We start from the raw sequence: 57,051 nt of genomic DNA, 5'->3' as shown, positions 1-57,051 counted from the left end.
TGCGCGTAGCAGTTGGGCGTGCAGGAGTGGTTGATGAAGCGCGCGACGTTGCCTCCGATCGCGCCGTCGATCACCCAGCGGTTATTCAGCTTGAAGCACCAGATCCGGCCCTGCTCGAGATATCGTTTCTCGCGGATGACGCTCTCGCGATGCGTGATCTTCTCGCCGGCGTAGTGGATAATGCGTTTGTTCTTCGGGATGCGTTCGCTCGCGAACACGCCCCACCCATGGAGTTTCGAACGACGTCGTTCAATCACGGATCTATTAGACACTCTGGGAGGTGTTTTCCGAACCGGAAAATCACACCCGGAGCGTCCGGTCGCCCGCTGCGTGGAATCAGCGGAGGTCCCGTACCAATCGAGTCATCCAGGAGGTGTACATGCGCCGGGCACCCGTCATCTTCGCACTCGCGGTTTCCATCGGGATGGTGGGCTCGGCCCGCGCCCAGACGCCCGCCCTGCCTGCCCCGTTCAGCCCCGCGGTCGTCGCCGGGGACTTCGTCTACCTGGCGGGGATGCTGCCGACCGACACGAACGGGAAGATCGTCGCGGGAGACGTCCGAACGCAGACGACGCGTGCGTTGGACAACCTGGCCGGCCTGCTGAAGCAGCACGGGTCGCGCATGGAACAGGTGGCGGCGGTCACCGTGTACCTGAAGAACCAGAGCGACTTCGGCGCCATGAACGAGGTCTACGGGAAGTACTGGCCGAAGGACCCGCCCACACGCACGACCGTCACCGCCAATCTCGTGGTTCCGGACGCGCTGATCGAAATCAGCATGGTCGCCCTGCGCGACGGGGTCGAGCGCCGCATCATCCATCCGCCCTCGTGGCTTCGATCGCCGAGCCCCTACAGCTACGGGATCCAATCGAAGAACACGCTGTTCCTGTCGGGCCTCGTGTCGCGGAACGGCAAGGACAACACCGCGGTGCCCGGCGACATGAAGACACAGGCCGGGACCGTGCTTGAGAACGCCCGCGAGATCCTCGCGGCCGCCGGCATGACGCTCGCCGACGTCGTTTCCTCGCGGGTGTACATCACCGACACGGCGCTGTTCCAGGACATGAACACCGTGTACCGCACCGGCTTTCCCGCGAACCCGCCCGTCCGCGCCACGGTCAAGACCGGCCTCACGGCTCCGCAGTACCTGGTCGAGATCACGATGCTGGCGGTGAAGGACGCGCCGCGGAACGTGTTGAGCACGCCGAACGCCGATGGCACGCCTGGCAAGCCGAACCCGGTCCTGAGTTCCGCCATCCGCGTCGGTGATCGGCTGTTCCTGTCCGGGATGCTCGGCTCGACGGTGTCCAACAAGGGCGACGCGGCTGCGCAGACCCGGGAAACGCTCGCGCGCATCGGTCGAACGCTCGAGGCGGCGGGATTCGACTGGGCGGACGTCGTCGATTCGGTGGTCTACCTGCCCGACCTGAAGACGTTCGGAGCGATGAACCTGGCGTACCGGGAGGCGTTTGGCGGCCGGTTTCCGGCCCGTGCGACGGTCGAGGCCGGACTGGTCGCGCCGGACGGCCTGGTCGAGATCATGATGACGGCCGCGCGAAGCGGCGGGAAGCGATAGGGACCGCCCAGGGCCGGAGCGCTACTTCCCGCCCTTCGGTCCGCTCGCGTGGAGGTCCACCATCATCGGCCCGCCCTGGATGTACTCGGTGAGGTGGATCTCCTCGATCTCACGCAGGCGCCGGGTCACGTCCACGATGCGCAGCGAGTTCGTGCGAATCGTCTCGACGCGCGTCACCTGCTCCGGCGTCAGCGTGCCGCCGAAGAGCATCGACTCGGCGGTGCCGAGGATGGCGGTCAGCGGATTGTTGATCTCGTGATTCAGCGCGATCGTCATCTGACCGACGAGCGCGAGCCGCTCCTTCCTGATCAACTCGTTCTCGAGGGCCACCGTCCGCGTCACGTCATCGGTGATGCAGATGGCCCCGGGCAGACGGTCCTCCTCGGCGCTGAGCGGCACGATGGTCACGAGAAAATAGTTGGTGGGGTTGGCCCTCGGGTACGGCAGCTTGGCCCACGTCACCACCTCGCCCGCCCGAAGCACCCTCGAGTAGATCCCTTCCCAGTCATCGCGGCTGAAGATCGTGTAGACGTCGCTGATTGGGCTCCCGATGATCTCGAAGATCGACTTGTCGACACCCAGCCGCTTGAAGAGTGAGGCCTGATCGTTGTTGAAAAAGGTGGTGTTGAAGTCGCCGTCGAGAACGATCACGCCCAGCTGGAGGTGGTTGAGTACCGCCTCGAGGTAGCCGCGCGCGCGGCTCTGAATCTCTTCGATCTTCAGGTGCTGAGAGATCTCGTCGAACACCACGACGTACGAATCCGGACGCGCCCGCGTCAGGTGCACGTCGAACACCTGCCCGTCGTCGCTCGGCGACGCCCAGCGGACATCGCTCGTCCAGCCAACCGTCCGCAGCTTCGACACGGCGCGGGTCAATGCCGACGCGAGCGATGAGGTCGAGCGAACCGCCTCGCCGAGGGCATCGAGATCCTCCTGGGGGCGCCGCAGGAGCTTCGCGAACGCGTCGTTGGCGACCCGCACATCGAGCCGCGCCGACAGCACCGCGATCGGCTTGGGCAACGCCAGCAGCAGTTCCCGATCCTCGGTCACAGCACCCGCCTCAATCCCGTCATACCGCCAGCATGTCGGAGAGTTCCGAGTCGAGCTGGATGAACACGTCCTCGACATCGGTCATCGTGATCCTGACGAGAGCCCACGCGTCGCGATTGATGGCCGGCACGCGGTTGTCGCCCGGGCTGCCGTAGCCGCGCGCGCGGCACATCACGTCGGCCAGATGAATGATGGCCGTCCGATCGGCGAAATCCCGCGTCCGATGGAACCGCGTGTGGTAGGCAATCGGATAGAAGAGCTTGGCCGGCAAGCCCCACTTCTTGAGCAGCCACATCCCGATCTCGGGATGCGTGGAACCGAGCACCTCGCGTTCGGCCTCGATCTGAAGGCACCCGCGTGCCCGGACGAGGACGCGGATCTCCTGGTGCTCGGCGGGGAAACGCTGCGCGATGACGACCTTGCCGAGGTCGTGGAGCAGACCGGAGACGGCGATTTCCTCCGGGTTCGGGATGCAGAGGCGCTCGGCCAGGGCGTTCGCCACGCGCGCGGTCGCCAGCGAGTGTTCCCACAGGCCCGACAGGTACCGGTTCATCAGCTCGAGGATGTCGAGCACGGATGCGCTCAGCACGAGCGTCTTCACGACGTCGAAGCCGAGCAGCACCATCGCTTGCGTGATGGTCGTGATTGGCGTGCGAAAGCCGTAGAACCCGCTGTTGACCAGCCGGAGCACCTTCGCGGCCAGAACCTGGTCCTTCGAGATCTCGTCGCCCACCATCGCCGCGGAGACCGTCGGGCTGGCCATCATCCGGCGCAGCTTCGTCACGATGTCAGGGATGGTGGACATGTTGCTCATGCCCTCCACCTTCTCCCGGACGTGGGACTTATCCAGCATCACAACCGTCCGTTGCCCCTTGGCGAATGCGGGTGGCGATGATCGCCTGCAGTTCCATCATGAGCGGATCCTGCTCGTGGCCGGTGAAACGATCCGCCAACTCGGCCAACTGGACCTCGACCGATTTCGTGTCGGGTCCCGTGCCTTCCACCGCGATCATGTCGACGCCGAGGTTGACCAGGCGGCTGATGAGATCGGATGTCAGGACAGCACCGGGCTGCATCAGCACCACGCCGCTGTTCGTCGTCACAGCCCGCGCAACCACTTCTCCCGCCTCGACTTCCGTGATTCGTAGCTTCTTCATGTCTCGACCTTCGACCTGGCCTCGAACATATCCTGTCTATATCGTTATCGGCAGAATCACCGCAAACAGAAGGAGCGCACGGCGCAGTTCAGGCCAGGCGTCTCGAGCGGCCTGCGCCTGGGTGCCCGATCGCGACCACTCGTCGGTCCGCGCATTGTCGTGAGTCCAGGGATCGATGACCTGGCCGACGATCCGGCCACCGGGTGGGTCCAGGAATAGGCGAGAAGGCGCCGCGAAATGGGGTCGGACCCCTTCTCAGGTCGTGAGCTGATTGGCGGTCAGCACGCGGCGTTGGCTCTGTCGCCCGGTCCGGAATTGCTGAACGAGAAGAATCCGGTCACGTTCTCGCGCAGCAGCTGGACGAACGGCTTGTCCAGACTCGAGCGGATCGCCACATAGCACTCGTCGCACGTGTTGTGCGCCGTGAACTCGCTGACCATGCGGGCCTGATCATGCAGGTCGTATCGCTTGAACTGCATCGAGCAGGGCTGCAGCTTGCCATCGCACGTGACGACCAGCCACCGCAGGCCGGCCTTGCACCCCGGCGCCCCACCCGTTCGGAAGTACCGCTCGGTCGCGTCGATCGTCGTGATGGAGTTGGTCACCCACCGGCTGTCGATGCGCGTCTTCAGGCGCTCGAGCTCGCCGCCCAGCGTCTCGAGCTGCTCCGGCGTGCGGAGAAAGTAGTCGCGACAACCGGTGCGGCGCGGTGAGTAGGCGCTGTAGTTGATGTTGACGCCCCACTCTTTCGCCTTGTCGGCGGCTGCGTTGATGTACCCCACGTTCTCGGAGGTGATGCAGTTGTTCAGGCAGATGTTGTCGTATCCGAGCTTCGCCACCTTCGGCACGATCTGGCTCAAGTGCTCGTAGAGCCCGGCGTGACCGCGGAACTCGTCGTGGCGCTCGTCAGGAAAGTCGAGGCTCACGCTGAACTGGTCCACTCCCGCCCGGCACAGCTCGACGTACCGCTCCTCGGTCATGAGCGACCAGTTCGACACGAGAATGACGAACGGCAGGCTGTTCGGCTGCTTGATCTGGCGTACGACCTCCGTCAGATCGTCGCGCATCAACGGTTCACCGCCAGATATCTGGACGACGACCGGCTTGAGCACGTTCATGTACTCCCGGTAGTCGGCCGGCTTCATGTCGCGAGAGGTGTCGCGCAGACCTCCATGGTCACAATGCTTGCAGAAACAGGTGCAGGCGTCCGTCACTTCGAACGACACGACGATGGGACGTTCGGCGCGCCAGTTCAGGGAACCCTGGCGGATCACTTGAAGCGACTGCCCGAGCGGAAGCTTGCGCATAGCGGAACGATAGTACCAGACCGCGGCTGAAGGTGCAAGGCGACGATCTTCGTAAGCGCCTTGTAATCAATGGTTTCGAGAACGCCAAGCCATTTCAACCCCGACAGATGCCCGTTCGCCGGCTCCTCGGGACCGTTCGCCTCGATTCAAGCCGGCTCAGCCCGGGTGGAGGGTAAGATCAGTTCGGGACAACCATGAGGCTACTGCGAAAGGCGGCTCGCAACGCGCGAGCCACGCGTGAGTTGGTGCGCGGGCTGGTCGACATCGGCCACCCGCTCCTCGTCCACATCGTCCCGGTCCGTCGGTGCAACATCGACTGCGGCTACTGCAACGAGTACGACAAGGTGTCGTTGCCTGTCCCCATCGAGACGCTCGAGCGCTGGGTGGACAAGCTCGCAGACCTTGGGACGTCGGTCGTGGCGTGCAGCGGCGGTGAGCCGCTGCTACACCCTCACGTCGAGCGGCTGATCGCCGCTGTTCGTACGCGCGGGATGATCGCGGGTCTCATCACCAACGGCTATCTGCTGTCGCCGAAGAAGATCGAGGCGCTCAACGAGGCGGGTCTCGACTACCTGCAGATCAGCATCGACAACGTCGAGCCCGACGCGATGTCGAAGAAGAGCCTCCGGCTGCTCGACCGGAAGCTGCAGTGGTTGAGCCAGTTCGCGGACTTCGACGTCAACATCAACTCGGTCCTGGGCGCCGGCACGCGCAACCCCGACGACGCGCGGACGATCAACGCGCGAGCCCGTGAACTCGGCTTCTCGACGTCCATCGGGATCATCCACGACGGGTCGGGCAGTCTGAAGCCGCTCGGGCCGGCCGAGCGGCTGGTCTGGCAGGACGTGAATCGGACAGTCAACGGCATCCGCCAACTGCTCCAGAACCTCTATACGGGCATTCGCGGTTTCCAGCAGAACCTGGCGGACGGCCTGCCGAACGACTGGCGATGCCGAGCCGGCGCGCGCTATTTCTACGTGTGCGAAGAGGGCCTCGTGCATCTCTGCTCGCAGCAGCGCGGATATCCGGCAATTCCCCTCGAACTCTACAGCCGGGAGCACGCGCGGCGCGAGTTCAACGCGCCGAAGTCGTGCGCGCCGTTCTGCACGGTTGGCTGCGTGCATCGGGTGTCGGCGATGGACTTCTGGAGAAGGCCCCAGCACGGAACCATCCCGCCGATTCCCGAGGTGCGCCCGCGGACGTCGTCGCGTTCGCAGGCTGACCGCGCGACGGCGTAGCGGGGCGGAAGCCGCGTGGGCACCACCAAGCGCACCGTGAACACCCTGTCTCGAGTCCCCCTGAAAGCGACGCCATCCCGATCGAGCGGAGAACGGAACGCCTGCCCCCCGTCCACGAGCGGATCCTGCTGATCAAGCAGGCGGCCGGGTGTAAGATTCCCTCATGCCATCGTTCGATGTGACGTCGAAGGTCGATCTCCAGGAAGTGGACAACGCCACCAACCAGGCGCGGAAAGAGGTCGCCCAGCGCTACGACTTCAAGGGATCGAAAGCGGCCATCGATTTCGACCGGACGGAAGGGACCCTCGTCCTGACGGCCGATGACGAGTTCAAGATGCAGGCGCTGTGGGAAGTGCTCGAAACGCGGCTGGTTCGGCGCAAGGTGCCGCTCAAGAACATGAAGCGGGGCGAAATCGAGCATGGCGCGAACGACACCGTACGGCGAACGGTCACCCTGCAGCAGGGAATCCCGACCGAAGCGGCCCGGGAGATCGTGAAGTTCCTGAAAGACCGCAAGCTGAAGAAGGTCCAGCCGGCGATCCAGGGCGATCAACTGCGGATCTCGTCGCCATCGCGCGACGAACTGCAGGGCGTGATGACACTGCTGCGGGAACAGGATTTCGGTGTGGAACTGCAATTCGGCAACTACCGCGAGTAGCGTGGCCCCCGAAGGAGCCAAGCGATGCCCGAGCGGCGCAAGCTCAAGCGACGACACCTTCTCTACTATCTTCGCGTTCTCAACGCCGAGACTCGCCGGCGGGTCGGCTATCTGGTGGACATCACGTCGGAGGGCGTGATGCTCTTGAGGACCCAACGGATGCGCCCCGGGCGCACCATCAAGATGTCGATGCTCCTTCCCGGCCAGTCGAGAAATGGCGAACGCCTTGAATTCGACGCCACGAGCCTGTGGTGCCGCCGGGACGTCAACTCCGACTTCTGGGATGTGGGATTCCGGGTCGTGAACCTCAACCGGCGCCAGATGGCGGTGCTGGAAACGTTGATCGAGGATCACGGTTTCAACGATTGACGGCGCTCTCCGCGCGATCTGTGTCGAAACTCGGGAATCGTGCTGCAGCGCGGTCGGCCGTCGGTGGCGGTGTCTAGTAGAAGTCCCGCGCCTCCACCTCCACCCGTGGGCCGCCCAGGCCCTCCATCCGCTCGGCGCGGATCGAGGTGACCCCTTCCTGGTTCTGGAGCGTGCCTTCCACCAGCAGGAACGGCTCGTGGATGACAGTCATCCGCTGCTCGGCAAACAGGTCGGGCCGCACGATGATGTTGGCGATGCCCGTTTCATCCTCGATCGTGAGGAATACGAACCCCTTGGCCGTGCCCGGACGTTGACGCGTGATGACGGCACCAGCCACGCGCACGCGCCGGCCGTGCCGCTGACGCGGCAGGTCGGCCGCGCGCAGCGCGCCACGCAAGCTCATCTCCTCGCGGCGCATCGCCATCGGATGCGGACCAATCGTGAGGCCCGTCCCCTCATAGTCGGCCACCACGCGCTCGATCGCCGACATGCCGGGCAGAGGACACGTTCCCTCGCGGTCGTCATCCGACCGGGCGACGTCTCCCTCGAATAGCTCTCCCGCCGGCCGAACCGCCCGTTCGACCTGCCACAGCGCCTCGCGTCGGTTGTGGCCCAACGCGTGAAGCGCGCCGATTTCGGCCAGCACCGACAGTTCCTCGCGGCTGATGCCGATCCGCGCGACCAGATCGTCCACCGACTGGAACCGCGGCACCTCCAACATCCAGTCGTGCGCGCAGTTGTTGCAGAACACCGTGAGGTGTCGCCCCTGCGGCGTCACCTCCAGCATCGACTGATCGTCGCAGCGGCACTTGGGACACCGCAGATCCACGGGCGGGACGCCCGTGCCACTCGGGATCGGAGTGGGACAGGCGTCTCGCCTGTCCGGATGCGGGACGCCCGTGCCACTCGGGACGTGGTGACCGCGGACCTCGGTGCCCGCGATGGCGCGTCCCACGTGTTCTCTCAATCCACTGACGTACCTCAGCCCCAGCCGTACGGCGCCATCGACCTCGACCGTGCAGGACCAGTCGGACTGCTGCACATCCACGGGCGCGAACCGCACGCCGTGCCGCTGCGCATCCTTCACCAGCGTGGCGGGATGGTAGAATCCCATCGGCTGGTTGTTGAGCAGCGCGGCGTAGAACGCCGAGGGGAAATGCGCCTTGAGGTACGTGCTCGCATAGACGAGGAGCGCGAAGCTGGCCGAGTGCGACTCGGGAAAGCCGTACAGCGCGAACGACGAAATCGACAAGATGATGTCCTCGGCCGGCTTGCCGGTAATCCCCTGCCGTGCCATCCCCTCGCGAAGCTGCACCCCGATCTTCTTCATCCGCTGCTCGGACCGCTTGAACCCGAGCGCGCGGCGCAGTTCCTCGGCCTGGCCGCCACTGAATCCGGCCGCCACCATCGCGATGCGCAGCAACTGCTCCTGGAACAGCGGCACGCCCAGCGTGCGCGCGAGGATCGGTTCGAGCGACGGGTGCGGATATTCGACCGGCTCGCGCCCCGCACGCCGGTTCAGATAGGGATGCACCATCTGCCCGACGATCGGCCCCGGCCTGATGAGCGCCACCTCGACGACGATGTCGTAGAAGCGTGCCGGCTTGAGGCGGGGCAACGTCGCCATCTGCGCGCGCGACTCGACCTGGAACACGCCCATCGTGTCCGCGGCCTGCAGCATGCGGTACACCTCCGGGTCGTCCTGCGGCAGGTTCCAGAGGCCCAGCGGTGCCGTGGCGTGGGGACGACGACTGTTGACGAGCTCGAAGGAATCCTGCAGGGCCGCCATCATGCCGAGACCGAGGAGATCGATCTTCACGATCCCCATGTCGGCGCAGTCGTCTTTGTCCCACTGAACGACCACTCGCCCGGGCATGCTGGCGTTCTCGAGCGGCACGACGCTGTCGAGACGCCCCTGGCAGATCACCATGCCGCCGGAGTGCTGGCCCAGGTGGCGCGGCAGATCCTGGACGGCCTGCCAGAGTTCGGAGAAGAGCCGCAGGCGCGGTTCGCCGGCATCGAGGCCAATCGCGTCGAGATGCTTCGCGAGCGTCTCGCCTGCGTCCTTGAACTCGAAATTGTGCATCACCTTTGCGAGCTGGTCGACCTGCGCCGGTTCGATGCCGATGGCCTTCCCCACCTCGCGTGCGGCACTCCGCCCGCGGTACGTGATGACGTTGGCCGTCATCGCCGCACCGTGCTCGCCGTACTTCTCGTAGACGTGCTGGATGACGCGCTCGCGGCGGTCGCCGCTCGGGAGATCGAGGTCGATGTCCGGCCACTCGCCGCGCTCCTCCGAGAGGAACCGCTCGAACAGCAGATCCATCCCGACCGGATCGACAGCCGTGATGCCGAGACTGTAACAGACAGCGCTGTTGGCGGCCGAGCCCCGGCCCTGGACGAGAATCCCCTGCTGCCGGCAGAAGTTCACGATGTCCCAGACAATCAGGAAGTAGCCGGCGAGGTTCAGCTTCTCGATGAGCGCCAGCTCGCGGGCGATCTGCGCGCGCGCCTTGTCGTGATACGGCCGGTACCGCTCCCGCGCGCCGACTTCCGTCATCTTCCGCAGGAACGACGCCATCGTCTCGCCGACCGGCACGGGATATTCCGGGAAGCGGTACCCGAGGTCCGCCATGGTGTAGCGGAGGCGATCGGCCAGCGCCTCGGTGTTCTTCATCGCGTCCGGCACGTCGTGGAACAGCGCGGCCATCTGTTCGCGCGGCTTCAGGAATCGTTCGGCGTTGAACGCCAGCTTCCGCCCCGCCGCCGCCAGCGTCGTCTTGTGGCGGATGCAGGTAAGGACGTCGTGGAGCGGGCGATCCGCGGGCGTCGCGAACCGGACGCCGTTGCTGGCGACCACCGGCACGTGAAACGCGGAAGCCAGCGCGAGCAACGCCTGGTTGTCGGCCTCCTCGTCCCTGATCAAATGCCGCTGCATCTCGATGTACACCTGCGACCGGCCGAACAGGCGCACGAGGCGATCGACCAGGCCGCCGACGCCATGTCGCCCGCCGCAGAGCGCCTCACGTCCGACGAGCGCCACCAGGCCGGCCGTCTGCCCCTCGAACTCTTCGAGCGACAGCGCCCCCTCCCCTTTCGGCGATCGCAGCTTCATCCGCGTTACCAGGCGGCAGAGGTTCTGGTAGCCGGCGGCGGATTCGACGAGAACGGGCAGACGGAAGCTGGTGGCGAGTGGATGGTGGGAACCTGACAACTGATCGCTGCTGATGGTCAGTTCCGCCCCAGTGATCGGCCGGATGCCGGCGGCCGCCGCGGCCTTGTGAAAGCGCGGCGCGCCGTAGACGCCGTCGCGGTCGACGAGCGCCAGCGCGGGATAGCCAAGCTCCGCCGCCCGGTCGACGAGCGCCTCGGGCAGCGAGGCGGCCTCGAGAAAGCTGAACGCGGAGCGGCAATGCAGTTCGATGTACACTCCCCAACCCCTAGTCGATCGCCCCGTCGATGAACCAGCGGTCGCGCACGCGATCGCGGTAGATGCGGTAGACGGCTCCATCGCCGAGCGCCACGTCCCACTCGTCACGATTCCACCCTTCGACTCGTCCCGCACCGTCTCCATGGCCTCGCTCAGGGCAGGCTCCTTCGACTCGGCCCGCACCCACCTTCCACCACTCGCCCGAGGTCCGCCACGGACCGGTGGCCTCGTCCACCACCCCGCCTTCGAGACCTCGCCGGTCCGACGAGACGCGCACGGGCCGGCCTTCGTGCACCTGCACACGCGCCGCCACCGGCAGGCGGAACCGGCGCAGCGCCACGCGCGGCACCTCGGCGTCAGACCGCCCCGACACCGCGGGCGGCCACGCGGACGATGGTCTCGGCAATCCCGCCACCGAGAACGGTGTCATCGCAAACGCACCGGGGCGATGAGAATCGACGACGACGGCAGAGCCGACGTGCGAGTCGCCGAGCAACGCCGAGAGCCGCGCGATCAGCGTGGCCATCTTCTCGGGAAACGGGAGCGCGCGCGACAGCAGCGAGAACTGCGTGACGCGCGCGGGAGCCGTCTCGACCCGTATCGTCACGCGGTCCACGCCGCTCCCGAGCGGCTGCGCTTCCAGGTGCAGCAGGATCAGCGTCCGCAGCACCTTCGGATCGCGCATCGGCGCCGGAAGTTGCAGCACGCGCGCCGTCGTCTCGCGCGACGCCAGACGGAAGGTCGCGTGCAGGACAACGGCCGCCTGGTCGAGCACGGCCAGGCGCTCGCAAAGCGGCTCGAACAGCCGCGCGAGCACGAAGGCCAACGGCTCGAGACCTTCGACCGGCCACTCGAGTTCCACCGTCTCCTCGATCGGCGCCTCCGGCTCGCTCGCGACGAGCGGTTCGAGTTCCTCGCCACGCGCCAGGCGCTGCCAGATCATGCCGCCCTGCCCCAGCCGCTCGGACAACGCCGGCCCGGGCAACGACGCCAGTTCGCCCAGCGTCTTCAATCCCCATCTCCGCAGGAGATCGAGGACGGTGGCGAGCCGCTCCTGCGTACCACGCTCCAGTGGATACTGCCGCAACACGCCGAGCGGCAGCGGCGCCAGGACGCGCCGCTCGCCGCCCGCGGGAATGACCGCGACGCCGGCACGGCCGAGCGCCAGCAGCAGGGCTGCCGTGCGCGTGGCGGCAATCGCGATGTGCGGGTGACTGGCGCGGTCAGCCGCCGTCCGGCGCAGTTCCTGGCCTATCTGCGCGGGCGCACCGAGCAGGCGACCCAGGCCGTCGATATCGAGCGTGACGAGACCCGGGCGATGCACCTCGACGCGCGGCGAGAACTCGCGGGCAATCATTTCGACCACGCCGGGATCCGGCGTGGGTTCGAGCAGGCTCGCGCAGAATGGCGGCAGGAACAGGCACGCAAACATCACGCCCTCTATCAGCCCGTCTATGGGCTGCTATGCCCTGAATCGCAGATCGACCGCCGCCTCTTCCGGTTCGCAGGCGCGGACGATGCGGGCGGAAAGTTCGAACCCGAGGAACAGCCGCTCGTTCCACTCGCGGGTGGCGTCGCGGCGACGCTCACCATGCGAAAGCTGGATGCTGACGCCATCCGCACTTCTCGTCGTCGGCACCGGGGCGATGACCAGACAGGCGGTGCGGCTGCCTTCGACGACGCGCTGCAGGCGGAACCACGTCGTGAACGGCAGGCGACGGATGGCGTCCGCCGGAACGTCCGCCATGTCGAAGACGACGAGGTCGAAGCCTCCGGCCTGCAGCACGAGATTGAGCGCCTTCACGCCGCGGTCGAGCGCGCGCTCGTACACCGGCTGCGCCCGTGTCCGTTCAGGGCCGCGGCTGGAGGCGTCTCCTCTGAGCCAGAGCACCCGATCGAGGAGCACGCCGCACGACGCCGCCGATTCGGGATCGAACATGTCGAGCGGATCGACCAGTGCCACCAGTTCACTGCGGTGTGTGGCCGCCGCCAGCATGGCGGACATCAGGCTGGTGCGCCCCGAGGAACGGACACCAGTCAGTTCCGACACTTGCCCGCGAGGCAACCCTCCGCCGAGGCGGGCGTCGAGCGCGGCCATGCCTGTCGGCAGTATTTGCTGGCTGTCGGGTGTGGCATCCGGTCGTGCGACCGTCCGGTCCAATTTCCGCGCCCGCAGGATGGCTTCGAGGTCGGTGCGCGCCAATGCGCTAGTGGCCATCGGTCCTCATTTCGCTTTTTCTTCTCTAGAGAAAGAATAGCGAAAGCTCGAACCGAAAGCAAGCCCTGCGTGCTACCATGGCTCGTCGCCTTTCGTGCTCATGGCTGAAACCACCGGCGCCGCCGGACCTCTGCCCGTACCTCCCGACGCCGACGCTCCAGCCGGTGGGCCGGCGCTGGCCCAGCCCACCACCCCCGCTCTGCGACGCCTGGCTGCCGCCTTCACCTACCGAGACTTCCGCAATCTCTGGCTGGGCGCGTGCACGTCGAGCATCGGCACGTGGATGCAGAACGTCGCGCAGAACTGGCTCGTGCTGACGATCACCGGGTCGGCGTTCTACCTGGGGCTCGACGCGTTCCTGGGACAGCTGCCGATCATGCTCTTCACGTTGATCGGTGGCGTGGTAGCCGACCGCCGCGACCGGCGACGCGTGTTGCTCACCTCGCAGTACATCCAGATGACGTCGGCGTTCACGCTGGCCGCGCTCGTCTACCTGCAGGTCGTGCACCCCGCGTCGGACGGCGCCGGACGTGCGATCTCGCTGTCGGTCTGGTACGTCCTCTCGCTCTCGTTCATGAACGGCTGCGCGCAGGCGTTCGGAGGTCCGGCGTACCAGTCGCTCGTCCCGTCGCTCATCGAGAAGAAGGACCTGCCGAACGCGATTGCGCTGAACTCCATCCAGTTCAACCTGGCGCGCATCATCGGACCGCTGCTCGCCGGCCTCGCGCTCGCCACACTCGGCACCGTCTTCTGTTTCGCGGTGAACGGTCTCTCGTTCGTGGCTGTCATCATCTCGCTGCTGATGCTGAACATCCCCGAACGGGCGGCACTGCCGCCGCAACCGATGCTGCAACAGCTCCGGGGCGGCTTCTCGTACGTCCGCCACGAGGGTCCGCTGCTCGGCCTCACGCTGGTCGCGTTCGTGACGACGTTCCTCGGGATGCCGGTGATGACGCTGTTGCCGGTCTTCGTCCAGAAGGTCTTCCACCTGGGCGTCGGTGAATACAGTCAGATGATGGCGTTCCAGGGCGCAGGGGCGGTGGCGGGCGCGCTCGTCGTCGCGTGGCTCGGACGCTTTTCGCGGATGGGGACGACGGCGCTCGTCGTCCAGGTGGCGCTGGGCCTGATCATTGCCGCGTTCTCGTTCTCGCGCGTGCCGGCGCTCAGCTACGGCCTGCTCTTCCTCGCGGGCGCCGGGCAGATCATGGTCTTCTCGCTCGCCAACTCGCTGGTGCAACTCGTCGTTCCCAACGAGATGCGCGGCCGCGTGATGAGCATCTACATGGTGGCCTTCCGCGGCGGCATGCCTCTCGGCAGCCTGACCGCCGGCTATCTCGCCAACCTCACCTCGGCACCGACGGTGCTGGCGATCGACGGCTTTGCCATGACGATCGCCGCGCTGTTCGTCCTCGCCACCTACAAGAAGCTCAGGGCGATCTAGCGAAGCGTCGCCTCAAACCGCCGAACTCGCTTCGCCAGCCCACGGTGTTTCTGGAACCAGGAGTGGGACCCGAGAAGTGAGAATCGAGAGGTGATGCGATTTTCCGCCTCTGGATCACCTCCGACCCAGCAGTGCTAAGATACGCCCACACACAAGTGGAGAGGGCCGTGATCCAGAAGAAGGTCTGCATGGTCGGCGTCTTCGGAACCGGCAAGACCAGCCTCGTGCAGCAGTTCGTCCACTCGAAATTCTCGGAGAAGTACCACTCGACCGTCGGTGTGAAGGTCGATCGCAAGGAGGTCGCGGTCGGCGGCGACCAGGTGAACCTCCTGCTCTGGGATCTCGCCGGACAGGACAAGTTCCAGAACGTCCAGGCCAGCTATCTGCGCGGTTCCTCGGGGATCTTCTTCGTCGTCGACGGGACGCGGCGGGAGACGCTGGCGGAGCAGTCGAGCCTGCAAACGCTGGTCGAGCAGTGCGTGGGCGCCGTGCCCGTGGTGATCGCCGTCAACAAGGCCGACCTGGAGGCCCAGTGGCAGATCGGCGACGGCGAACTCTCCGCTTTCTACGGCGAGCGGCGCCTCGTCCTGAAGACGAGCGCCAAAACAGGTGTCGGGGTCAACGAGGCGTTTCTCTGGCTCGCTGGCCAGATGCTGAGAGGTTGACTGGGTGATCATCGACATCTTCGGAACCACGCACCGGGGGAAGGTGCGTGCGCAGAACGAAGACCAGTTCTTCGTCGCGTCGCTGCACCGATCGATGCGCGTGCAACAGACGAGCCTCGAGGATCTGAGAGCGTTCGCGAGTCTTCACGACTCGTCTGCGCACCTGCTCGTCGTCGCCGACGGTGTGGGCGGCGCCGCCGGGGGGAAGCAGGCCAGCGGCACGGCGGTGGAGGCGCTCGCGAAGCACATCGGCGAGACGGTCGGCTGCTGCTACGACTTCGACGTGGACACGGAGCACGAATTCCTCGCCCAGCTCCAGGCAGCCGTCGAGCGAGCGCACCAGCAGGTCCGCCAGCGGCTCGCTTCCGAAGGGCGCAATCCGGCCACGACGCTGACGATGGCGGCGCTGATGTGGCCGCGCGCTTACGTGGTCCATGTCGGGGACAGCCGCGCCTACTATCTCCGCGACGGGCAACTCCGCCAGATCACCCGCGACCAGACCGCCTACGAGCAGCTCGTGGACCAGGGGGTCATCAAGGAGGATCGGGCGCCGGAATCGGGGCGGCGGCACATGCTGAAAGACGTCCTGACGAGCGCGGTCGGCAGCGAGATCGAGCCGTCGGTCGGGCTGGTCGATCTACAGGCCGATGACGTCCTCCTGCTGTGCACCGATGGCCTGACCAAGCACGTGCCCGATAGCGACATCACGCACATCCTCGGCGCGGGCGGCAGGGCGGAGGAGTCGTGCCGGCGCCTCCTCGATCTGACGCTCGAGCGCGGCGCCAGCGACAACGTCACGATGGTCGTGGGCCGGTTTACAGCCCCGTGATGGTGGCGTCGCACGTGTTCCCGGCTCCGGCAACGGCGAGAGAGGAGCGGCCTCGATGGACAAGACGCAGAACAAGACGGCAGGCGACAAGGGAACGACCGAGCGACCTCCGGCCATGGCGCGCGAAGGCGGCACCGAGGTGCTCGGCAGCGGCAACCTCGATCAGGTCAGAGAGATCCTCTTCGGGGCCCAGAGCCGGGGCATGGACAAACGGCTCGCGAGGCTGGAAGAAGAGATGCCCAAGCGGGTGACCGAGCTTCGCGAGGAACTCAAGCGCGGCCTCGCGAACCTCGAAGCCTACGCCCGCAACGAGATCGATTCGCTCAACGAGCGGCTGCGCGCCGAGGTCAAGGAGCGCGAGAACGGCGACGGGGAGTCCCTGGCGAAGATCGACGAGGCCGCGAAGAGCCTGCGCAAGGACCTGGTGCAATTCGGCGAGCACTCCACCGCGGCGGAACGCGACCTGCGCCAGCAACTGCTCGCTCAGGCCAACCGACTCGACAACGAGATCCAGCGCCGGGCGGACGACCTGACCGCCGCCCTGCGTCGAGCGGTCGAGGAACTCCGTGACGAAAAGGCCGACCGCAAGGCCGTGGCCGGCATCCTTCACGAGGTGGCGATGCGCCTGGCCGACGAGCTGTCGCTGCCGATCGAGGACGGTGCCAAGCCGTGAGCGAGTCGCCCGGCGCGGACACCGGCTCCGCGGCCGGCGGCGCGAGCCCGCCGGTCGGGTCGGACGAGCTCGAGCAGTTGCGGCAGCTGGTCCTCACCGTTGAGCGGGACAGGCTGGCCCGACTCGAGCATCGCCTCGGCGACCCCGACGTTCGCGCGGCAGAGCTGAGCGCTGTCCTGCCCGAATCCCTCGCCCGGGCCGCCCGCCGCGACAATCGTCTCGGCCTTGCGTTGTCGGCCGTCCTCGACGAAGCCCTCGCCGCGTCCATCAAGAAGAACCGCAGGCAGGTTGCCGCGGCGCTGTCGCCGGCCATGGGGCCGGCTATCCGTCGCGCCATCGCCGAGGCGCTTCGCACCGTCGTGGACTCGTTCAACCAGGTGCTCCAGCACAGCGTCTCGGTCCGGGCGCTGCGTTGGCGGTTCCAGGCGTGGCGGACCGGCAGGCCATTCGCCGAGGTGGTGCTCAGCCACAGCCTCGTGTTTCGCGTCGAGCAGGTCTTCCTCGTCCACCGCAAGACCGGGCTGCTGCTCCAGCACGTCGCCGCCGACACAGGGTTCGGCCTGGACGCAGACCTCGTGTCCGGGATGCTGACCGCGATCCAGGACTTCGTCCGCGATTCGTTCTCGGTCGACGCCGAGCAGGCCGTCGACACGATGCGGGTCGGCGACCTGACGGTGTGGGTCGAGCAGGCGGAGCACGCCTACGTGGCTGCGGTCGTCCGGGGCACTCCGCCCACGGGGCTCCGCGGCGTGCTGCGCGATGCCCTCGAGGTGATCGAACTCGAGCTCGGCCAGGCCTTCGAGGCGTTCTCCGGAGACGCCACACCGTTCGAGGACGCCCGCCACCACCTCGAGGGCTGCCTGCAACTGCAGGTCGCCGGCAGGGGCGAACGAAGCTACTGGCTCGCGCCCGCGGTGGTGGGGGCGGTCGTCCTGCTGCTCGTCGCCATCTGGCTCGCGATCTCGCTGCGCGCGGGCCGGCGCTGGGACGCCTACCTCGCCCGGCTGGACCGAGAGCCTGGTGTCCTCGTGGTCAGCGAGCACGGAGGAGTGCGGCGGTCGTCGATCGCGGGGTTCGTGGATCCGTACGCGGCCGATCCGGTCGCGCTTCTCGCCGACTGCGGTCTTGACGCAACCCGCGTCTCGAGCCGTTGGGAACGGTACGTGTCACAAGAGCCTTCGATTGTCCAGGCGCGGGCACGCGCGGTTTTGCAGGCGCCGGCATCGGTGACCCTTGCCCTGTCCGGCGGCATGCTGTCTGCGCGCGGGTCGGCACCTCATCGCTGGATCGCGGCGGCCGGCGAGCGCGCCGTGACGATTCCCGGCGTGCTCGGATTCGACGCCAGTCGACTGGGGGACGAGGGGCTCGCCGCCATCGGCACGGTCCAACGCCGCGTGGAGACGATCGTCCTTCGCTTCGGCGTCGGGACAACCGAACTGCTGCCCGGCGAGGGCGCGACGCTCGACCAGGCGGTCTCGGTACTCCAGGAACTTGCCGCCGTTGTGCTCCAGGCTGGAATCGCCGTCAGGGTGGACGTGATCGGACACACGGACGGAACAGGCTCGGAAGGGATCAACGTGCGGCTCTCCCTGGCGCGGGCCGAACGGGTGCAATCGGCGCTGGAGGCCAGGGGACTGCGCGGCCTCAGGCCGGCGACGCAGGGGGTCGGCGCCAGTCAGCCGCTCCGCTCCGAGATGAGCGATGACGACAGGACCTACAACCGCTCCGTCACGTTCCGCGTGACCGTCCAGCAGTGATCTCTTTCATCCTTTCCTCCTCGCTATTTCCTTCCCGCTGTCCGTGTGGGCCATAATCTCGCCATGGAATACCGCCTTCTCGGCCGAACTGGCGTGCGTGTGTCGCCGCTCACTCTGGGCACCTTGAACTTCGGCGGGCCGACGCCAGACGAGGAGGCGGGACGGATCGTGGACGCGGCGCTCGGCGCCGGCATCAACGTGATCGATACGGCGGATACCTATCACGGCGGGCGATCCGAAGAAGTGGTCGGCAGGACGCTCGCGGGGCGACGACATCAGGTGATCCTCGCCACGAAGGTCCACGGCCGGACGGGTGACGGCCCAAACGACGCAGGCAATTCGCGCCACCACATCCTGGAGGCGTGCGACGCGTCACTTCGGCGGCTCGGCACCGACTACATCGACCTCTATCAGATCCATCGACCCAGCCCGGAGATTCCGATCGAGGAGACGCTGGGCGCACTGACCGATTTGGTTCGGGCGGGCAAGGTGCGCTACATCGGATGCTCGACGCATCCGGCCTGGATGGTGATGGAAGCCCTCGCCATGAGCGAGCGTCACGGGTTCGCGCGCTACATGAGCGAGCAGCCACCGTACAACCTGCTCGATCGGCGAATCGAGAACGAATTGCTGCCGCTCGCCATCCGTTACAACCTGGCGATCCTTCCCTGGGCTCCGATCGCGCAGGGCGTGCTCGCCGGACGGTACCCGGCAGCCGGAGCGCTGCCGCCCGACTCGCGCGCGGCCAGGCAGCCGAACAGCATCTACTCCCGGCGGGTCACGCCGGCGGGGATCGCCGCTGGCGGGCAATTCGTGGCCCTGGCGCGCGAGCACGGACTCTCGCCGGGCCAACTCGCCCTGCTCTGGTGCAAGGACCAACCCGGCATCACCTCACCCATCGTCGGCCCGCGAACACGGGCGCAGCTCGAGGACGTGCTGCCGGTGCTGACCATGATGCTGACGGACGCCCAGCGGGACGCCTGCGACACGATCAACCGCCCGGGGCAGGCCGTCGTCAACTTCCACAACACGGCGGGCTGGATGAGAACGTAGGAATTCGCTAGACTTGTGCCCGCTCCCAGCAGAGACAATCAGGCGCTCTCCGGATCGTGGCTGTACCGTTTGGCTCCCGTGGAGGACACATGCGTACGCGTTTCTCGATGTCCGTGTTGTCGATCGCCGTACTCGCGCTCGCGACGAGCGTTGCGGCACAGACTCCGTTCACGATCGGCGGCGTGACCGCGCAGCCGGGAACGAAGGTGTCGGGCGAGCTGACGGTGCCGGCGCGTGGCGCCGACGGCGGGACGACGATTCCCTTCTCGATTCTCAATGGCGCGAAGGCGGGGCCCGTGCTGACGCTGGTGGCCGCCACCCACGGCGCGGAGTATCCGCCGGTCCTCGCACTGCAGCGACTGCGGGCCTCCATCGATCCCAAGGACCTGTCGGGCACCGTCGTCATGGTGCACGTCGCAAACATGCCGGCGTTCCTCGGCCGGGCGATCTACTACACCCCGGGGGACCACAAGAACCTGAACCGTGTCTTCCCGGGCAAGGCCGACGGCACGATCTCGGAACGGATTGCCGACGTCATCACGCGCGAAATCATCGACCACACGCAGTATCTGATCGACCTGCACTGCGGCGATGCGAACGAGTCGCTGCGGCCGTATCTCTACTGGACGATCAACGCGTCGCCGGCCCTCGTCGAGTCGATTCGCCAGTTGACGCTCGCATTCGGCCTCGATCACATTGTGCTCGACAACGGACGTCCGACCGATCCGGCGGCGTCGCTCTATCTCGAGAACACCGCGATCACGCGCGGCAAGGCGGGGATGACGATTGAGTCCGGCGCGATGGGCCAGAGCGACGAGGAGTCGATTCAGCGGATCGAACGGGGCGTGGCGGGCGTGCTGCGCCATCTGAAGATGCGGACCACCGGTCCGGATCCAATCGAGCACCCCGTGTTCCTCGGGCGAAATCTGGTAATCAACAGCCAGCACACGGGCATCTTCTACCCCGCCGTGGAGCGCGGCCACACCGTCGCGGAAGGCGCGTTGATCGGCCGGATCACGGATTTCGCAGGAACGACCGTCGAGGAGATCCGAGCGCCGTTCGCGGGCGAGATCCTCTACGTGATCGGCACGCCGCCAACCACCAAGGGCGAACCGATTGCCTTCCTGGCCGCGGTCGCGACGCCAGCGGAGATGCCCAAGCGGTAGGCTCGCCACGGAGGCACCGGGTCACAGAGGAGCGTCTGCCTTCCCTGTGGCTCGGTGGCTACTTCTGCGCGATGACCACGAGCGCCCCGATCGCGCGGGCGGCGCGCATCTTCTCGGCGTCGCCGTAGTGCGGACCCCGGTAGTCGGGCGCCACCGGCGTCGGATCGGGAATCGTCAGGTGCCTGCACTCCGCAAAGCCGGCCTCGTGGGCCGCGTCGCAATAGTCGAGCGCGCTCCACAGATGCACCGGCACGCTCAGCAGCCCCGCCCAGTGGTGGACGTAGGGGTTCTCCTGGAAGAAATTCATCATCAGGAAGGCCCGGCCGCCGCGCGCGAGGACGCGGTGGACTTCGCGGAGCGAAGCCGTGATATCCGGGTGGTAGTAGAGCGATTCGATCGACAGGCAGTGGGTGAACACGCCGTCATGGAACGGAAACCGCGGACCCGTGAGGACGCGGAAGTTGGCGTTGGGCGGCACCGCCCCGTGGTTGCGCGCCTGGCGGACCATCTCCTCCGACACGTCGAGGCCCACGGCCACCCCGTCCTGGACATGGGCCGCCAGCAGCCGGGTCGCCCACCCGCTGCCGCACCCCAGATCGAGCACACGGCTGTCGGGCCGCAGACGCATCATCCCGATGATCTGCTCGGTCACCGCGAGGTGGCCATCCTTCATCTGCTCGCCGCGCCCTTCGCGTGCCCAGCGATCGAATTCGTTCCGCAGTTGTTCGAGTGACACCGACATAGGACAGCCAAGAGTCAGGAATCGAGAGACGTCCACAGATACCACGACGCGACCGACCGGTAGGGGCGCCATTTCTCACCCAGTCGAAGGACCTGCGCCGCCGACGGGCGTCGGCGCAGACCGTACACCCTTTGTATCGCCCGAAGCAATCCCACATCGTCCACCGGCAGGATGTCTGGCCTCTCGAGCTGGAAGATGAGGATCATCTCCGCGGTCCACCGGCCGATGCCCTTGACCGCCGTGAGCGTGGCCATGACCTCTTCGTCCGGCACGGCATCGAGCTCATCGAGCAGCAGCGTTCCGGCCGCGACGCGTCCGCAGAGGTCCTGCAGGTATCCGGCTTTCTGCCGGCTCAGGCCTACCGCACGGAGTTGTTCCACGGGAACGGCAAGAACGGCTTCGGGGGCTGGAAAGCCAGCATCGGGGAACAGCGCCAGGAACCGCGCGAAGATCGTCGCCGCGGCCTTCACCGACAACTGCTGCGAGACCAGAGCCCGCGCGAGCGCCGCCAGGCGGGGTTCCGACGACCGCTGCGCCAGACCGCAGGCGCCGTGCTTCTCGACGATCGCCGCGAGGACCGGATCGGCCCGCATCAAGTGCCGGCGTGCTTTCGCGTAGTTCACTCCTTCGGGCACGCCCGGGAGTCTAGCACAGCGCCGTCCTCCGTCCTCCTTCCCCTGTGCTATCCTTTCCTTCTGGTGACCGTCGAAACGAGCCCGGTTCCGACCCACCAGGGTCGCCCCCACAGCCGGCCGCCGATGCGTGCGGTCGAGTGTTCCTCCACTGTTCCAGTCGGTGCACTCACGCTCTTCTCCTTCCAGTCATCTCCGAGCGTGGTGAGGAGTCATACCCGTGGCTGATCATCGTATTCATGAGCATCCAATTCTCCCTGTCGCCCAAGCGGCCGACGTGCCGTTTTCGTGGCAGGGGCAGCCGTTCCAGGCGCGGCCCGGCGAGACCATCGCGTCGGCGCTGTTCGCGAACGGCGTCCGGACGTTCGGCCATCATCCCAAGGATGGTGCGCCGCAGGGCATCTTTTGCGCCAATGGCCAGTGTGCCCAGTGCACGGTCGTCGCCAACGGCCTGCCCGTGAAGTCGTGCATGGTCGTCGTTCACCCCGGGATGCAGGTGCAGCCGCTCGACGGCCTGCCCGTCCTTCCCGACGTGACCGGCACGCCTGGCACGCACCCGATCGAGACCGTGGAGGTCGAGTGCCTGATCATCGGCGGCGGCCCGGCCGGCCTGACGGCCGCGATCGAACTCGCGAAGGCGGGCGTGCGGGCGCTGATCGTGGACGACAAGCACCGGCTGGGCGGAAAGCTCGTCCTGCAGACCCACAAGTTCTTCGGATCGATTGAAGCCTGCCATGCGGGCACGCGCGGCATCGACATCGCCACGAAGCTCGAGAACGAGGTCCGCGGCTACGAGAGCATCCGAATCTGGTTGAACTCGACCGTGCTCTCGGTCTTCTCGGACCGCCGCGTTGGCGTCCTCCGCGACAACCAGCAGTACTTCATCGTCCGTCCCGACATTCTGCTCGTCACCGCCGGCGCGCGAGAGAAGTCGCTGGTGTTCCCGGGCAACACGCTGCCGGGCGTCTACGGCGCGGGTGCGTTCCAGACGCTCGTCAACCGCGACATGGTGCGGCCGACCGAGCGCCTGTTCATCATCGGCGGCGGGAACGTCGGCCTGATTGCCGGCTACCACGCGCTGCAGGCGGGCATCGGGGTCGTCGGCCTGTGCGAGGCGCTGCCCGAGTGCGGCGGCTACAAGGTCCACAAGGACAAGCTGGTGCGAATGGGCGTACCGGTCTACACGTCGCACACCATCCTGCGCGCCGAAGGCAAGGACGAGGTCGAGGCCGTCACCATCGCGCAGATTGACAAGAAGTGGAAGCCGATCCCCGGCACCGAGAAGCGCTTCGAGTGCGACACTGTCCTCGTCGCGGTCGGCCTCGATCCGGTGGACGAGTTCCTCCACAAGGCGAACGAGTTCGGTCTTCCGGCGGTCGCAGCGGGCGATTCGGAGGAGATTGCCGAAGCGTCGGCGGCGATGTTCACCGGCCGCATCCGCGGACTCGAAATCGCGAAGCGCCTCGGCCGCGACGTGGGCGAGGTGCCGCCCGAGTGGCATCGCACGGCAGAGGTCCTCAAGTCGCGCCCTGGCATGACCATCACCGAGGACCTGCCGGACACGCGAAGCGGAGTGTTCCCCGTATTTCACTGCGCGCAGGAGATCCCGTGCAATCCCTGCACATCGATCTGCCCGAATCACGCCATCAGGATTGATGGCGACGATGTGATGGGGCTGCCGGAGTTCGTCGGCGACCTGTGCGACGGGTGCGAGAAGTGCGTCGCCATCTGCCCCGGCCTCGCGATCACGCTCATCGATTTCCGAAAGAGCCAGGAGCAGCCGACCGTCGTCATCCCGTACGAATTCTCAGCGAAGCGGATCAAGAAGGGCGACGCGGTCACCGTCCTGGACAGCGAAGGCGCGGTGCTCGGCAACGTCGAGGTCACCCGGGTCCGGGCGCCGCGGGAGGCCGACCGCGCGCTGCTCGTGCGTGTGGCCGCCCCGGCGGACATCGCGACCCGCATCGCGGGCATTCGCGTGCAGGAGCCATGGCAAGCCGAGAACGCCGACCGCTTCGAGCAGTCGATTGGCGACGACGAGATCGTGTGCCGGTGCGAGCGGGTCACGGCGAAGGAGTTGCGCCGCCTGATCCGGACGGGCATCCGCGACATGAACCATCTGAAGGCCGTCACGCGGTGCGGGATGGGCGCGTGCGGCGGCAAGACGTGCCCGAATCTGATCAAGCGCATCTTCCGCGAAGAGGGCGTTCCGGCCGACCAGGTCACCGACCTGACGCGTCGGCCGTTGTTCATGGAGGTCCCGCTCGCCGCCTTTGCAGGCGTGGTGGCTGGCGAGGCTCCGATCAAGGACGTGCCCAAGCGGCACGCAACCGACGCCCACGAAGGAGGCATGTGATGAGCGCGCAGGTCTACGACGCGATTGTCATCGGCGCGGGGAGCGTCGGGCTGCCGACCGCGATGTTTCTCGCCGAAGCCGGGGTGTCCACGCTGGTCATCGACCAGTTCCCGGGCCCGGGCCAGGGCAGCAACAAGGCGGCCATCGGTGGCATCCGCGCGACCCATTCGGCGCCGGGAAAGATCCGAGTGTGCCTCGAGTCGCTGCGCATCTTCTCCACCTGGGAGCAGCGCCACGGCGACGACATCGAGTGGTTCCAGGGCGGGTATCTCTTCGTCGCGTACCGCGAGCAGGAGGAACGCGCACTCAAGGATCTGCTGAAGATCCAGCTGAGCTACGGCCTGAACATCCGGTGGCTCGATCGTGACGACGTCGTCGCGCTCGCCCCGGACATCAACCGCGAGGGGCTGCGCGGCGGCACCTTCTCACCCGAAGACGGATCGGCCTCTCCGATGATGTCGTCGGCGGCCTTCTACCGTCGCGCGGTGGAACTGGGCGTGCAGTTCCGGTTCGGCGAGCGGGTGACGGGCATCATCAAACGCAAGGGCGGAGTCGTTGGCGTCCGCACCGACAAGGGCGGCTACGCGACCGAGACCATCATCAACGCCAGCGGCGCGTGGGCGCGTCCGCTCGCGCAGTCGGTCGGCCTCGACACGCCGGTCGTCCCCGACAGCCACGAGGCCGGCATCACCGAGCCGGTTGCCCGCTTCCTGACGCCGATGCTCGTGGACATCCGGCCGACGGAAGGCGCACGCAACTACTACTTCTACCAGCACAAGCCGGGCGGCGTCGTCTTCTGCATCACGCCGGATCCGCCCGTCGTGGGAACCGACCGGCGCGAGACCTCGGACTTCCTGCCGCAGATCGCGACACGGATGGTCGGCCTGCTGCCGAAGCTCGGCAACATCAAGGTTCGGCGGACGTGGCGTGGCCTGTACCCCATGACCCCGGACGGCTCGCCGATCATCGGCTGGTCGAAGGTTGTCGAGGGCTACGTGCACGCCGAAGGGATGTGCGGCCAGGGCTACATGCTGGGCCCCGGTGTCGGCGCCGTCCTGAGCCGGATGGTCCGCGGCGTCGACTCGGTGGACGACAAGACAATCCTCAACGAACTCCGGGCGGACCGCGAGTTCGGAGGTGAGGAGGCGCTCAAGTAGAAGGCGTCAGGAGTCGGGAGCCAGGGCGCTGTCACTGGCTCCTGGATTCTGGCTCCTGACCTCTGGCTCCTCCCGTGTGGAGACCCCATGTCTCACCAGACCCTCCGCTCGGCGTATCAGGGCCTCTCCGAGCGCCTCAACCGGTTTCCGCAGGGGGCCCCGCCCGCCGATCTGCTGTTCGCCATCTTGAAGATGCTCTTCACGGAGCGCGAGGCCGGTCTCGTCGCGCAACTGCCAATCAGGCCCTTCAGCGCGGCAGACGCCGCGGACCGATGGAAGATGCCCGTCGCGGAGACGCAGCGCGTGCTCGATGCCTTGAGCGATCGGGCGATCCTGCTCGACGTCGAACATCGAAGCGGCGAACGCACCTACGTGCTGCCGCCTCCGATGGCCGGGTTCTTCGAGTTCTCGATGATGAGGGTGCGCGAGGACCTTGACCAGAAGCTGCTGGCCGAACTCCTCTACCAGTACCTGAACGTCGAAGAGGAGTTCATTCGCGATCTGTTCGGCAAGGGACAGACCAGGATGGGACGGGTCTTCGTGAACGAAGGCGCGGTGCCCGCCGATTTGTCACTCCACGTCCTGGACTACGAGCGCGCCAGCGAGGTGGCGAAGACGGCACGGACGATCGGCGTCGGGATCTGCTACTGCCGGCACAAGATGCAGCACGTCGGCCGGGCGTGCGACGCGCCGATGAACATCTGCATGACGTTCAATTCCGTCGCATCGTCGCTGGTCCGACACCGCGTGGCACGGCAAGTGGACGCAGCCGAGTGCCTCGACCTGCTGCAGCAGGCGCGCGACCGGCGCCTGATTCAATTCGGTGAGAACTCGCGCGAGCGCGTCTCGTTCATCTGCAATTGTTGCGGATGCTGCTGCGAGGCGCTGGTCGCGGCCCGGCGGTTCGGATTCCTGCACCCCGTACACACCAGCAATTTCGTGTTGAACGTCGCCGAGTCCGCCTGCAACGGCTGCGGGAAGTGCGTAGATGCCTGCCCAGTGGAGGCACTGGGGCTGGTGTCGGCCAACGATCCGAAGAAGCCCCGCAAGAAGGCGGCACGCCTCGCCGAGGACCTCTGCCTGGGCTGCGGCGTGTGCGTCGGCACGTGCCCTGAAAGCAGCCTGCGCCTGAAGCCGCGCCCGACGCGTGTGATCACTCCGGTGACGTCCACACATCGGGTGGTGCTCCAGGCGATCGAACGCGGCATGCTGCAGGATCTCATCTTCGACAACCGCGCGCTGCTGAGCCACCGTGCGATGGCGGCCATTCTCGGCGCCATCCTTCGACTGCCGCCTGTGAAGCGCGCGCTGGCGAGCCAACAGGTACGGTCGCGCTATCTCGAATCACTCCTGTCCCGGGTTGCCTGACCGCGGATTGTGAATCGCCTGCCGCGATCTTCCGACGTCTCCCGTCATCTCACGAGCCTCTCCAACACGTTCTTCACGAACTCGCGCGTCTCACCGTAGAGCGCGGCCTGACCGTGCACGTAGCGATCGGCGAACCCCGGACCCGCGTTGTACGCAATCAGCGCGTGTTCGTTGGTCCGGAAGATGCGCAGCAGGCCCGCCAGGTAGCGCACGCCGCCTTCGACGTTCTGCTCCGGGTCGAGCGGATTGACGCCGAGTTGGCGCGCCGTGCCCGGCATCAGTTGCATCAGGCCGATCGCCCCCACCTTCGACCGTGCCTCGGGATTCCAGCCCGACTCGCAGTCAATGACGGCGCGCACGAGCGCAGCGTCCACGCCATGCACCGCGGCGTATCGCACCACGTAGGCATCGGCCTGCGCCGCGCCAGGAGGCGGCGAGGAATTCGGTCGACTGTTCTTCCGGATGGCGTCCTGCCGACGCTGAGCGAGTGCCGCCAGCCGGCCGTACTCTCGATCGAGATAGTCGGATACCAGTGAGGTCCGAGACCCGGTCATCAGCATCTTCTGTGCGTTGTCGAGGGCCGTGCGTGTGATGCGTCCGGCCAGGATGTCCGCGATCTCCTTGGCCGAGTACCCGAGGCTGTGCAGGCGGTACGCCGTGTCGTCCCGCCGTCGCGCCGCGCGGTCGGTGGGAATGAGGATTGTGGACAGCCCGTTGAAGGCGGCGGCGTATTCGGCGAGCGTGTGGCCCTCGAGGGCACTGCCGGGCCGGGACGCTTGCCCGACGCCGGCCACCGCTCTCACCACCTGTTCGAAGTCGAAGAGCCGGGCGGCCGCCTGCTCAGGTGTCGCCTGCGCGGTGCTCCCGGCCAGTTCACGAAAGAGCCGTCCGAGGCCCGCATAGCTGCCGATGCCCCGCGTCGGCGTGGCAGTCGTCGCCGCCCTGTCGGATCGGTCGATCGATTGAGGCACGGCCGTCGTCGCGCCAACGGCCAGACAGAGAAACAGGAGGAGAAGCGCTACGCGGGCCATAGCCACGCGGCCCCGCGGACGCCGCTCGAATCGCCATGGGCCGGCGGCACGAGGCGGGTGTCCACCCGGTCCGAGAAGACGAATGGACCCCAGAGGCCCGGCACGTTCCGGTACAACCGCTCGACTTTCGACATGCCGCCACCGAGAACGATGACGTCCGGATCGAGCACGTTGATGATGGTGGCAAGCGACCTGGCCATGCGCTGCTCATAACGGGCGAGCGACGCCGACGCCGCGGCATCGCCCTGTCCCGCGCACCGGACGATCTCCGCCGCATCGACAGCGCCGCCCGTCATCGCCCGATGGTCGCGCGCGAGACCGGGCCCCGAGATGAACGTCTCGATGCATCCGTGTCGCCCGCAGTAGCAGGCCGGCCCCGGCGACTCAGCCCCGGTCGGCCACGGGAGCGGGTTGTGCCCCCACTCCCCCGCGACGGCGTTCCGGCCGGTCAGCAGGTGGCCGTGGACGACGACTCCCCCTCCGGTTCCCGTCCCGATGATGACGCCGAAGACGCAGTCGGCGCCGGCGCCCGCCCCATCGCTGGCCTCCGAGAGCGCGAAGCAGTTCGCGTCATTCGCGAGACGCACCGGACGCTGGAGGAGCGCCGCCAGTTCCTCTTCGATCGCGTGTCCGATCAGCCACGTCGAGTTGGCGTTCTTGACGAGCCCGGTTGCGGGCGAGACCACGCCTGGCATGCCGATACCGACGGTGCACCGGTGGCCGCCGATGGCCGACTCCACTTCGCGAACGAGCCCGGCTATGGCGTCGAGAGTGCCTTGGTAGTCCTGCCGTGGGGTGGGTACCCTGAGCCGGACCGGGATCGACCCGTCGTCTGCCAGGGCAATCGCTTCGATCTTCGTGCCGCCGAGGTCAATGCCAATCCGGAACATGCCGGAGATTGTGCGTCGCGGGTTCGGCGAAAAGCAAGACGAGCGGGATTCCCCCGGGCCTCGCGCGGTTCTCATCGGATTCTCATTGAACGATCTGTAGGATCATCATCGAAGAAGGGAGTCTGCATGCGGGTGCTCGTGGTCGAGGACTACGTGCCAATTCAGAAGGCGGTCGCCAAGAGCCTGCGCGAAGCGGGGTTCGCGGTGGACGCGGCGAGCGACGGCGAGGAAGGCCTCTGGTACGCCTCCAACAACGACTATGACGTCGTCGTGCTCGACCTGATGCTGCCGCGCGTGGACGGCTTGACGCTCCTCACGAATATCCGGGAGCAGGGTCGGTCGGCGCACGTCCTGATCCTGACGGCCAAGGACACCGTGGAGGATCGGGTGCGGGGGCTCGACCTCGGAGCGGACGACTACCTCGTCAAGCCATTCGCCATGGAGGAACTGCTCGCCCGCGTGCGTGCCCTGGCACGCCGCGCCTACTGCACCAAGAATCCGGAGTTGACCGTTGCCGACCTGCGCCTCGACACGATCGGGCAGCGGGTGTGGCGCGGTCGGGATGAGGTGAGTCTGACTGCCCGCGAGTACGCCCTCCTCGAGTATCTCGCGATGCGGGCCGGCCAGGTGGTCACGCGAACCGACATCTGGGAACACGTCTACGAGTTCAACGCGGAGGCCGACTCGAACGTGGTAGACGTCTACATCGGCTACCTGCGGCGGAAGATCGACCGCCCCGGTCAGCCGTCCGCGATCCAGACCATCCGCGGCACTGGCTACTCATTGCGAGCCTCGTCATGATGATGCGATCACTGCGCGGCCGCCTGCTCGCGTCGGTCATCGGGGGAATGGCGGTCCTCCTGATCGCGTTCGCGGCGCTCGTCTTCGAGGTCATGGAACGCTCGTTGCGGGAGGGATTCGACGCCGCACTCGCCGCCACGCTCCACACGGTGAACGGGGCGATCGAACAGGACGCTCGCGGGATCCGCGTCGATGTCGACGAGCGCGACCTGCCGGAGTTCCGGCGACCCCGCAATCCGGACTACTTCGAGGTCTGGCGGAACACAGGCGAGGTACTCGCCCGCTCGTCGTCGCTCGGGGAGTTGAGTCTCGACCGCCCTGACGCACCCGCCGACGGCGTGGTGGTCCGCAGGATCCGCCTGCCGAACGGCCGGCGTGGTCGGGCGGCAACCGCGCGCCTCGTGCCCCGAACAGACGATGAAGGTGCGCGTCTCACGTCTCCGCGCCATGTAATCGTCGTCGTCGCCCGAGACAGCGCCCCCCTCGACGACCAGATGTCCGCGTTGAAGTGGTTGCTGGGGCTGGGCACGGGCGGCACCATCGCCCTGTCGTTGTTGCTGGCCGGCCTGATCGTGCGCCGGGGTCTCGGGCCGCTCGACGAACTGGCGGCGCAGATTGCCTCCATCGGCGAGAACGACCTGTCCGCACGGATCGCCCTGGATGCTCCGCCCTCGGAATTGTCTCCCGTCGTCCAGCGGCTCAACGGCCTCCTGCAGCGTCTCGACGAGGCGTTCGCGCGCGAGCGTGCGTTCACCGCGGACGCCGCACACGAACTGCGGACGCCGCTGGCGGGCCTCCGCGCGACCGTCGAGGTCGCGCTGGCTCGACCGCGTGAGCAGGCGGAGTATCGAGAATCGTTGTCCGAATGCCTCGCGATCCTTCAGCACACCGAAACGCTCGTGGATCGGTTGCTGGCGCTGACGCGAATGGAGGGCCGGCAAACGCCGATCGCCGCCGACACGGTTTCGGTGGCCGAACTGGTCGAGACGGCGTGGCGGCCGCTGGCGCAATCGATCGAGGCGCGTCACCTGGTCGTGTCGAACCGCGTGCCCGCCGGCGCCGCGTGCACCGGCGACCGCGGCATCCTGCTCATGGCGCTGACCGCTCTCGCGGCAAATGCCGCGGAGTACACGAATGACGGCGGCCGCATCGACATCGAGACCGTCACGCTGCCGGAGCAGGTGACCCTGACCGTATCCAATACCGGGTGCCGCCTCTCGAGCAACGATGTCTCACACGTCTTCGAGCGATTCTGGCGCGGGGATCCTGCACGCGGCGACACCGGTCGCCACTGCGGCCTCGGCCTGACCTTGGTGCAACAGGCCGTTGGCGCGATTGGCGGAACCGTGACCGCCAGCGTGGTGGACGGCGTTTTCTGCGTTCAATTGACCCTTCCGTTCGCGTCCCCAGGTGGTGTCGTGTCATGACAGAAACCGTGCCCGTGCGTGCCGCTCTCCTCGGAGTACGATTCATCGCGCCGATTCTCCTGTGTTTCGCCACCCTGTCGGCACCCGCCGGCGCCCAGGCCAGGCCGGGCGCTCCGGCGGTCCCGGTGGCGGGCTACGTCCAAGACCAGACCGGCGGAATGCTTCCCGGCGCGGAGGTCACGTTGCGGCCCGTCGTCGCCGGCATCGGCGGCCCGCCGCGAATGGTCACGACCAACGACGGCGGCCTCTTCCGGTTCGACGATGTGCCGGCGGGCACGTACGAACTCCGCGCGCAGTTCCAGGGTTTCACGCCGACGGCCTTGCAGGTGCGCGTGGGCTCCCGGGCACCAGGGCGGCAGAAGCTGACCCTCGAGATTGCCGGCCTCGCCCAGGAAGTCACGGTCGCCACCGACTCGGCGGCCGTCACGCTCGATCCGACGCAGAATCGCGACGGCGTGTCGGTCGACAAGAAGATGCTCGCCGACATGCCCGCCTTCGACCGGAACTACCTGGACGCCGTGTCGGCGTTCCTCGACCCTGGTGCGGCCGGCACGGGAGGCACGACGCTGGTCGTCGACGGCATGGAGGGTCGGAAGGTCGGCGTGTCGGCCTCGGCGATCGAGCAGATCAAGATCAATCAGGATCCGTATGCGGCGGAGTATGCACGGCCAGGCGGCGGTCGCGTCGAGGTGATCACGAAGGCCGGGTCCGAGGCATACCACGGCGAGTTCAACCTCACGTTCCGCGATGGAGCGTTGAACGCGCGCAACGCGTTCTCCGACACGCGCCCCACCGAACAGCGGCGGATCTACGAAGGCATGCTGAGCGGACCGATCCTCGACGGCCGGACAACCTCGTTCATGCTGTCGGTCAATCGCGAGGAGACCGACCAACAGGCCATCGTGTTCGCCCAGGATCCGGCAGGACCGGTTCGTCTGACGATGGCGACCCCGCAGCGCAACGTCGAGGTGTCGGCCACGGTGAACCGGCAACAAGGGAAGAAGCAGACGTTGTCGTTCCGCGTGACCTATCAGAGCGAGAGCGCGCGAAACGAAGGCGTCGGCGGCACCTCGCTACCCGACGCGGCGTCGAATTCGGCGAACCGCGAACTGCAGCTCGTCTTCAGCCATCGGGCGATGCTCACCGGCACGCTGGTGAACCAGTTTCGACTGCTCGTCGGCGGCGACCACCAGACGAACACGAGCCTGAATCAGGCCCGGCGGATCGTCGTGCAGGACGCGTTCACCGGGGGCGGCGCCCAGGTCGACCAGTTCAAGGAGGAGCGGCACTTCACGCTCAGCGAAACGATCGCCTGGTCCAGGACACAACACACGGTGAAGGCCGGCGTGAGCATTCCGGACTGGAGCCGACGCCGGTTCGACGACCGCGGCAATTTCGGCGGCACGTTCTCGTTCAGCAGCCTGGACGACTACGCCCACAACCGGCCCTACGTCTTCACGCAACAGCAAGGCGATGGCCGGCTGGTGTTCTTGCAGAAGGTGTTTGCCGCATTCGTCCAGGACGATATCGCCATCCGGCGAAACCTGTCGGTGGCGATCGGCCTGCGGTACGACTGGCAGAACTTCTTCGTCGACAACAACAATGTCGCGTCCCGCATCTCGTTCGCCTGGGCGCCCGGGTCGAACGCCCGCACGGTGGTTCGGGGCGGCTTCGGGATCTTCTACGACCGGACTGGCACCGGACCGATGCACGACGTCGAGCAGTCGAGGGAGGGCCATCTCCTTCGCTACACGATCCTCAATCCCGGTTACCCCGATCCGCTGGGGCCGGGCGCGACGATTGCCAATCAACCAACGAGTCTCGTCCAGTTCTCGCCAGCCGTGCACATGCCCTACACGGCGCAATTCGGCGTCGGCGTCGAACAACAACTGGCCAAGTCCACGACACTGGCGGTGACCTACACCGGAACTCGCGGCGTGGATCTGTTCCTCTCGCGCGACATCAATGCGCCGCCGCCACCGCTCTACCTGACGAGACCGGATCCGACGCACGGCACCATCCGCGACATGGAAGCGGTTGGACGGCAATGGAGCCACTCGCTCCAGTTCACGCTGCGCGGGCGGATGAGCCGCCTGTTCGGCGGGTCGGTGCGGTACGTGTTGAGCCGCGCTCAGAACGACACGAGCGGCATCAACTCGCGCCCCGCCAACGACTACGACCTCACCGGCGAGTGGGCGCTCGCCGAGTTCGACGAGCGCCATCGGTTCGACGTCATGGGCGCGTTCACGCCCTGGTCGTGGTGCAGGCTGGGCGTGAACCTGTCGCTGCGGTCGGGCAGGCCCTACAGCCTGCGGACCGGGCGCGATGACTACAACAACGGCACGGCGAACGCCCGCCCGGCCGGAGTGCCGCGCAACAGCCTGGAGGGCCCGGGATCGGCCCGGCTCGACCTGCGCTGGTCTCGGGAGATCGAGTTGAGAAAAGGCAAGAAGCGCGATGAAGGCGCGAAGCTGACGCTCGGGGTCGACGCATTCAACGTGTTGAATCGCGTGAACTACAACGGCTACGTGGGCAATCTCAGCTCGCCGTTCTTCGGTCAGCCTGTCTCGGCACAGCCGGCGCGGCGGCTGCAACTGTCGGCGCGACTCGAGTTCTGAGGGCGGGTAGCGAACCCGCCCCATTCGGAGGCTGCGGCGCGAGGCTACTTCGCGTCGCGGTGCTCGTCCTTCGGGTCGATCTCATCCTTGAAACCGCGGATTGCCTGGCCCAACCCCTTGCCCAGGCCGGACAACCGGCTGGTGCCGAAAAGGAGGAGAAGGATGGCGAGGATCAGGATCAGCTCGGGCAGACCTATTCTCATGGGATACTCCCTAATCTTTCGAGCGGAGAATTCAACAATAGCACAGGAAGCGGCGAGCGGCGAATCGGGAGCGGTGCGAGGCACCCGTTCGAAGCTGCCGTTGACGCGCTCGGCCTGGATTCGGTAGGCTCACGCTCGAGGTCATCATGAAGACTGTCACCAGGCAGACGATCGACGGCTTTGCGTCCGACCGCACGCTCGCGATCATTGGCGTGTCGGCCAACGGCAAGGGATTCGGGAACGCCGCATACAAGGAACTGAAGGGGCGCGGCTACCGGATGCTTCCCGTGCATCCGACGGCCAACACGATCCAGGGCGACCCGTGCTGGCACGCGCTGGCCGACCTGCCGCGGCCGATCGAACGACTCCTCGTTGCCGTGAGCCCGGACCGGGCCGAGGCTGTCGTGCGGGAAGCGGCGGCGGCGGGCATCAAGGCCGTCTGGCTCCAGCAGGGCGCAGCGTCTCCGGAGGCCTTGCGCGCGGCCGAAGAACTCGGCCTGGACGCCGTCCACGGCCACTGCATCCTGATGTTCGCGGAACCCACCGCATCGTTCCACAAGTTCCATCGGTGGCTGTGGGGCGTGCTGGGGAAGATCCCGTCGTAGACCGGCTACGCGTACACGAACCGCAGTTCGACCTTCACGTCCGGATGAAGGCTCTGCTTGACCGGGCAGGTGTCCGCCGTGCGCTCGAGTTTGGCTCGGTCCTTCGGGGATGGAATGCGGTCGGGCGGAACGGTGATCGTCACGGTGAGAGCGCCGACACGACGCAGCGGCACCGCGGTCATCTCCTTGATGACGGTCACCTTCGTGCCCGACAGATCCAGCCCGTCACGTTTCGCAACGATCCCCATCACCGTCAGCAGACACGTCCCCAGCGCAGTGGCAACGAGGTCGGTCGGCGAGAACGCCTCTCCCTTTCCCCCGTTGTCCGTCGGAGCGTCGGTCACGAACTGACGGCCGGACGGGCCGTGCGTCGCCTCACAGTGCAAGTCTCCCAGGTATCGAATATCGATCGTGACAGCCATGTGCGAGCATTCTCCCGGACTCGAGTCCCTGGCCCGGGCTCCATGCTACCATGTCGCCAGTCACCCCACCCTGCACGCGTTCGGCTCCGCCCTCACAGGGAGTTCGACGTGCTGAAGAGCCCGCTGAGTTGCGAGCAGATCGTCGAGATGTCCGGCGATGGCCTCTGGACGATGGACGGACGCCGGCGCACCACCTCCATGAACGCGCGGATGGGGGCCTTGCTTGGCTTCGCGCCGGACGACCTCATCGGTCGCCCCGTGGCCGATCTCATGTTCGATGAAGATCTGCAGGCGCACGAGGCTCGGATGGCGGGGCGCGCTGCTGGCGTTGGTGGCCGGTACGAGCAGCGGTTCCGGCGCGCGGACGGCAGCCCGCTCTGGTGCCTGGTGCGGGAGACAGCCCTCCTCGGGCCTGGCGGCGAGATCGAGGGGTCGATCGGGATCTTCACCGACATCTCCGACCGCAAACAGGTCGAAGAGGCGCTGCGCGACAGCGAGCATTCGCTGCGGGAATTGCAGCGCGTCGCCGGCGTCGGATGGTTCGTCCATGACATCTCGGCCCGCACGTGGCGGGGTTCCGGAGCACTCGACGAGCTGTTCGGCATCGGTCAGGCCTTCCCGAGGACGATGGAGAGCTGGCTGTCGCTCGTGCATGCCGATGACCACGCAGAGGTCCAAGCCAGGTTTCAGCGGACGCTTGCGGGCGGCGAACCGTTCTCCTGCGAGTATCGAATCGTCCGCCCGAAGGACCGACAGATCCGCTGGGTGCAGGGTCTCGGCGAGTTCATCGATCGCGGAGGCGGGCAGTCGACCCGCGTGTTCGGTACAATTCAGGATCTCACCGAGCACATGCGCCAGGATCAGGAGCAGCGACACCTGGAGTCGCGGCTGCTGCAGGCGCAGAAGCTCGAGAGTCTCGGCGTGCTGGCTGGCGGCATCGCCCACGACTTCAACAACCTGCTGACGTCCATCCTTGGAAACGCGGACCTCGCACTGCTCGACCTGCCGCCAGGCACTCCAGCAGCCGACAGCATCGTGGCCATCGAGGCGGCCGCGCGGCGTGCGGCCGAGATTGCCCGGCAGATGCTCGCCTACTCGGGTCACGGCCGCTTCGTGCTCGAGCCGCTCCACCTGTCGCGGATCGTCCTCGAGATGAAGCGCATGCTCGAAGTGGCGGTCTCCAAGGGCGTCTCGCTCAGGTGGGACCTCGACGGCCACATGAACCGGGCGGAGGTGGATCCCGGTCAGATTCGCCAACTCGTCATGAACTTGACCGTCAATGCATCCGAGGCGATCGGCAGCAACGGCGGCGTGGTGAGCATCCGGACGGGAAATACCACAGAGCACGCCCTGCCCCTGGACGTCGACTACCTCGGCGAGGACATACCCGATGGTCGCTTTGTCTTCGTGGAGGTCTCCGACACCGGACCTGGAATCGACGAGGCGACGAGGCTGCGCCTGTTCGATCCCTTCTTCAGCACCAAGTTTCCCGGTCGAGGCCTCGGGCTCCCGGCCGTCCTCGGCATCGTCCGCGGCCACCGCGGCCACATCCAGGTTCTCAGCGAGCCGGGCCATGGGGCAACGTTCCGCGCGATCTTTCCCGCCGTGGATGCGCCCGTGTCACGACCAATCGCTGGTGTGCCACCCGACGCCGCCACAGCGAAAGCGCCCACGGTCCTCGTTGTGGACGATGAGGACAGCGTGAGGCTGCTGGCGAAGAGGTTCGTCGAACGCTGCGGGTACCGGGTCCTCACCGCGACCAACGGCGTCGAGGCCCTGGCCATGGTGCGTGAACACCCTGGAGACATCGGCTGCGTGCTCCTCGACCTCACCATGCCGAAGATGGACGGAGAGGCGACGCTTTGTGAACTGCGGCACATCGAACCCGACCTGCCGGTCGTGATGGCCAGCGGATACCAGGGGCAGGAGATCAAAGAGCGGCTGGTTGACCAGGCGCTGGCGGGCTTCATCCAGAAGCCATACAGGCTGGCGGACCTGAAAGCGACCCTGGATTCAGTACTCGCGTAGGATTCATCCATGTTCTCCCGGCGCCAACTCCTCATCACGGCGGCCCGGAGTCTGCCTCTCTCCATCGTACCGCCGTGGTCATCGCTCGTCGCCGGAGCCGGATGGACGCCCAACGCCGTGAGGGCCCGGTACTGGACGACGGCGGCGCTGGCCGGCGCGGAGTGCCGTCTGTGCCACGATCAGCCGCTCAGGCCGGATGCGGTGCACCAGCACGTGCGAACCACGGTGCGGTGCCTGCTGTGCGCCCAGCGGTGCACGATAGTTGCCGGTCAGGCGGGCAAGTGCCGGGCCCGGACCAACGTCCGCGGCGAACTCCGGACGCTGGTTTACGGCTACCCCTTGGCCGTCCACATCGACCCGATCGAGAAGAAGCCCTTCTACCACTTCCTTCCCGGCTCCTCGGCCTTGTCGCTCGGAACGGCCGGCTGTCCCCTGCGCTGCAAGTTCTGCCAGAACTGGGAACTGTCCCAGTCGACGCCCGGTGACGTCGAGAGCCAGTACGTCGCGCCCGAGGAACTCGTCCGCACCGCGGAGACGCGTCGCACGCCCGTCATCGCGTTCACCTACAACGAACCGACCGTCTTCATCGAGTACGTGCTCGACGTCGCGGGCCAGGCGCGCGCGCGTGGCATCCACGCGGTCATGGTCAGTTGCGGCTTTGCAAACGAGGTCCCGTTGGCCGACGTCTGCGGCGCCCTCTCCGCGATCAAGATCGACCTGAAGGGATTCAGCGAGGAGTTCTACCGCAACGTGTGCGGCGCCGAACTGCAGCCGGTGCTTCGCAGCATCAAGCAGATTGCGAAGAGCGGGCGGCATCTCGAACTGGTCAACCTCGTGGTCCCGACGCTGAACGATTCCGACAAGGCGTTGATGGGCCTGGCCGCATGGGTGGCCGGCGAACTGGGGCCAGACGTTCCCGTGCACTTCACGCGGTTTCATCCCGACTATCAATTGCGCAACCTGCCGCCGACCCCGGTCGCCACGCTGGAACGGGCCAGGCAGATGGCCCGGGACAAGGGAATTCACTACGCGTACGTCGGCAACGTTCCCGGACATCCAGGCAATCACACCTACTGTCCGAAGTGTCAAGAGGCCGTCATCCGGCGCGACAACTTCTTCGTCACCGAGACGCACATCAGGGACGGAAGATGCGAGTACTGCAAGCAGGCGATTGCAGGGGTGTGGGCGTAAGTCGGGGCGGAACGTGGAGAACTGACATGATGCGGCGATCGCTCTTCTGCGGAATCCTACTGGTTGCGCTCGGCCTGGGATGCGGGGGCTGGCTGCGCGCCGACGGATCCGGACCGCAAGGCGTCCGTGCGCCCGCTGTGGCCGGACAGTTCTATCCGGGCGACGGGAAGACGCTGACGGCCGCGCTCGACGGCTTCCTGCGGGATGCCATCGCACCGTCCGGCGAACGGCCGATCGCACTCATCGCACCACACGCCGGCTACGCGTTCTCCGGACAAATCGCCGCCGACGCCTGGCGGCAGACGAGCGGACACTCGTACGACATCATCGTCCTGCTCGGCACGAACCACACCACGGCCGGCTCCCGGAGCATCGGCGTCTTCACCGGCAGCGGCCTGAGAACGCCCCTGGGTGTCGTGGCGGTCGACCAGCCGCTCTCGGCGAGGTTGATCGAGGAGGACGCGGACTGTGTGGCCGATGCCGGTGTGCACGCGCGCGAGCACTCCATCGAGGTGCACCTGCCATTCGTGCAGCGCCTCTTCCCGGACGCGCGGGTGGTCGCGGCCATCGTGTCCTCCGAGGACGCAGCCGTGCTGACTCGGTTCGGCCGCGCGCTGGCCAAGGTGCTCTCGGGTCGCCAGGCCTTGATCGTCGCCAGTTCAGACCTGTCGCACTACCCGAGCGCGAAGGACGCCGTCGTCGCCGACGCGCGGACGCTCGGAGCCTTCGCCAGCCTCGACGTCGAACGGGTGCGGGCGGCGATGGCCTTCGCCACGCCTGGAGCCGGCAGCCTCTCCACCTGCGCCTGCGGCGACGCGCCCGTCATGGCCGCGATGATCGCCGCGAAGGCGCTCGGTGCCGTTCGAGGCCGCGTCGTCAGCTATGCAAACTCGGGCGACGTCGCGGTTGGCGAGAGCGACCGCGTGGTCGGGTACGGGGCGGTCGTCTTCTCCGCGGGTCGGCCGGGTGCGGACACGACCGCGGTGGCAGCCCGCGGCGCCGTCCCGCCCGACGCACCGCTGCCAGAATCGGACAAGAAGCAACTCCTCTCGCTCGCCCGCGAGACGATTCGCCGTTACCTCGAGAGCGGGATGCTGCCTCTCGCGCGGGGCCTGTCGGCGGCAGCCGACCGTCAGCAGGGTGCCTTCGTCACGCTCCGGAAGAAGGGCGAACTGCGGGGCTGCATCGGTCAGATGCAGCCGGACGCGCCCCTCCGCCGACTGGTCGGCACGATGGCTCTGGCGGCAGCCTTCGAAGACCGACGCTTCGACAAGGTCCGGGCGGCGGAACTGAAGGATATCGAGGTGGAAATCTCGGTACTGACCCCGTTCAAGCCCGTTCCCGGACCGGAATCGGTCGTCGTCGGCCGTGACGGCGTGCTGCTCAGGAAGGACGGGAGTTCTGCCGTCTTCCTCCCCCAGGTCGCTACTGAGGAACACTGGACCCGCGACGTGATGCTCGACAACTTGTGCACGAAGGGCGGCCTCCAACAGGGCTGCTGGCGGACCGGTGCGAAGTTGTTCACGTTCCAGGCGGATGTGTTCGGCGAGCGCGAATTCAAGTGACGCGATGCGGCTGTTCCTGACTGGGGCGCTCTCGCTCGTCGCTCAGATCGTCCTGCTCCGCGAGCTGAACGTCGCCTTCTACGGCGTCGAGTTGGTGTATCTGCTGGCGCTCGCCACGTGGATGGCCGGCACGGCGACCGGCGCGGCACTCGTCGGACGGCGCGACATCGATCGGGGCCCGTCCCTGTCGTGGCTGCTCGCGGTCTCCGCGGTGGCGCTTCCGGCGATGGTGGCGCTCGTCAGATCCGGCCGCGTGGCGCTCGGCGCGGTGCAGGGTGCGTACCTCCCGTTCGACCGGCAACTGCTGCTCCTCCTCGCCTCGATGCTACCGCTGTCGATGGCTCTCGGCTTGGCGTTCCGCTGGGCCGCAAGCGCCGCCTCCATCGCCGGCGTCTCGCTGGCACTCGCCTACGGCATCGAGAGCCTCGGAGCGGCGTTCGGCGGTCTGGCAGCCACCCTCGCGTTCAGAGCTGGCGTGCAGACGTTGGCACTGGCGGTTGGAGTCGCCGGTGTGGTGCCGGCGATCGTCATCCTGGAAAGCAGCGTGGACCGGCGCGTGCGCTCCCGCACGGCCATCGTCGTCGTCGTCGGCCTGCTTCTGACGACCCCACTCGCGCTGGCGTGGTCAGCATCGGTCGATCGCCGCATGACGGCATGGTCGCATCCGACCGTGGTGGACACGCGGGACTCGCCGTACGCGCGCATCACCGTGACCGCGTCGGCCGGACAGGTGTCCGTCTTCGAGAACGACGTGCTCACCTTCGAGAGCGAGACGGCGGAGAACGAGGAACTCGCCCACCTGGGCGCGCTGCAGCATGCCGCCCCTCGTCGCATGCTGCTGCTCGGCGGGCGCATCAGTGCGATCGATCGACAGCTCGCGCGCCACGCGCCCGAGCGCCTGGATGTCGTCGAGATCGATCGAGTGCTCGTCGACGTGGCGGAACGCCAGCTCGGAATCGCAACGGAGAGCGTTCGAGAAATCGGCGACCGCGTCGGGCCAACAAGGCTGTGGTTCGAAGATCCGCGCACGTTCATCACCCGCCCGGCCACGTACGATCTGATCGTCGTGGCCGCGCCCGAGCCGTCGTCCGGTCAGACGAACCGGTTCTTCACAGAGGAGTTCTTCCGGGCCTGCCGACGGCGGCTCGCGCCAGATGGCGTGCTCGCGCTGCGCCTGCCACTTTCCGAGAACCTCGTCACGCGGCAAGCGCTCCTCAGAACGGCAAGCGTGGTGCGCGCCATACGCCCGGCGTTCGCGACGGTGGACGTGCTGCCGGCCTCGGGAGCGATCGTCGTGGCATCCCGCGCGACACTGCCGTCCGACGTCGAGGTGCTGGTCGCCCGGCTGGCCAGTCGCCACTTGGGCACGAGGCTCATCACGCCCGCGTACCTCCGGTATGTCTACGAGAACGACCGCCGGGCAGACCTCGCCGCCCGACTCGAACAGGTACCCGCACGCGCCAACAGTGACGTCCGACCGGTGTGCTATCAATACACGGCGGTGCTGTGGCTCACGCAGTTCTTCCCCAGCCTGACCCGCCTCGACCTCACGACGTGGTCGTCGCCCGATCGGTGGCCGCCCATGGTGCAGTTCGTCATCGTCGCGGTGGTGCTGGGCGTCACGCTGGCTGTGCGTGTCGTCGGTCGCGCCCGGCCCTACGCGTTGGCCTTCGTCGCCGGATTCGCGGGCATGCTGCTCGAGACCGTGGGCATCTTCGACTACCAGGCACGGCGCGGCGCGTTGTTCGAAGACCTCGGTTTCCTGGTGATGGCCTTCATGGTCGGCCTGAGCGCGGGCGCGTGGGCCGCGGGCCGGTGGCGGGCGGAACGGCAGGCATCGGCAGGCAGGCGGCTGGCCCTCGCCGGACTTGGCGCGCTCGCCGCGACCGGACTGCTGATGGCGTGGCTGGTGGCGGGCGGCATCGAGGTCAGCTTACTGACGACGGCCCTGCTCCTGCTGCTCGCGGGGACGGCTGCGTCGTTGGTATTCGCGAGCGCGACCAGGTACTGCTTCGTGAACGATGGCGCCGGGAGAGGTGTCCTATTGGCGCCACCCGCGGGGAACCCTGCGGGGACAGTCTCTCCGGGAGATATTCCCGTCGGGGGCTTGTACGCCGCGGACCTCGCCGGCGGGTGCCTCGCGGCACTCGTCGCCAGTGTGGTGCTGATGCCGCTTGCCGGTCTCGTCACGACGGCGTGGCTCGTCGCTGGTGTGGCCGGACTTGCGCTCGTCCTCGTCTGACCGTCGTCCCTGACCAAGGGGACACGCACGACCGCCGCGGGCTGGTCCTGTCCGACAAGTTCCAGCACCACGCCGTGATCGACCGCCCGGTGGACGACCGCCGGCGTCAGCCTGAAGATGGAGACGGACTTCCCCGAGGGCGAGAGCGAGACCGGCACGGTGTGTGGCATCCGCACGGTGCGCACAGACCCGGAACGGTGAGCGCCGCCGCCAACGGCGCAGGGGCTCACAGAGAGCACGCAGAACGTCGAACGGCTCGTCTTGACGAACTTTGCAGGCCCTGTGTCGAACCCGCGTCCCGCTACAGCAGGTTGGCGGCGAGCGCCGCCAGGCGCGAACGCACGGTCGTCGTCATCGTCAGGTGGCCGAATTCGTCCTGCCCCTTGAAGCGCTCGACCAGGTGGATCAGGCCGTTGGTGATCGAGCTGGAATCGGGCAGGTCTACCTGGTCCGGGTCACCGGTGAAGACGATCTTCGTGCCCTGACCCGACCGCGTCAGCAGCGTCTTCACCTCATGATGGTTCATGTTCTGCGCCTCGTCCGCGATGATGAAGGCATCGTGGATGCTGCGTCCGCGCAGGTACGAGATCGGCGCAATCTGCACGACCTCGCGGGCGAGCAGGTCCTGGAGGTCGAGATGGTGCCGTCCGCCTTCCTCTCTCCTCTCCTTGACCTCGCCACCCTTCCCTTTCGTCCGCTCATCGAAACCGGCCGCCATGCCCGTCCGCGACTGTCCTCGCAGCACCAGCTCGAGATTGTCGAACACGGGACGCGTCCAGGGGGCGAATTTCTCCTCGAGCGACCCCGGCAAGAACCCGAGTGACTGGCCGATTTCGATGTTCGGTCGGTAGATCAACAGCCGGCCGTACCCCTCACGCAGTTGCAGGTAGCCGGCGAGCAGCGCCATCAGCGTCTTGCCAGACCCTGCCTGGCCCACCAGCGTGACCAGCGGCACCTCGGGATCGGTCAGGAGCGCCAGCGCAAACTGTTGCTCGGCGTTCATTGGCGTCACGCCCCGGTCCGAGTCCGGCTTTCGCACCAACCGAAAATACGCCGGCGGCCCGGCCTTGTAGATCGCGTGGACGACCTTCCCGCTCGACTCGGTCACAATCGTGCAGCACGCGTTCGCCAGCAGCGGCATCGGCTGGGCGTCGAGCGCGCGGTCGAGCACGCGACCCGCCTCGAGGCGTGCTTCGCGGTGCAGGTCGGTGAGCAGGCCGTGATACCCGTCCGGGATCGTAATCGTCGCCGCGCCGGGATACAGTTCGTCCACCGACGAAATCTTCTTGTCGTCGCGATAGTCCTCGGCGAGCACGCCGAGCGGGCGGGCCTTCACGCGCATGGCCACGTCCCGGGTCACCAGGCTCACCCGCGCATCGGGACGCTGCCGCGTCCATTTGCGGGCGATCAGGATGATCCGGTCGTCGTTGTTGTGGCCGTCGAATCCGTCCCACGAATCCGCGTGCGGCGCCGCGTTGTCGTCGAAGACGAGGCACCCCCCCTCGGGCATCGGAATACCTTGTGACAGGAGCCCGATGGCGCTCCCTTCCTGGTACCCATCCAACAGGCGCGCGACGCGACGCGCCGCCACTCCAACGCCGTTCAGACTCTCCTTCAGTTGGTCGAGTTCGCGCACGACCGGGTAGGGCACCACCACCGTGTTACCGCGCGAGAGCTTGCTCAGTGAGTCCGGGTCGTTGATGAGAACGTTGGTGTCGGGAAGGTACACGCGGGGCCGCGAGCCACTGCCATTGTCCATGCCGATGCCTCTCCCTGGGCCGGGTGAGATCCGCGCAAGGGCAAGCGGAGACGATGCCCCTGCGACCTTGGCACGCCTGCCAGAAGTATAAACCCTGTGGGGTCGAAACGGTCGGGCACAATATCTTGTGTATATGGGCTGGAGGCAGGGGTAACTCGACCAGCTCAGCCGTGGATGCTGCCGAGCAGCTTCGGCGGCGCCATCCAGCGAAGTTGGCCCCGGGAAGTAGGCGGCAGCGCGTCCACGTCGATGCGGCAGACGCTGCCCTTCTTGAACTCGAGGATGCCCTTGTAGCCGATCAGGTGCGCGGCGGTCCCGCCCAGATGGGGCTCGTGGCCGACCAACGCGATGGCACGATGCCGCGTCTGCTTCTGCAGTTCGCCCGCCAGATCCTGGAACACCGCCACGGGAGCGAGCGCGGTGGTTTCGATGACGGCGGGACGGCCCGGAAGGTACTGAGCCAGGATGTCGGCGGTCTGCCGGGCCCGGACGAGCGGGCTGGTGAGAATCACGTCCAGCCGGACGTCCAGCGCTGCGAGGCCGCGCACGACCCTCCGAAATCTCTCGATTCCGCGGCTCGTCAGCGGCCGCTTGGCGTCGTCGGGCCAATCGTCTCCGCGCTCATCGGCCACCGCGTGACGGACCAGATAGAGGCTGTAGCGGTCGGACATGGCAGCTCCCGTCAGCCGGCCAGCGGGCGCGGCGGCGCGGCATGGAGTCGTCGATCGAGATCGTGGATGGAGGCCTCGGCGACACCGACAATTCGACCGACATCCGAGAGATACGCCCCGTGCAGTTCGCGGGTCTCGCGCGTGATCAGTTCCAGGAGATGATCCGCCCCCGACTCCCCATCTGCCGCTGCCCCGGTGGCCAGACGCCGAATCTGGCCCGCGAGAACTTCCAGGTCGTGCAGGCGGCCGAGCAGATCCTGCACCTGCTTCAGGCGCTTGACGAACCGCAGCGTGCGCACACCGCCGACCTCCTGCACCAGTTCGAGCGCGTACCGCAGCTTCTTGGCAGCAATTCGCACGAGGTGAAGCCGGTCGAACGCATAGAGCGCCCCCGCTTCGTCCACCGCGGCCAGCAGACGTCGCGCGCGTCGCCGCACCCGGCGGCGAAGCCTGTCGGTCCGCTCGGCCCGACTCTCGTCGGTTGCCTGGCGTGCGAGCCTGGATAGCTGGTCCAACAGCTTCCCTGCGTCGATTGCCTCGAGTCGCCGCACCATGTCACCGCGACGCCGGTCACGCTCCTGCTCGATGGCCAGGCGCGCGGTGCCCCGCAGGCAGGCGAGCGCGGGTTCGCGCCCCGCGTACTCCTCGAGCAGGGCGAGCGCCACATCCAGCTCGCGAACGCCGCCAAGCGCGCGCGTCAAACGCCGGACGCGGGCGCGGACCTGCCGCCGGTCCCGCTCGTACCCGTTCCCTGAGTTGCGTCCATCCGACGGCAACGCCGGCAGCACCTCGCGGAGGCGACGAGACGCGACACGGGTCCGGTGGAGCGCTTCCGCGTCGAACTGGAGCGCCGCGGGCAGGTCGCGATCGAGAACGAGCAGCCGCCGCGCAAGGGCGCGGTGCACCGCCGGGGAGCGCATGGTCGTTGTCCCGCTCGCATGGCTCAGTCAGATTTCTGCGTCCTGCCGGTGCGAGATCGATAAGATTATAGTCCGTATGCGCCTGGCGGCCATCGACATCGGTACGAACTCCATCCACATGATCGTGGTGCAGGTCCGTCCCGATTTCTCGTTCGAGATCGTGGACCGCGAGAAGGAGATGGTGCGCCTGGGCGCGGGCGGCCTCGGCGGTCGTGCGCTGTCGGCTGGCGCCATGACGGCGGCGCTCGACACGCTCGGCCGGTTCAAGCAACTGGCCGATTCCCGCCAGGTGGACGAGATCATCGCGGCGGCGACCAGTGCCGTGCGCGAGTCGAAGAACGGTGGCGAGTTCCTGGCGACGGTCGCCGAACGCACCGGGATCCGGCCACGCGTGATCTCTGGCATCGAAGAAGCCCGGCTCATCCACATGGCGGCCGTCTACGGGGTGAATGCCAGCAGCGGCACGACCGTCGTCGTCGACATCGGCGGCGGGTCGATGGAGGTCACGCTCGGCACCGCCGCGGAAACGCACCTTGCCCGGAGTTTCTCGCTCGGCGTGATCCGGTTGACCGACCGGTTCGTCACGAGCGACCCCCTGTCGAACCGCGACGAGCGCCGCCTGATCAAGCACGTCCGGAGCCAGGTGGAGGGGTTCGCCGACCAGTTGAGAAACGCCGGGTTCGACCGGGTGATCGCGACGTCCGGCACGAGCCTGAGCCTGGGAGAGGTCGCGCTCAGCCGGCGTCTCTTCGACGGCGATTCGATCCATCACCGCCGCATCTCGGCCAAGGAACTGCATCGAGCCCGCAAGTCGATCGTCGCCCTCGACATGCAGCACCGGCTTCGGCTGCCCGGCCTCGACGCCCGGCGTGCCGATCTGGTCGTCGCCGGCGCCATCCTGCTCGACACGACCGTGCGCATGCTCGGCGCGAAGGACATCACCCTCTGCGATCTCGCGCTGCGCGAGGGGCTCATTCTCGACTACATCGGCAAGAACCGGAAACGGATCGCGAGCATCGACCGGTACCCCGACATCCGCCGCCGCAGCGTGATCGAGCTCGGCGAGCGCTGCCGCTGGTATCCCGAACATGCCGAGCAGGTGGCACGCCTCGCGCTGTCGCTCTTCGACCAGACCCGCGGCATCCACCAACTGAACGATCGTGCGCGACAATGGCTCGACTTCGCCGCGCTTCTGCACGACATCGGCGGGCACATCGCCTACCTTGGCCACCATAAGCACTCCTACTATCTGATTCGAAACGGTGGGCTGCGCGGGTTCGAGCCGGACGAGATCGAAGCCATTGCGCTGATGGCGCGTTATCATCGTCGAGGCCGGCCACGGAAGTCGCAGAGCGCGCTGGCGTCACTGGCGCCGCCCGCGCGACGGGCCGTGCGGGTCGGCGCCGCGCTGCTGCGCATGGCCGAGTGCCTGGACCGGAGCCACGGCCAGGTAATCGACCAGGTCGAGCTGCAGCCGGCCGGCGAGCGATACCGGCTCGTGTTGCGCGCCCACGGCCCCATCGAACTGGAACGATGGGCGGCCCTTCGACAGGTCGCCCCGCTGGAACGACTGCTTGGAAAGCCTCTCTTGATCGAGTCGACCTCCGATGCTGAACATACTGACGACCCCGCACCAGTACCCGGGACGGCTGATCGTCGTCGAAGGAATCGACGGCTCGGGTAAGACGACGCAGCTCGGCCTGCTCACCAAGTGGCTGGCATCGGCTGGCCGTCGTGTCGTCGTCACCGAGTGGAACTCGTCCACGCTCGTGAAGACGGCGACCAAGGCCGGCAAGAAGAAGAACCTCCTGACGCCCACGACGTTCAGCCTCCTGCATGCCACCGACTTCGCAGACCGGCTGATGTACAAGATCATCCCGCCGCTCAAGGCCGGCATGATCGTCCTTGCCGACCGCTATGCGTTCACGGCGTTCGCGCGGGACGTCGCGCGCGGCGTGGACCGGCAGTGGGTGCGCGATCTGTACGGCTTCGCCGTCCGACCGGACATCACGCTCTATTTCCGCGTGCCGATCGAGGTCTCGCTCGACCGGCTGCTCGCACGACGCGTGAAGCTGAAGTTCTACGAAGCCGGAATGGACATGGGCTGGAGCGCGGACGTCAACGAGAGCTTCCGGCTGTTCCAGGGACGCGTGCTCGAAGAGTACGACCGGCTGGTGGACGAGTTCGGTCTGCAGGTGATCGACGCCACCGGCGGCATTCCGGATCAGCAGCGCAAGGTGCGACGGTTGATCGCACGCGAGTTGGAGCGAGGCAATGGCTGACGAACAGGACGCCGGCGGGCTGCGGGAACAGGTCGTTCAACCGGGTCACTTCTACGGATCGGGATTGCCGTACGTCGGGCTCGAGGACTATCCGGGAAAGATCATCGCCATCGAGGGGACTGACGGCGTCGGACGATCGACGCAGATTCGTCTCCTCCGCGAATGGCTGGAAGTCCAGGGCTACGGCGTCGTCGAAACCGGCTGGACGCGCTCCACGCTGATGCAGCCGACGATCGACCTGGCCAAGGCGAGCAACACGCTGAACAAGCTGACGTTCGTCCTGCTCTATGCAACCGACTTCGCCGACCGGCTGGAAAAGGAGATCATTCCGGCGCTCAAGGCAGGCTTCATCGTGCTGGCGGACCGGTACATCTTCACCGCGCTGGCCCGCGCGCGTGTTCGGGGCGTGGATCGAGGGTGGCTGCGGAACCTGTACGGTTTCAGCATTGCGCCCCACCTGGTCTTCTACCTCAAGATCGACGCGGATACACTGATCCGCCGCGTGCTCGAGTCTGGCGGGATGGACTTCTGGGAATCCGGGATGGACCTGAAGCTCGGCGACGACATCTACGACAGCTTCCGAACCTACCAGGCAAAGCTCTTGCGCGAGTACAACTCGATGGTCGATGAGTTCGCGTTCCGGACCCTCGACGCTCGCCAGCCGATCGATCGCATCCAGGAGGAACTCCGCCGTCAGATCGGTGCGTTCCTGAGTCTGGAACCCTAGGGTCGAACTCACGATTTAACCGTTCCGTAACCTGGCCGACAACTCCCCGACACCTGGGGTTCGTATCCTCAGTCCGAGCTTCATGTGGCTGAAAGGAGCCTCAGTTGACGACCGCACACGTTACGTCGAATCGTTCATGGCGCGCATGGTTCGCGCTCTCCGCCGTTGCTGCCTTCGTGTTGTGCTCCGCGCGGCCTGCTGGCGCCCAGGTGACACCGGCTGCGGGCTACACCCCGCCCGACGACACCCCGAGCATCAAGATCGGCGCGGTGATCTTCGCCGACTACACCTATCAGCAGAAGCCGCTCGGCAAGGACGCCGATGGCAACGACATCAACCCGAACTCGTTCAACGTCGCGCGGAGCTACATCAACGTCACGGGCAACATCTCGCACATCGTGGCGTTCCGCATCACGCCGGACGTCACGCGCGAAAGCGGCACGGGCAGCTCGCTCGCCGGGAGCATGACGTTCCGGCTCAAGTATGCCTACGCTCAGTTCAACCTGGACGACTGGCTCCCGAAGGGATCGTTCGTGCGCCTCGGCATCCAGCAGACGCCGTTCATCGATAGCATCGAGAGCATCTACCGCTACCGCTTCCAGGGCACGGTGTTCCCGGAGCGCGAGGGCTACATGTCGTCGGCCGACGCCGGCGTCTCCTTCCGGACGACGTTCCCCAACAACTACGGCGACGTCCACGTCGGCTTCTACAACGGCGAGGGGTACTCCAAGGCCGAAGCCAACGACCAGAAGTCGTTCCAGGTTCGCGTCGGCTTCCGCCCGATGCCCCGTCACCCGATCATGAAGGGTTGGCGCCTCCAGGGTTTCTACACGGCGGACAACGTCCAACAGAACGCCGAACGCAAGCGCGCCATCTTCAATACCACCTTCGAGCACAAGTACCTGAACATCGGCTTCGACTACCTCGATACGAAGGACCAGTCGTCGGCCAAGGTGAAGTCGACGGACCTGCACGGCAAGGGCTGGTCGGTATGGGCAACGCCCAAGATGGTGTGGCCGAACGGATCGTCCTTGGAGGCGTTGCTGCGCTACGACCACATGGAACCGAACAACGAGGTGACGACGGTGGGCGGCAGCACGATCGCCGGCACCGGCATCAACAAGCGGACGATCGGCGGCATCGCCTACTGGTTCCCGAAGCAAGGCAGCGTGTCCTCGGCCCTCCTGTTCGACGTCGAGAACGTGACCTCCGAGCAGTACACGCCGGCCAAGCCGACGCAGCAGAAGGTCTTCGTGCACATGCTGGTGACGTTCTAGGGACAGAGGGCGTGCCCGCCGATTCTTGGAGGATACGTAATGAAGGCAGTATTCAGCGCGATTCGCGGATTCCGGTCGACGACGGCATTGGCGGCCGTTCTTGCGGCGGCTGTGCTCGGCACCGTGGTGCTGGGCCAGGCACAGACGATCAGTGGCGCGGGCGCCAGCTTCCCGTTCCCGATCTACGCCAAGTGGTTCAGCGAGTACAACAAGAAGAACCCGAAGGTGCAGATCAACTACCAGTCAATCGGCTCGGGCGGCGGCATCCGCCAGCTCGCGGCGCAGACGGTGTTCTTCGGCGCGACCGACGGCCCGATGACCAAGGAACAGCAGCTCGCGGCGCCCGGCAACATCCTGCACCTCCCGACCGTGCTCGGCGCGGTGGTGCCGGTCTACAACATCGAAGGCGTGAGCGCGGAGCTCAGATTCACCGGCACGGTGCTCGCTGACATCTTCCTCGGCAAGATCACGAAGTGGAACGACCCGGCGATCGCCAGGCTGAATGGCGGTATCAACCTCCCCGCCGCCGACATCACCGTGGTGCATCGGTCGGACGGCTCCGGGACCACTTATATCTTCGCGGACTTCCTCGGCAAGACGTCGGCTGAGTGGAAGAAGAGGGTGGGCATCTCCACCGCGCTGAACTGGCCGGTGGGCCTCGGCGGCAAGGGGAACGAAGGCGTGGCGGGTCTCGTGAAGCAGACGCCCGGAGCGATCGGCTACGTCGAGTTGATTTACGCGCTGCAGAACAAGATCTCGTACGGCATGGTGCAGAACATGTCCGGCAAGTTCGTTCGCGCGTCGATAGACGGCGTCACGGCGGCCGCCGCCTCGGCGGCGAGCGCAATGCCCCCGGACTTCCGCGTCTCGATTACCAACGCTCCCGGCGACGCATCCTACCCGATCGCGTCGTTCACCTGGCTGCTCTTCTACGAGAACCCGAAGGACAAGCAGGCGGCCAGGACGATGGTCGAGTTCATGAAGTGGGCGCTGACCGATGGCCAGAGAATGGCGACGGACCTTGGCTACGCGCCGCTGCCCGACAGCGTCGTGAAGCTCGAAATGGCTGCCCTCGCGAAGATCAAGCTCTAGCAGCGCGTACCCGTGGCTCCCCCGGCTTCCGGCCGGATGCCGCCAGGCGTCCGGCCGGTTCTTTGTACGGGGAGAGGTCAGACGACGTAGCTGGTGAAGGTGCTCGAGGGTGCCGAAGGTGCAAGGCTGGAGGTGCTGGCCTGAACGCCCTGGCAGAGACGCCAGGCCTATTTGTGTGGCCTCGAACCGCCGAGCACGCGGTGCTCGTGGTCCGTAGGCGTGTTCAGCACGAGATACCCGTCGTCATTGGCGAGCCAGAATTCGGACAAACAGACCTTGCCGCCGACCTTGTCGAAGATCAACTCGGGGTCGGTGTCCGTGTCGTGACGGCCGAGCCGGGTGATCACCGACATCATGACCGTGCTCACGCTCCGGTCCTGAGGCTGCAGTACGATCCGGCCGTCAGCGTAGCTAATCTCGTACTCGCCGGCCGGCATGTCCTTGCCTGCCGCAACGAACGCAAAGTCGATCTTCACGCGGGCCATGTGCTGCGCGTACGCCGGCGCGCCAAACGCCACAACTGCCATGACGAGCGCGACGGCGACGGACGCGACGCGCCAAACGCGACGCGGAACCGGACTGCTCGATGCTGTCCGCATGCAAACGCTCCTTCGGGGGCTTCCCCGGGACTGCGATAACGAAATGCCCACACAACAGGCCGCGACGCCTGCTGCGGGAACTCGGTGACAACTTGTGGAAGACGACCCACGCCGTGTCGACGTGCAAGACAAGGTCCAACCTCGACAATGCAGTTGACCTCACGCGTTCTTACCGCCTGTGGCGACAGGGCTCCGTCGATGCATCGAATTGCTGCGCAGCTGGCAGATTCGATGCACCCGGGCGTCGCGGACCACGAGTTCGCGGCCCCGCGGTGTGATGGGCTCCCGCGGCGACGCTCTCGACGGACACGCGGGTCAGCTGCCCACGGCAGGGGAGTCTCAAGGTAGAATTCTCCACCATGCTCCGACTTCAGCGACGGTCGCTCGTTCTCGGGTTGGCGGCTCTGCTCCTCGTGGCGTCATCGATCCCGTTCCTGGCTCAGCAACCCCAGCCCGCCACACCGTCTCGCATCGTCCTCGGCTGGTCGGCCGACCCGGCGACGAGTCAGGCGGTCACGTGGCGCACGGTTGATTCTGTCGCCGATCCGCGTGCGCAGATCGCCAACGCCCCTCCGGGACCTGCCATCGAGAAGAGCGCGACCACGGTCGCCGCGCGAGCAACGAGAGTGGAACTCCCTGGCGGCGGGACCGTGTTCCACTACCTCGCCCAGTTCGAAGGGCTGAAACCGGCCACTCGCTACGTCTACCGCGTCGGCGACGGCAAGACGTGGAGCGAGTGGTTTGCGTTCGTCACGGCCAGCCGGAACCCGGCGCCGTTCCGGTTCATCTACCTCGGCGATGCCCAGAACGGCCTGAACGACACGTGGCCGCGCACGGTGCGAGCCGCCTATGCGTCCGCGCCCGATGCGCGCCTGCTCGTGCACGCCGGGGACCTGGTCGGCGAAGGGTACGACGACCGGTTGCTGGGACAATGGGTCGCAGGTTTCGGATTCATCGCCGCGACGGTACCGAGCCTGCCCGCTCCAGGGAACCACGACGAGCATCGCGCGCCCTCGTCGTCCGACGCGAGCAAGGCGATGGAAGTGCCGGCCGTCTGGCGCGCGCACTTCGCGCTGCCCGCCAACGGTCCGAAGCTGCCCGGTCTCGAAGGCCAGAACTACTCGCTCGACTATCAGGGCGTGCGGTTCATCGCGGTCGATGCGAATCCGTTTGCAAATGACGCGTACGTCGAAACCGCGCGGGCCAACGTGCAGCAGACCATCCTCGCGTGGCTGGACACCCTGCTCGCCCACAACCCGAATCGCTGGACGATCGTCGTGCAGCACCAGCCGCTCTACTCGATCGCGAAGGGCCGCGACTATCCCGAGATGCGTGCGGCGCTCGGCGGCCTCTACGACCGGTACCACGTGGACCTCGTACTCCAGGGCCACGATCACGCCTACGCGCGGACGCACAAGGTGAATGGCGGGCGGGTGGTTCGCTCCGACGAACCGGGCACGATCTACACCATCTCGGTGGCCGGGTCGAAGATGTACGAGACGGCGACCGTGCATGAGAAGCTGCTCGCCACGATCATCTCGAACGTGCAGTTGTATCAGGTCATCGCCGTCGAAGGAGATCGGCTCACCTATCAGAGCTTTACGGCGGACGGGCACCAGGCGGATGCGTTCCAGTTGATGAAGACCGCGGCGGGCTCCGAGTACAGAACCGGATCCATCACCGCCCCCCTACTCCCGTCCGGGGGCCAGTAAGGCCAGCTTCAGCACCGTGTTCCAGTTCCGGCCCGTCCCCCGACCGAGTGCCCGATCGAGCATCGCCGTCGTCAGCCTGGACCCGCCAACGCCATCCGGATAGACGATGTAGGCGTGGCGTCCGTCCACGTGTACGCGCTCGGGACCCGTGACGATCGCCTGCAGCGCCCCGCCAGCGCCCGCCGGAGGAGCCTGCTTGAGGCACAGCACCAGCAGGTGCGCTGGATCGCGCGACGCTTGGCTGGTGAACGGATTTCGTGCGACAACCTCTTGCCATTCGACGCTGGTCCGCACGTGGTACTCGGTCCTCACTCCCAGGCGCCTCTCGGTTTCCACCTCGAGGAGCCGCTCCAGATCGGCAGCCGGCCGCGTTGCACCCCGGAACACCATGTTGCCGCTTTGCAGCAGCGTCCGCGGCTCCTCGAAACCGAGCGCCGCCAGAAGCGTTCGAAGGTCCGACATCGCCACCTTCTTGTGGCCGGCGAGATTGACGCCGCGGAGAAGGCCGATATAGGTCGTCATCGTGTCAGGGACTCCCGTGACCCGTGGCTCGGCGCCGGCAACGGATCGATATACGTCCTATCCTACACGGTATGCCTGGATCGGGACGGTGGGCGCCGCGGGAGCGGATCTCGCGCGGCAGCGGGGTGTCAGGAGAGATGCTCCTGCGCCAGTTCGTCCCTGACCCGCCGCTCGGTCGCGCGCGCGTTGGCCGTCTCGAAGTTGCAGCTTCCCCACCCTGTCCCGATGCGCTGATAGAACTTCTGGAAGCTGGCCGGGTCCCGAACCTTCAGGTCGGCCGCCACCTCGAGCGCGTGGCACAACTCGTGACCGAGCAGTGCGACCTGGTCCGTCCCGTTGATGCCGAAGCCATCGATCTGCACCAGCAGGTATCGAATTCCTCCTGTCCACGCCACGAATCTCATCGACGCGCGAAACTGGTGCGTCTGGGGTGCGGCCAGGATTTCGAGGTAGACCACGACGTCGCTGCGCTCGATGTCCTCGATGAGCCGCCGAACGACCGGCGAGCGTTCGGCAGCACGGATGGCGAGGTCGCGGCTCGCGTTTGACAGGCATCGAAGATGACCCGGCGGCGCGGGCGGGGGGGTCGCCTCGCTCCCCTCCGCCACGACCATCGCCGTCAACACCACCACCGCGACCGTGAGCATCTTGTGCACGGTGCGCCTCCTTGAATGGATGGACGGAGGACGGCGGCAGGAGTTGTCACGGTTGATTCCGGTAAATGTGCAGATTTCTTCCGGATACCCGTCCGATTCGGGACACTCGGTGTGCGGTTCCGAACGGCTGCTTCGACGCGCGGACAGGGGTGGTCGACCGCATCGCCCGGTTCGCGGGGGTGAGGCAACCAAACGGATTGACTTGTAGTCAAATCGAAGGGGTTTTGTAGGACCCAAAGTGGCTGTCGTGTCGTCTATGTGTTCAACGGCGACAGATGAACGCGACTCAGAGGAACGAGAGAGGATATTGCATGGATGCGATGCCCTTCGACCGCCAGACCGCTCCGCGAGGTCCGAGAATGCTCACGGTCCGCCGAGCCACGCCGTCACTGATGGGGTCCGACGACTTACGAATCGGTGACTGGCTGGTGCAGCCGACGCTCGGTCGCGTGTCCAAGGGGGAGGAAGTCGTCCGCCTCCGGCCGCAGTTGATGGACGTGCTCCTGTGCCTGGCATCGCGCCACGGTCGCACGGTGATGAAACGAGAAGTGCTCGACACCGTCTGGAACGACCACTTCGTCAACGAGTCGGCGCTCGCACGCTGCATCGCCGAGCTGCGCCAGGTCCTCGGCGACAACGCCCGGAACCCTCAAGTGATCGAGACAATTCCGAAACGAGGCTATCGGCTCATTGCACCCATTGGAACGGCTGACCCGGATGAAACGGAGCCAGCCTCCGCAATCCCCGCGCTCGTTCACCCACCCATCTCCGACGCAGACGACGTGGGCGAGACGCCGGATTCGGACCGTGCCGCTCAGGTCGAGGAACCGAAGGACGCACGACGGTACTCCCTCCCGAGAACCGCCCTCGTGCTGATTGCGGTCGTCTCGGTCCTTCTCCTTGCCGGCTGGTTCCTGACCTGAGGAGGGCTTCGATCCTCTGCGTCGAGACGGAACGGGCGTTCTGGGGGCGCGGATGATCGCACGCGTGCCCGACCGGCTGGCCGGTCACCGGAACGCGCCAGCTGACTCCGCCAGCAACTGCATGGCCGCGGCGTCGATCGCCCGCGCCGCGCCGATTCCCCCGTTGGTCGCGAGCACGACGCCGCGATCCGCGTCCGCTTCGAAGACGACGACCGCGTACCACATCGTGTTCGACCCGTTGTGCCAGAGGATGCGCCGTGCGCCGTCGGTGCGCACGACCCAGCCCAGTGCGTAGTCGGCCTCCGGTCGCGGCGGCTGGTGCAGGTGGCGGAACGTCGCAGCGCGGAGAAACCCGTCCTGGCCACGTTCGCCCCTGAGGTGGGCCTGCCCCCAGCGCGCGAGGTCCGCGATGCTCATGTGCAGCGTGCCGGCCGGGCCGAGGAACGGCGGGTTGTCGGCGGCCGGCCCTGGCTCGACCGATACGAGGCCGGTGCCCGGCTGGTTGCGATGGCCGCGCGGCTGCGACACGACGTCCGACACGCCCGGCGGACCGAATCCCGCGCTGGTGAGCGACAGCGGCGCGAGCACCTCGCTCCGAAGCATGTCCTCCCAGGATCGCCCGGTCCGCGCCTCGAGCATTGCGCCCGCCACGATGTAGCCGACGTTCGAATACCTGAAGGTCTCGCCCGGCGCAGACGCTGGTTCGCTGCTCATCATCGCGTCGAGCAGGTGTTGGCGTTGCTCGGTCACGGGCATGGAGGACTGAGCGAAGACCGCCGTGATGAGCGGCGGCACGTTGGCTGGCAGCCCCGCACGGTGGCTCAGAAGCTGTGTCAGCGTGACCGGAGCGAACTTGCGGGCCCGTTCTGCGCCCAGCAGGTCGCCGAGTGTTGCGGTCCACGAGAGCTGACCCCGCTCCACGAACGTCGCGACGAGCGCGGATGTGAACGACTTGGTGAGCGAGCCGATGTGCCACAGGTCCCCGGCGGTGACGGTTACCGGATTCCCAATGCGACGTACGCCCACTACCGCCAACTCGGGCGCCCCGGCCGAACGGAACACCGCACCGCCCACCGCAGGAACGTTCGCCGCCGCCCGGATCGTCTCGAGGCGTGACGCGATCGATTGTTCCTCGGCACGGGACGAACCGACCGTCACGGCCACGGTCGCCGCCACGACCGCCAACGGAAGCCCGAACACTCGAAGCCTCGCACTGTTCATTGACACCCCTCCTCCTCGTCCACGGACAGTTGGCGGAGCGACTCGACGATCTCATCACGTTGCGGGAGGAGGTGGCGCCGCACCACTCGCATGTTCCCCCACCAGACCAACCAATACAGGCCACCGGTAACAAGGAGCACGGCGGCGAACGACAGCATGAACAACCAGCGCGCCCTGGCCCAGACCGCCGCGTCCATCTCGGCGCGCGCGCCGAGCCACGTACCGACAACGATGAGAACCACCACGGCACCGAGGGGCAGGAGGTACCACCAGAATACCGAACCGAGGAGCCGGACCTGGTGATCGACCTCCCCCAACGCCTGTTGCAGGCTGGCGCGCAGCTCTGTCGCCTGCTGGGCGGGTGGCGGGCGCCGCAGTCGCTCTCTGACGAAGACACCACCCACCGCGAGCGTCACGACGGCGGCGGCGATCCACGGCCAGCGGACGGCGGCTTGTGTGGCCACCCAGACGAACCCGGCCGCCATGGTGACCGCCGTGCCCAACTCGATGAAGTCGCGGACCTTGACTCGACGCCGGAGCGACCGATCGCGCGACACGACCAGGTGAATCAACTCGTCGTCGGTGCGAGCCGCCCCGGGATCTGGCTGGTGCGACCACGCGTCCTGGATGCCATTGAAGTCCATGTCACGCCTCCAGAATCTCGGCGAGCCTGCGGCGCGCGCGGTGCAGCTTGACACCCGCGGCATTGGCTGAGATGCCGAGCACGTCCGCGATGTCCTGCTGGCTGGCGCCCTCGAGCGCCAGGACGAGCAGTGCGCGGTCCACGGGCGCAAGCCGCCGGAGTGCCGCGAGCACCGCCGTCCA

The 57,051-nt window shown here is 66.8% G+C and carries 52 protein-coding genes (2 of these 52 running past the window's edge); 29 read left to right on the top strand and 23 right to left on the bottom strand.

The window, feature by feature from the left end:
* Positions 1 to 257 carry the 5' portion of an SET domain-containing protein-lysine N-methyltransferase gene (locus VGK32_00640; GenBank protein HEY3380239.1) on the bottom strand. Its footprint begins 136 nt before the window's first position, so only the first 257 of its 393 coding nucleotides appear in the window; the start codon lies at positions 255 to 257; the stop codon falls past the left edge of the window.
* Between the two features lie 122 nt (positions 258 to 379).
* On the opposite strand from VGK32_00640, the gene VGK32_00635 reads away from it, so the two are divergent.
* Complete coding sequence (locus VGK32_00635; GenBank protein HEY3380238.1) at positions 380 to 1,576, top strand: RidA family protein; 1,197 nt, start codon at positions 380 to 382, stop codon at positions 1,574 to 1,576.
* A gap of 21 nt (positions 1,577 to 1,597) precedes the next feature.
* Here VGK32_00635 and VGK32_00630 read toward each other — a convergent pair whose 3' ends face one another.
* From VGK32_00630 to VGK32_00615, 4 genes are all read right to left on the bottom strand, one after another.
* A complete protein-coding gene (locus tag VGK32_00630; protein ID HEY3380237.1) occupies positions 1,598 to 2,626 on the bottom strand; it encodes a PAS domain-containing protein in 1,029 nt (342 codons plus the stop codon).
* Between the two features lie 19 nt (positions 2,627 to 2,645).
* A complete protein-coding gene (locus tag VGK32_00625; GenBank protein HEY3380236.1) occupies positions 2,646 to 3,479 on the bottom strand; it encodes an HDOD domain-containing protein in 834 nt (277 codons plus the stop codon).
* Entirely contained in the window at positions 3,469 to 3,783 is a 315-nt protein-coding gene (locus VGK32_00620; GenBank protein HEY3380235.1) for a hypothetical protein, read from the bottom strand. Before VGK32_00620 ends, VGK32_00625 begins: the two co-directional genes overlap by 11 nt.
* A gap of 278 nt (positions 3,784 to 4,061) precedes the next feature.
* Positions 4,062 to 5,090 carry a radical SAM protein gene (locus VGK32_00615; protein HEY3380234.1) on the bottom strand — a complete coding sequence of 343 codons (1,029 nt, stop codon included), beginning with the start codon at positions 5,088 to 5,090 and terminating at the stop codon, positions 4,062 to 4,064.
* Between the two features lie 194 nt (positions 5,091 to 5,284).
* Here VGK32_00615 and VGK32_00610 point away from each other — a divergent pair, with 194 nt between their 5' ends.
* The 3 genes from VGK32_00610 to VGK32_00600 all read left to right on the top strand — a co-directional run bounded on the left by VGK32_00610 (position 5,285) and on the right by VGK32_00600 (position 7,355).
* Complete coding sequence (locus tag VGK32_00610) at positions 5,285 to 6,328, top strand: radical SAM protein (protein HEY3380233.1); 1,044 nt, start codon at positions 5,285 to 5,287, stop codon at positions 6,326 to 6,328.
* A gap of 163 nt (positions 6,329 to 6,491) precedes the next feature.
* Positions 6,492 to 6,986: a YajQ family cyclic di-GMP-binding protein gene (locus tag VGK32_00605; GenBank protein HEY3380232.1), complete on the top strand. Its 495-nt coding sequence runs from the start codon at positions 6,492 to 6,494 to the stop codon at positions 6,984 to 6,986.
* A 24-nt stretch (positions 6,987 to 7,010) separates the two neighbouring features.
* Positions 7,011 to 7,355, top strand: coding sequence for a PilZ domain-containing protein (locus VGK32_00600; protein ID HEY3380231.1), 345 nt, complete (start codon positions 7,011 to 7,013; stop codon positions 7,353 to 7,355).
* A 73-nt stretch (positions 7,356 to 7,428) separates the two neighbouring features.
* Here the strand turns inward: VGK32_00600 and VGK32_00595 are convergent, their stop codons facing one another.
* The 3 genes from VGK32_00595 to VGK32_00585 are packed head-to-tail and all read right to left on the bottom strand — an operon-like array spanning position 7,429 to position 13,003.
* The gene (locus VGK32_00595; protein ID HEY3380230.1) at positions 7,429 to 10,785 is read right to left on the bottom strand and encodes an error-prone DNA polymerase; all 3,357 of its coding nucleotides are present in this window, start codon (positions 10,783 to 10,785) and stop codon (positions 7,429 to 7,431) included.
* A 10-nt stretch (positions 10,786 to 10,795) separates the two neighbouring features.
* Entirely contained in the window at positions 10,796 to 12,217 is a 1,422-nt protein-coding gene (locus tag VGK32_00590; protein HEY3380229.1) for a hypothetical protein, read from the bottom strand.
* Between the two features lie 30 nt (positions 12,218 to 12,247).
* The gene (locus tag VGK32_00585; protein ID HEY3380228.1) at positions 12,248 to 13,003 is read right to left on the bottom strand and encodes a hypothetical protein; all 756 of its coding nucleotides are present in this window, start codon (positions 13,001 to 13,003) and stop codon (positions 12,248 to 12,250) included.
* Between the two features lie 100 nt (positions 13,004 to 13,103).
* Here VGK32_00585 and VGK32_00580 point away from each other — a divergent pair, with 100 nt between their 5' ends.
* The 7 genes from VGK32_00580 to VGK32_00550 all read left to right on the top strand — a co-directional run bounded on the left by VGK32_00580 (position 13,104) and on the right by VGK32_00550 (position 20,587).
* A complete protein-coding gene (locus tag VGK32_00580) occupies positions 13,104 to 14,444 on the top strand; it encodes an MFS transporter (protein HEY3380227.1) in 1,341 nt (446 codons plus the stop codon).
* Positions 14,445 to 14,611: 167 nt separating this feature from the next.
* Complete coding sequence (locus tag VGK32_00575; GenBank protein HEY3380226.1) at positions 14,612 to 15,109, top strand: Rab family GTPase; 498 nt, start codon at positions 14,612 to 14,614, stop codon at positions 15,107 to 15,109.
* Positions 15,110 to 15,113: 4 nt separating this feature from the next.
* Entirely contained in the window at positions 15,114 to 15,938 is an 825-nt protein-coding gene (locus VGK32_00570) for a protein phosphatase 2C domain-containing protein (GenBank protein HEY3380225.1), read from the top strand.
* A 55-nt stretch (positions 15,939 to 15,993) separates the two neighbouring features.
* Positions 15,994 to 16,611, top strand: coding sequence for a hypothetical protein (locus VGK32_00565; GenBank protein HEY3380224.1), 618 nt, complete (start codon positions 15,994 to 15,996; stop codon positions 16,609 to 16,611).
* Positions 16,608 to 18,368 (top strand): OmpA family protein, encoded by a 1,761-nt coding sequence (locus tag VGK32_00560; protein HEY3380223.1) that lies wholly within the window; start codon positions 16,608 to 16,610, stop codon positions 18,366 to 18,368. The genes VGK32_00565 and VGK32_00560 overlap by 4 nt, the downstream gene beginning before the upstream one ends.
* 63 nt (positions 18,369 to 18,431) lie before the next feature.
* Positions 18,432 to 19,421 (top strand): aldo/keto reductase, encoded by a 990-nt coding sequence (locus VGK32_00555; GenBank protein HEY3380222.1) that lies wholly within the window; start codon positions 18,432 to 18,434, stop codon positions 19,419 to 19,421.
* Positions 19,422 to 19,510: 89 nt separating this feature from the next.
* On the top strand, positions 19,511 to 20,587 hold the full coding sequence (locus tag VGK32_00550) for a M14 family metallopeptidase (GenBank protein ID HEY3380221.1): 1,077 nt from the start codon (positions 19,511 to 19,513) through the stop codon (positions 20,585 to 20,587).
* Between the two features lie 58 nt (positions 20,588 to 20,645).
* On the opposite strand, the gene VGK32_00545 is transcribed toward VGK32_00550, so the two are convergent.
* Complete coding sequence (locus VGK32_00545; GenBank protein ID HEY3380220.1) at positions 20,646 to 21,329, bottom strand: methyltransferase domain-containing protein; 684 nt, start codon at positions 21,327 to 21,329, stop codon at positions 20,646 to 20,648.
* Between the two features lie 14 nt (positions 21,330 to 21,343).
* On the bottom strand, positions 21,344 to 21,964 hold the full coding sequence (locus VGK32_00540; GenBank protein ID HEY3380219.1) for a DNA-3-methyladenine glycosylase: 621 nt from the start codon (positions 21,962 to 21,964) through the stop codon (positions 21,344 to 21,346).
* Positions 21,965 to 22,181: 217 nt separating this feature from the next.
* Here VGK32_00540 and VGK32_00535 point away from each other — a divergent pair, with 217 nt between their 5' ends.
* From VGK32_00535 to VGK32_00525, 3 genes are all read left to right on the top strand, one after another.
* Complete coding sequence (locus VGK32_00535; protein HEY3380218.1) at positions 22,182 to 24,317, top strand: FAD-dependent oxidoreductase; 2,136 nt, start codon at positions 22,182 to 22,184, stop codon at positions 24,315 to 24,317.
* The gene (locus tag VGK32_00530) at positions 24,317 to 25,474 is read left to right on the top strand and encodes an FAD-dependent oxidoreductase (GenBank protein HEY3380217.1); all 1,158 of its coding nucleotides are present in this window, start codon (positions 24,317 to 24,319) and stop codon (positions 25,472 to 25,474) included. The genes VGK32_00535 and VGK32_00530 overlap by 1 nt, the downstream gene beginning before the upstream one ends.
* A gap of 87 nt (positions 25,475 to 25,561) precedes the next feature.
* A complete protein-coding gene (locus tag VGK32_00525) occupies positions 25,562 to 26,842 on the top strand; it encodes a 4Fe-4S dicluster domain-containing protein (GenBank protein HEY3380216.1) in 1,281 nt (426 codons plus the stop codon).
* 44 nt (positions 26,843 to 26,886) lie between these two features.
* Here VGK32_00525 and VGK32_00520 read toward each other — a convergent pair whose 3' ends face one another.
* Positions 26,887 to 27,873 carry a lytic transglycosylase domain-containing protein gene (locus VGK32_00520; GenBank protein ID HEY3380215.1) on the bottom strand — a complete coding sequence of 329 codons (987 nt, stop codon included), beginning with the start codon at positions 27,871 to 27,873 and terminating at the stop codon, positions 26,887 to 26,889.
* On the bottom strand, positions 27,861 to 28,763 hold the full coding sequence (locus tag VGK32_00515; protein HEY3380214.1) for an ROK family protein: 903 nt from the start codon (positions 28,761 to 28,763) through the stop codon (positions 27,861 to 27,863). The genes VGK32_00520 and VGK32_00515 overlap by 13 nt, the downstream gene beginning before the upstream one ends.
* Before the next feature lie 126 nt (positions 28,764 to 28,889).
* On the opposite strand from VGK32_00515, the gene VGK32_00510 reads away from it, so the two are divergent.
* The 3 genes from VGK32_00510 to VGK32_00500 are packed head-to-tail and all read left to right on the top strand — an operon-like array spanning position 28,890 to position 33,609.
* Positions 28,890 to 29,564, top strand: coding sequence for a response regulator transcription factor (locus tag VGK32_00510; protein ID HEY3380213.1), 675 nt, complete (start codon positions 28,890 to 28,892; stop codon positions 29,562 to 29,564).
* A complete protein-coding gene (locus tag VGK32_00505) occupies positions 29,561 to 30,991 on the top strand; it encodes an ATP-binding protein (protein ID HEY3380212.1) in 1,431 nt (476 codons plus the stop codon). The genes VGK32_00510 and VGK32_00505 overlap by 4 nt, the downstream gene beginning before the upstream one ends.
* Positions 30,988 to 33,609, top strand: coding sequence for a carboxypeptidase regulatory-like domain-containing protein (locus VGK32_00500; GenBank protein ID HEY3380211.1), 2,622 nt, complete (start codon positions 30,988 to 30,990; stop codon positions 33,607 to 33,609). The genes VGK32_00505 and VGK32_00500 overlap by 4 nt, the downstream gene beginning before the upstream one ends.
* A gap of 44 nt (positions 33,610 to 33,653) precedes the next feature.
* Here VGK32_00500 and VGK32_00495 read toward each other — a convergent pair whose 3' ends face one another.
* Positions 33,654 to 33,812, bottom strand: a complete 159-nt coding sequence (locus VGK32_00495; GenBank protein ID HEY3380210.1) for a twin-arginine translocase TatA/TatE family subunit — start codon at positions 33,810 to 33,812, stop codon at positions 33,654 to 33,656.
* Between the two features lie 146 nt (positions 33,813 to 33,958).
* Between VGK32_00495 and VGK32_00490 the strand changes: the two genes are divergently transcribed.
* Positions 33,959 to 34,417, top strand: coding sequence for a CoA-binding protein (locus tag VGK32_00490; GenBank protein ID HEY3380209.1), 459 nt, complete (start codon positions 33,959 to 33,961; stop codon positions 34,415 to 34,417).
* A gap of 5 nt (positions 34,418 to 34,422) precedes the next feature.
* On the opposite strand, the gene VGK32_00485 is transcribed toward VGK32_00490, so the two are convergent.
* Positions 34,423 to 34,839: an OsmC family protein gene (locus tag VGK32_00485; protein HEY3380208.1), complete on the bottom strand. Its 417-nt coding sequence runs from the start codon at positions 34,837 to 34,839 to the stop codon at positions 34,423 to 34,425.
* Positions 34,840 to 34,947: 108 nt separating this feature from the next.
* Here VGK32_00485 and VGK32_00480 point away from each other — a divergent pair, with 108 nt between their 5' ends.
* From VGK32_00480 to VGK32_00465, 4 genes are read left to right on the top strand one after another with little or no spacing between them, the layout of a single operon-like run.
* Positions 34,948 to 36,867, top strand: coding sequence for a PAS domain S-box protein (locus VGK32_00480; protein ID HEY3380207.1), 1,920 nt, complete (start codon positions 34,948 to 34,950; stop codon positions 36,865 to 36,867).
* Between the two features lie 9 nt (positions 36,868 to 36,876).
* On the top strand, positions 36,877 to 38,058 hold the full coding sequence (gene amrS, locus VGK32_00475) for an AmmeMemoRadiSam system radical SAM enzyme (GenBank protein ID HEY3380206.1): 1,182 nt from the start codon (positions 36,877 to 36,879) through the stop codon (positions 38,056 to 38,058).
* Between the two features lie 26 nt (positions 38,059 to 38,084).
* A complete protein-coding gene (amrB, locus tag VGK32_00470) occupies positions 38,085 to 39,623 on the top strand; it encodes an AmmeMemoRadiSam system protein B (GenBank protein ID HEY3380205.1) in 1,539 nt (512 codons plus the stop codon).
* A gap of 4 nt (positions 39,624 to 39,627) precedes the next feature.
* Positions 39,628 to 41,865, top strand: a complete 2,238-nt coding sequence (locus tag VGK32_00465) for a hypothetical protein (GenBank protein ID HEY3380204.1) — start codon at positions 39,628 to 39,630, stop codon at positions 41,863 to 41,865.
* 301 nt (positions 41,866 to 42,166) lie between these two features.
* Here VGK32_00465 and VGK32_00460 read toward each other — a convergent pair whose 3' ends face one another.
* The 3 genes from VGK32_00460 to VGK32_00450 form a co-directional block, all read right to left on the bottom strand.
* Entirely contained in the window at positions 42,167 to 43,624 is a 1,458-nt protein-coding gene (locus VGK32_00460) for a PhoH family protein (GenBank protein ID HEY3380203.1), read from the bottom strand.
* 164 nt (positions 43,625 to 43,788) lie between these two features.
* Entirely contained in the window at positions 43,789 to 44,295 is a 507-nt protein-coding gene (gene sixA, locus VGK32_00455; protein ID HEY3380202.1) for a phosphohistidine phosphatase SixA, read from the bottom strand.
* 11 nt (positions 44,296 to 44,306) lie between these two features.
* Positions 44,307 to 45,215, bottom strand: a complete 909-nt coding sequence (locus VGK32_00450; GenBank protein ID HEY3380201.1) for a CHAD domain-containing protein — start codon at positions 45,213 to 45,215, stop codon at positions 44,307 to 44,309.
* 76 nt (positions 45,216 to 45,291) lie between these two features.
* On the opposite strand from VGK32_00450, the gene VGK32_00445 reads away from it, so the two are divergent.
* The 5 genes from VGK32_00445 (at position 45,292) to pstS (ending at position 50,593) form a co-directional block, all read left to right on the top strand.
* Positions 45,292 to 46,899 (top strand): Ppx/GppA phosphatase family protein, encoded by a 1,608-nt coding sequence (locus VGK32_00445; GenBank protein ID HEY3380200.1) that lies wholly within the window; start codon positions 45,292 to 45,294, stop codon positions 46,897 to 46,899.
* A complete protein-coding gene (tmk, locus tag VGK32_00440; protein ID HEY3380199.1) occupies positions 46,823 to 47,497 on the top strand; it encodes a dTMP kinase in 675 nt (224 codons plus the stop codon). The genes VGK32_00445 and tmk overlap by 77 nt, the downstream gene beginning before the upstream one ends.
* Positions 47,490 to 48,224, top strand: coding sequence for a thymidylate kinase (locus VGK32_00435; protein ID HEY3380198.1), 735 nt, complete (start codon positions 47,490 to 47,492; stop codon positions 48,222 to 48,224). The genes tmk and VGK32_00435 overlap by 8 nt, the downstream gene beginning before the upstream one ends.
* A 104-nt stretch (positions 48,225 to 48,328) precedes the next feature.
* Complete coding sequence (locus tag VGK32_00430; GenBank protein HEY3380197.1) at positions 48,329 to 49,501, top strand: hypothetical protein; 1,173 nt, start codon at positions 48,329 to 48,331, stop codon at positions 49,499 to 49,501.
* Between the two features lie 39 nt (positions 49,502 to 49,540).
* Positions 49,541 to 50,593, top strand: coding sequence for a phosphate ABC transporter substrate-binding protein PstS (gene pstS, locus VGK32_00425; GenBank protein ID HEY3380196.1), 1,053 nt, complete (start codon positions 49,541 to 49,543; stop codon positions 50,591 to 50,593).
* 167 nt (positions 50,594 to 50,760) lie between these two features.
* On the opposite strand, the gene VGK32_00420 is transcribed toward pstS, so the two are convergent.
* A complete protein-coding gene (locus tag VGK32_00420) occupies positions 50,761 to 51,192 on the bottom strand; it encodes a hypothetical protein (GenBank protein HEY3380195.1) in 432 nt (143 codons plus the stop codon).
* Between the two features lie 359 nt (positions 51,193 to 51,551).
* Between VGK32_00420 and VGK32_00415 the strand changes: the two genes are divergently transcribed.
* The gene (locus tag VGK32_00415) at positions 51,552 to 52,904 is read left to right on the top strand and encodes a metallophosphoesterase family protein (protein ID HEY3380194.1); all 1,353 of its coding nucleotides are present in this window, start codon (positions 51,552 to 51,554) and stop codon (positions 52,902 to 52,904) included.
* On the opposite strand, the gene VGK32_00410 is transcribed toward VGK32_00415, so the two are convergent.
* Both VGK32_00410 and VGK32_00405 read right to left on the bottom strand, forming a co-directional pair.
* The gene (locus VGK32_00410; GenBank protein HEY3380193.1) at positions 52,881 to 53,426 is read right to left on the bottom strand and encodes a DUF1697 domain-containing protein; all 546 of its coding nucleotides are present in this window, start codon (positions 53,424 to 53,426) and stop codon (positions 52,881 to 52,883) included. The two genes, VGK32_00415 and VGK32_00410, sit on opposite strands and share 24 nt — an antisense overlap.
* Before the next feature lie 128 nt (positions 53,427 to 53,554).
* Positions 53,555 to 54,082 (bottom strand): hypothetical protein, encoded by a 528-nt coding sequence (locus tag VGK32_00405; protein ID HEY3380192.1) that lies wholly within the window; start codon positions 54,080 to 54,082, stop codon positions 53,555 to 53,557.
* Positions 54,083 to 54,393: 311 nt separating this feature from the next.
* Here VGK32_00405 and VGK32_00400 point away from each other — a divergent pair, with 311 nt between their 5' ends.
* Entirely contained in the window at positions 54,394 to 55,005 is a 612-nt protein-coding gene (locus VGK32_00400) for a transcriptional regulator (protein ID HEY3380191.1), read from the top strand.
* 84 nt (positions 55,006 to 55,089) lie between these two features.
* Here VGK32_00400 and VGK32_00395 read toward each other — a convergent pair whose 3' ends face one another.
* The 3 genes in view from VGK32_00395 to VGK32_00385 are tightly spaced (at most 1 nt apart) and all read right to left on the bottom strand, a layout consistent with a single transcriptional unit that may run on beyond the window.
* A complete protein-coding gene (locus VGK32_00395) occupies positions 55,090 to 56,226 on the bottom strand; it encodes a serine hydrolase domain-containing protein (GenBank protein HEY3380190.1) in 1,137 nt (378 codons plus the stop codon).
* On the bottom strand, positions 56,223 to 56,870 hold the full coding sequence (locus VGK32_00390; protein ID HEY3380189.1) for a hypothetical protein: 648 nt from the start codon (positions 56,868 to 56,870) through the stop codon (positions 56,223 to 56,225). The genes VGK32_00395 and VGK32_00390 overlap by 4 nt, the downstream gene beginning before the upstream one ends.
* 1 nt (position 56,871) lies before the next feature.
* A protein-coding gene (locus tag VGK32_00385) for a sigma-70 family RNA polymerase sigma factor (GenBank protein HEY3380188.1) crosses the window boundary here: on the bottom strand, positions 56,872 to 57,051 show its final stretch. 312 nt of this gene lie beyond the right edge of the window; the window shows 180 of its 492 coding nt (coding positions 313-492); the start codon falls outside the window, past its right edge; its stop codon occupies positions 56,872 to 56,874.

The organism is Vicinamibacterales bacterium (genome assembly GCA_036504215.1).
Lineage (GTDB): Bacteria > Acidobacteriota > Vicinamibacteria > Vicinamibacterales > Fen-181 > FEN-299.
Note: the sequence above shows the minus strand (reverse complement) of the source record. Positions and strands in the feature narration are given on the sequence as shown.

Bases quoted from the DNA above. Each gene is read 5' to 3' on its own strand.
- VGK32_00490 (HEY3380209.1), top strand. From the start codon at position 33,959: ATGAAGACTGTCACCAGGCAGACGATCGACGGCTTTGCGTCCGACCGC.
- VGK32_00600 (HEY3380231.1), top strand. From the start codon at position 7,011: ATGCCCGAGCGGCGCAAGCTCAAGCGACGACACCTTCTCTACTATCTT.
- VGK32_00420 (HEY3380195.1), bottom strand. From the start codon at position 51,192: ATGCGGACAGCATCGAGCAGTCCGGTTCCGCGTCGCGTTTGGCGCGTC.
- VGK32_00520 (HEY3380215.1), bottom strand. From the start codon at position 27,873: ATGGCCCGCGTAGCGCTTCTCCTCCTGTTTCTCTGTCTGGCCGTTGGC.
- sixA (HEY3380202.1), bottom strand. From the start codon at position 44,295: ATGTCCGACCGCTACAGCCTCTATCTGGTCCGTCACGCGGTGGCCGAT.
- VGK32_00415 (HEY3380194.1), top strand. From the start codon at position 51,552: ATGCTCCGACTTCAGCGACGGTCGCTCGTTCTCGGGTTGGCGGCTCTG.
- VGK32_00610 (HEY3380233.1), top strand. From the start codon at position 5,285: ATGAGGCTACTGCGAAAGGCGGCTCGCAACGCGCGAGCCACGCGTGAG.
- VGK32_00555 (HEY3380222.1), top strand. From the start codon at position 18,432: ATGGAATACCGCCTTCTCGGCCGAACTGGCGTGCGTGTGTCGCCGCTC.
- VGK32_00525 (HEY3380216.1), top strand. From the start codon at position 25,562: ATGTCTCACCAGACCCTCCGCTCGGCGTATCAGGGCCTCTCCGAGCGC.
- VGK32_00580 (HEY3380227.1), top strand. From the start codon at position 13,104: ATGGCTGAAACCACCGGCGCCGCCGGACCTCTGCCCGTACCTCCCGAC.
- VGK32_00635 (HEY3380238.1), top strand. From the start codon at position 380: ATGCGCCGGGCACCCGTCATCTTCGCACTCGCGGTTTCCATCGGGATG.
- VGK32_00515 (HEY3380214.1), bottom strand. From the start codon at position 28,763: ATGTTCCGGATTGGCATTGACCTCGGCGGCACGAAGATCGAAGCGATT.
- VGK32_00550 (HEY3380221.1), top strand. From the start codon at position 19,511: ATGCGTACGCGTTTCTCGATGTCCGTGTTGTCGATCGCCGTACTCGCG.
- amrS (HEY3380206.1), top strand. From the start codon at position 36,877: ATGTTCTCCCGGCGCCAACTCCTCATCACGGCGGCCCGGAGTCTGCCT.
- VGK32_00450 (HEY3380201.1), bottom strand. From the start codon at position 45,215: ATGCGCTCCCCGGCGGTGCACCGCGCCCTTGCGCGGCGGCTGCTCGTT.
- VGK32_00500 (HEY3380211.1), top strand. From the start codon at position 30,988: ATGACAGAAACCGTGCCCGTGCGTGCCGCTCTCCTCGGAGTACGATTC.
- VGK32_00410 (HEY3380193.1), bottom strand. From the start codon at position 53,426: ATGACGACCTATATCGGCCTTCTCCGCGGCGTCAATCTCGCCGGCCAC.
- VGK32_00495 (HEY3380210.1), bottom strand. From the start codon at position 33,812: ATGAGAATAGGTCTGCCCGAGCTGATCCTGATCCTCGCCATCCTTCTC.
- VGK32_00460 (HEY3380203.1), bottom strand. From the start codon at position 43,624: ATGGACAATGGCAGTGGCTCGCGGCCCCGCGTGTACCTTCCCGACACC.
- VGK32_00435 (HEY3380198.1), top strand. From the start codon at position 47,490: ATGGCTGACGAACAGGACGCCGGCGGGCTGCGGGAACAGGTCGTTCAA.
- VGK32_00530 (HEY3380217.1), top strand. From the start codon at position 24,317: ATGAGCGCGCAGGTCTACGACGCGATTGTCATCGGCGCGGGGAGCGTC.
- VGK32_00590 (HEY3380229.1), bottom strand. From the start codon at position 12,217: ATGTTTGCGTGCCTGTTCCTGCCGCCATTCTGCGCGAGCCTGCTCGAA.
- VGK32_00605 (HEY3380232.1), top strand. From the start codon at position 6,492: ATGCCATCGTTCGATGTGACGTCGAAGGTCGATCTCCAGGAAGTGGAC.
- VGK32_00465 (HEY3380204.1), top strand. From the start codon at position 39,628: ATGCGGCTGTTCCTGACTGGGGCGCTCTCGCTCGTCGCTCAGATCGTC.
- VGK32_00505 (HEY3380212.1), top strand. From the start codon at position 29,561: ATGATGATGCGATCACTGCGCGGCCGCCTGCTCGCGTCGGTCATCGGG.
- VGK32_00620 (HEY3380235.1), bottom strand. From the start codon at position 3,783: ATGAAGAAGCTACGAATCACGGAAGTCGAGGCGGGAGAAGTGGTTGCG.
- VGK32_00615 (HEY3380234.1), bottom strand. From the start codon at position 5,090: ATGCGCAAGCTTCCGCTCGGGCAGTCGCTTCAAGTGATCCGCCAGGGT.
- VGK32_00390 (HEY3380189.1), bottom strand. From the start codon at position 56,870: ATGGACTTCAATGGCATCCAGGACGCGTGGTCGCACCAGCCAGATCCC.
- amrB (HEY3380205.1), top strand. From the start codon at position 38,085: ATGATGCGGCGATCGCTCTTCTGCGGAATCCTACTGGTTGCGCTCGGC.
- VGK32_00565 (HEY3380224.1), top strand. From the start codon at position 15,994: ATGGACAAGACGCAGAACAAGACGGCAGGCGACAAGGGAACGACCGAG.
- VGK32_00395 (HEY3380190.1), bottom strand. From the start codon at position 56,226: ATGAACAGTGCGAGGCTTCGAGTGTTCGGGCTTCCGTTGGCGGTCGTG.
- VGK32_00445 (HEY3380200.1), top strand. From the start codon at position 45,292: ATGCGCCTGGCGGCCATCGACATCGGTACGAACTCCATCCACATGATC.
- VGK32_00510 (HEY3380213.1), top strand. From the start codon at position 28,890: ATGCGGGTGCTCGTGGTCGAGGACTACGTGCCAATTCAGAAGGCGGTC.
- VGK32_00485 (HEY3380208.1), bottom strand. From the start codon at position 34,839: ATGGCTGTCACGATCGATATTCGATACCTGGGAGACTTGCACTGTGAG.
- tmk (HEY3380199.1), top strand. From the start codon at position 46,823: ATGCTGAACATACTGACGACCCCGCACCAGTACCCGGGACGGCTGATC.
- pstS (HEY3380196.1), top strand. From the start codon at position 49,541: ATGAAGGCAGTATTCAGCGCGATTCGCGGATTCCGGTCGACGACGGCA.
- VGK32_00400 (HEY3380191.1), top strand. From the start codon at position 54,394: ATGGATGCGATGCCCTTCGACCGCCAGACCGCTCCGCGAGGTCCGAGA.
- VGK32_00545 (HEY3380220.1), bottom strand. From the start codon at position 21,329: ATGTCGGTGTCACTCGAACAACTGCGGAACGAATTCGATCGCTGGGCA.
- VGK32_00625 (HEY3380236.1), bottom strand. From the start codon at position 3,479: ATGCTGGATAAGTCCCACGTCCGGGAGAAGGTGGAGGGCATGAGCAAC.
- VGK32_00585 (HEY3380228.1), bottom strand. From the start codon at position 13,003: ATGGCCACTAGCGCATTGGCGCGCACCGACCTCGAAGCCATCCTGCGG.